This window comes from Microbulbifer discodermiae, assembly GCF_040742695.1.
GTDB lineage: Bacteria > Pseudomonadota > Gammaproteobacteria > Pseudomonadales > Cellvibrionaceae > Microbulbifer.
Genome location: NZ_JBFLAB010000026.1, coordinates 1 through 57,671 on the forward strand (window position 1 = coordinate 1; position 57,671 = coordinate 57,671).

The 57,671-nt window shown below is 56.7% G+C and carries 44 protein-coding genes and 1 pseudogene; 23 read left to right on the forward strand and 22 right to left on the reverse strand.

Going from position 1 to position 57,671, the window contains the following annotated elements:
• Positions 1 to 770 precede the first annotated feature (770 nt).
• From AB1S50_RS10945 to AB1S50_RS10960, 4 genes are all read right to left on the reverse strand, one after another.
• The gene (locus AB1S50_RS10945; RefSeq protein ID WP_367150700.1) at positions 771 to 2,084 is read right to left on the reverse strand and encodes a lysine N(6)-hydroxylase/L-ornithine N(5)-oxygenase family protein; all 1,314 of its coding nucleotides are present in this window, start codon (positions 2,082 to 2,084) and stop codon (positions 771 to 773) included.
• A complete protein-coding gene (locus AB1S50_RS10950) occupies positions 2,081 to 3,913 on the reverse strand; it encodes an IucA/IucC family protein (protein WP_367150701.1) in 1,833 nt (610 codons plus the stop codon). The genes AB1S50_RS10945 and AB1S50_RS10950 overlap by 4 nt, the downstream gene beginning before the upstream one ends.
• Positions 3,910 to 4,902: a GNAT family N-acetyltransferase gene (locus AB1S50_RS10955; RefSeq protein WP_367150703.1), complete on the reverse strand. Its 993-nt coding sequence runs from the start codon at positions 4,900 to 4,902 to the stop codon at positions 3,910 to 3,912. Before AB1S50_RS10955 ends, AB1S50_RS10950 begins: the two co-directional genes overlap by 4 nt.
• A 330-nt stretch (positions 4,903 to 5,232) precedes the next feature.
• On the reverse strand, positions 5,233 to 7,068 hold the full coding sequence (locus tag AB1S50_RS10960) for an IucA/IucC family protein (protein ID WP_367150704.1): 1,836 nt from the start codon (positions 7,066 to 7,068) through the stop codon (positions 5,233 to 5,235).
• A 238-nt stretch (positions 7,069 to 7,306) separates the two neighbouring features.
• Between AB1S50_RS10960 and AB1S50_RS10965 the strand changes: the two genes are divergently transcribed.
• Positions 7,307 to 8,521: an MFS transporter gene (locus AB1S50_RS10965; RefSeq protein ID WP_367150706.1), complete on the forward strand. Its 1,215-nt coding sequence runs from the start codon at positions 7,307 to 7,309 to the stop codon at positions 8,519 to 8,521.
• A gap of 179 nt (positions 8,522 to 8,700) precedes the next feature.
• Here the strand turns inward: AB1S50_RS10965 and AB1S50_RS10970 are convergent, their stop codons facing one another.
• From AB1S50_RS10970 to AB1S50_RS11035, 14 genes and pseudogenes are all read right to left on the reverse strand, one after another.
• On the reverse strand, positions 8,701 to 8,994 hold the full coding sequence (locus AB1S50_RS10970; protein WP_367150707.1) for a DUF1540 domain-containing protein: 294 nt from the start codon (positions 8,992 to 8,994) through the stop codon (positions 8,701 to 8,703).
• A 69-nt stretch (positions 8,995 to 9,063) separates the two neighbouring features.
• Complete coding sequence (locus AB1S50_RS10975; protein WP_367150709.1) at positions 9,064 to 9,594, reverse strand: GNAT family N-acetyltransferase; 531 nt, start codon at positions 9,592 to 9,594, stop codon at positions 9,064 to 9,066.
• Between the two features lie 150 nt (positions 9,595 to 9,744).
• Positions 9,745 to 12,108 (reverse strand): autotransporter outer membrane beta-barrel domain-containing protein, encoded by a 2,364-nt coding sequence (locus AB1S50_RS10980; RefSeq protein WP_367150710.1) that lies wholly within the window; start codon positions 12,106 to 12,108, stop codon positions 9,745 to 9,747.
• Positions 12,109 to 12,769: 661 nt separating this feature from the next.
• Positions 12,770 to 14,662 carry an FG-GAP repeat domain-containing protein gene (locus AB1S50_RS10985; protein ID WP_367150711.1) on the reverse strand — a complete coding sequence of 631 codons (1,893 nt, stop codon included), beginning with the start codon at positions 14,660 to 14,662 and terminating at the stop codon, positions 12,770 to 12,772.
• Positions 14,663 to 14,741: 79 nt separating this feature from the next.
• Positions 14,742 to 15,206: pseudogene (locus AB1S50_RS10990) on the reverse strand (transposase).
• A 66-nt stretch (positions 15,207 to 15,272) separates the two neighbouring features.
• The gene (locus AB1S50_RS10995; RefSeq protein ID WP_367150712.1) at positions 15,273 to 15,428 is read right to left on the reverse strand and encodes a hypothetical protein; all 156 of its coding nucleotides are present in this window, start codon (positions 15,426 to 15,428) and stop codon (positions 15,273 to 15,275) included.
• Complete coding sequence (locus AB1S50_RS11000; protein ID WP_367150713.1) at positions 15,412 to 15,789, reverse strand: hypothetical protein; 378 nt, start codon at positions 15,787 to 15,789, stop codon at positions 15,412 to 15,414. The genes AB1S50_RS10995 and AB1S50_RS11000 overlap by 17 nt, the downstream gene beginning before the upstream one ends.
• Before the next feature lie 677 nt (positions 15,790 to 16,466).
• Positions 16,467 to 18,020: a tetratricopeptide repeat-containing sulfotransferase family protein gene (locus AB1S50_RS11005; RefSeq protein WP_367150714.1), complete on the reverse strand. Its 1,554-nt coding sequence runs from the start codon at positions 18,018 to 18,020 to the stop codon at positions 16,467 to 16,469.
• Complete coding sequence (locus AB1S50_RS11010; RefSeq protein WP_367150715.1) at positions 18,017 to 18,997, reverse strand: class I SAM-dependent methyltransferase; 981 nt, start codon at positions 18,995 to 18,997, stop codon at positions 18,017 to 18,019. The genes AB1S50_RS11005 and AB1S50_RS11010 overlap by 4 nt, the downstream gene beginning before the upstream one ends.
• A gap of 106 nt (positions 18,998 to 19,103) precedes the next feature.
• Positions 19,104 to 22,034, reverse strand: coding sequence for a TonB-dependent receptor domain-containing protein (locus AB1S50_RS11015; protein ID WP_367150717.1), 2,931 nt, complete (start codon positions 22,032 to 22,034; stop codon positions 19,104 to 19,106).
• 855 nt (positions 22,035 to 22,889) lie between these two features.
• On the reverse strand, positions 22,890 to 25,658 hold the full coding sequence (locus AB1S50_RS11020) for a TonB-dependent receptor plug domain-containing protein (protein WP_367150719.1): 2,769 nt from the start codon (positions 25,656 to 25,658) through the stop codon (positions 22,890 to 22,892).
• Between the two features lie 234 nt (positions 25,659 to 25,892).
• Positions 25,893 to 28,880, reverse strand: a complete 2,988-nt coding sequence (locus AB1S50_RS11025; RefSeq protein ID WP_367150720.1) for a TonB-dependent receptor — start codon at positions 28,878 to 28,880, stop codon at positions 25,893 to 25,895.
• Between the two features lie 139 nt (positions 28,881 to 29,019).
• Positions 29,020 to 30,066, reverse strand: a complete 1,047-nt coding sequence (locus tag AB1S50_RS11030) for a FecR family protein (protein ID WP_367150722.1) — start codon at positions 30,064 to 30,066, stop codon at positions 29,020 to 29,022.
• A 358-nt stretch (positions 30,067 to 30,424) separates the two neighbouring features.
• The gene (locus tag AB1S50_RS11035) at positions 30,425 to 30,952 is read right to left on the reverse strand and encodes an RNA polymerase sigma factor (protein ID WP_367150723.1); all 528 of its coding nucleotides are present in this window, start codon (positions 30,950 to 30,952) and stop codon (positions 30,425 to 30,427) included.
• Positions 30,953 to 31,160: 208 nt separating this feature from the next.
• Here AB1S50_RS11035 and dnaX point away from each other — a divergent pair, with 208 nt between their 5' ends.
• The 10 genes from dnaX to AB1S50_RS11085 all read left to right on the forward strand — a co-directional run bounded on the left by dnaX (position 31,161) and on the right by AB1S50_RS11085 (position 39,372).
• Positions 31,161 to 33,098, forward strand: coding sequence for a DNA polymerase III subunit gamma/tau (gene dnaX, locus AB1S50_RS11040; RefSeq protein ID WP_367150724.1), 1,938 nt, complete (start codon positions 31,161 to 31,163; stop codon positions 33,096 to 33,098).
• A complete protein-coding gene (locus AB1S50_RS11045) occupies positions 33,095 to 33,439 on the forward strand; it encodes a YbaB/EbfC family nucleoid-associated protein (RefSeq protein ID WP_367150726.1) in 345 nt (114 codons plus the stop codon). The genes dnaX and AB1S50_RS11045 overlap by 4 nt, the downstream gene beginning before the upstream one ends.
• Positions 33,440 to 33,467: 28 nt before the next feature.
• Positions 33,468 to 34,070, forward strand: a complete 603-nt coding sequence (gene recR, locus AB1S50_RS11050) for a recombination mediator RecR (protein WP_367150728.1) — start codon at positions 33,468 to 33,470, stop codon at positions 34,068 to 34,070.
• A gap of 7 nt (positions 34,071 to 34,077) precedes the next feature.
• A complete protein-coding gene (gene rnd / locus AB1S50_RS11055) occupies positions 34,078 to 35,208 on the forward strand; it encodes a ribonuclease D (protein ID WP_367150730.1) in 1,131 nt (376 codons plus the stop codon).
• A gap of 2 nt (positions 35,209 to 35,210) precedes the next feature.
• Positions 35,211 to 35,492, forward strand: coding sequence for a YcgL domain-containing protein (locus AB1S50_RS11060; protein WP_367150765.1), 282 nt, complete (start codon positions 35,211 to 35,213; stop codon positions 35,490 to 35,492).
• A gap of 8 nt (positions 35,493 to 35,500) precedes the next feature.
• Positions 35,501 to 35,956 (forward strand): YcgN family cysteine cluster protein, encoded by a 456-nt coding sequence (locus AB1S50_RS11065; RefSeq protein WP_367150731.1) that lies wholly within the window; start codon positions 35,501 to 35,503, stop codon positions 35,954 to 35,956.
• 16 nt (positions 35,957 to 35,972) lie between these two features.
• Positions 35,973 to 36,353: a hypothetical protein gene (locus AB1S50_RS11070; RefSeq protein ID WP_367150733.1), complete on the forward strand. Its 381-nt coding sequence runs from the start codon at positions 35,973 to 35,975 to the stop codon at positions 36,351 to 36,353.
• Positions 36,354 to 36,521: 168 nt separating this feature from the next.
• On the forward strand, positions 36,522 to 37,220 hold the full coding sequence (locus AB1S50_RS11075; RefSeq protein ID WP_367150734.1) for a YEATS-associated helix-containing protein: 699 nt from the start codon (positions 36,522 to 36,524) through the stop codon (positions 37,218 to 37,220).
• A gap of 113 nt (positions 37,221 to 37,333) precedes the next feature.
• Positions 37,334 to 38,179: an AAA family ATPase gene (locus tag AB1S50_RS11080; RefSeq protein WP_367150736.1), complete on the forward strand. Its 846-nt coding sequence runs from the start codon at positions 37,334 to 37,336 to the stop codon at positions 38,177 to 38,179.
• Positions 38,180 to 38,190: 11 nt separating this feature from the next.
• A complete protein-coding gene (locus AB1S50_RS11085) occupies positions 38,191 to 39,372 on the forward strand; it encodes a vWA domain-containing protein (RefSeq protein WP_367150737.1) in 1,182 nt (393 codons plus the stop codon).
• A 174-nt stretch (positions 39,373 to 39,546) separates the two neighbouring features.
• Here the strand turns inward: AB1S50_RS11085 and AB1S50_RS11090 are convergent, their stop codons facing one another.
• On the reverse strand, positions 39,547 to 41,028 hold the full coding sequence (locus tag AB1S50_RS11090) for a peptide MFS transporter (protein WP_367150738.1): 1,482 nt from the start codon (positions 41,026 to 41,028) through the stop codon (positions 39,547 to 39,549).
• 163 nt (positions 41,029 to 41,191) lie between these two features.
• On the opposite strand from AB1S50_RS11090, the gene hrpA reads away from it, so the two are divergent.
• The 7 genes from hrpA to AB1S50_RS11125 all read left to right on the forward strand — a co-directional run bounded on the left by hrpA (position 41,192) and on the right by AB1S50_RS11125 (position 50,887).
• Positions 41,192 to 45,112 (forward strand): ATP-dependent RNA helicase HrpA, encoded by a 3,921-nt coding sequence (gene hrpA, locus AB1S50_RS11095; RefSeq protein ID WP_367150740.1) that lies wholly within the window; start codon positions 41,192 to 41,194, stop codon positions 45,110 to 45,112.
• 385 nt (positions 45,113 to 45,497) lie between these two features.
• The gene (locus AB1S50_RS11100; protein WP_367150741.1) at positions 45,498 to 45,881 is read left to right on the forward strand and encodes an HvfA family oxazolone/thioamide-modified RiPP metallophore; all 384 of its coding nucleotides are present in this window, start codon (positions 45,498 to 45,500) and stop codon (positions 45,879 to 45,881) included.
• 90 nt (positions 45,882 to 45,971) lie between these two features.
• Positions 45,972 to 46,847, forward strand: a complete 876-nt coding sequence (locus AB1S50_RS11105; RefSeq protein ID WP_367150742.1) for an HvfB family MNIO-type RiPP peptide maturase — start codon at positions 45,972 to 45,974, stop codon at positions 46,845 to 46,847.
• A complete protein-coding gene (locus AB1S50_RS11110) occupies positions 46,828 to 47,625 on the forward strand; it encodes an HvfC family RiPP maturation protein (RefSeq protein WP_367150743.1) in 798 nt (265 codons plus the stop codon). Before AB1S50_RS11105 ends, AB1S50_RS11110 begins: the two co-directional genes overlap by 20 nt.
• A 201-nt stretch (positions 47,626 to 47,826) precedes the next feature.
• Positions 47,827 to 48,795: an MlaA family lipoprotein gene (locus tag AB1S50_RS11115; protein WP_367150744.1), complete on the forward strand. Its 969-nt coding sequence runs from the start codon at positions 47,827 to 47,829 to the stop codon at positions 48,793 to 48,795.
• A gap of 33 nt (positions 48,796 to 48,828) precedes the next feature.
• On the forward strand, positions 48,829 to 50,013 hold the full coding sequence (locus tag AB1S50_RS11120) for a PP2C family protein-serine/threonine phosphatase (RefSeq protein WP_367150746.1): 1,185 nt from the start codon (positions 48,829 to 48,831) through the stop codon (positions 50,011 to 50,013).
• A 340-nt stretch (positions 50,014 to 50,353) separates the two neighbouring features.
• Entirely contained in the window at positions 50,354 to 50,887 is a 534-nt protein-coding gene (locus AB1S50_RS11125; protein ID WP_367150747.1) for an STAS domain-containing protein, read from the forward strand.
• A 33-nt stretch (positions 50,888 to 50,920) separates the two neighbouring features.
• Here AB1S50_RS11125 and AB1S50_RS11130 read toward each other — a convergent pair whose 3' ends face one another.
• The 3 genes from AB1S50_RS11130 to dusA all read right to left on the reverse strand — a co-directional run bounded on the left by AB1S50_RS11130 (position 50,921) and on the right by dusA (position 53,390).
• A complete protein-coding gene (locus tag AB1S50_RS11130) occupies positions 50,921 to 51,382 on the reverse strand; it encodes a tellurite resistance TerB family protein (protein ID WP_367150748.1) in 462 nt (153 codons plus the stop codon).
• A complete protein-coding gene (gene tal, locus AB1S50_RS11135) occupies positions 51,354 to 52,343 on the reverse strand; it encodes a transaldolase (RefSeq protein WP_367150749.1) in 990 nt (329 codons plus the stop codon). Before tal ends, AB1S50_RS11130 begins: the two co-directional genes overlap by 29 nt.
• 69 nt (positions 52,344 to 52,412) lie before the next feature.
• Entirely contained in the window at positions 52,413 to 53,390 is a 978-nt protein-coding gene (dusA, locus tag AB1S50_RS11140) for a tRNA dihydrouridine(20/20a) synthase DusA (RefSeq protein WP_367150750.1), read from the reverse strand.
• Between the two features lie 512 nt (positions 53,391 to 53,902).
• Between dusA and AB1S50_RS11145 the strand changes: the two genes are divergently transcribed.
• The 5 genes from AB1S50_RS11145 to AB1S50_RS11165 all read left to right on the forward strand — a co-directional run bounded on the left by AB1S50_RS11145 (position 53,903) and on the right by AB1S50_RS11165 (position 57,398).
• Positions 53,903 to 54,406: a GNAT family N-acetyltransferase gene (locus tag AB1S50_RS11145; RefSeq protein ID WP_367150751.1), complete on the forward strand. Its 504-nt coding sequence runs from the start codon at positions 53,903 to 53,905 to the stop codon at positions 54,404 to 54,406.
• Between the two features lie 124 nt (positions 54,407 to 54,530).
• On the forward strand, positions 54,531 to 55,388 hold the full coding sequence (locus tag AB1S50_RS11150) for a delta-class carbonic anhydrase (protein WP_367150752.1): 858 nt from the start codon (positions 54,531 to 54,533) through the stop codon (positions 55,386 to 55,388).
• A 136-nt stretch (positions 55,389 to 55,524) separates the two neighbouring features.
• Complete coding sequence (locus AB1S50_RS11155; RefSeq protein ID WP_367150753.1) at positions 55,525 to 55,926, forward strand: VOC family protein; 402 nt, start codon at positions 55,525 to 55,527, stop codon at positions 55,924 to 55,926.
• Between the two features lie 194 nt (positions 55,927 to 56,120).
• Complete coding sequence (locus tag AB1S50_RS11160) at positions 56,121 to 56,651, forward strand: hypothetical protein (RefSeq protein WP_367150755.1); 531 nt, start codon at positions 56,121 to 56,123, stop codon at positions 56,649 to 56,651.
• Between the two features lie 189 nt (positions 56,652 to 56,840).
• Positions 56,841 to 57,398 (forward strand): flavodoxin family protein, encoded by a 558-nt coding sequence (locus AB1S50_RS11165; protein WP_367150757.1) that lies wholly within the window; start codon positions 56,841 to 56,843, stop codon positions 57,396 to 57,398.
• The last annotated feature ends 273 nt before the right edge of the window (positions 57,399 to 57,671 follow it).

The following is a 57,671-nucleotide window of genomic DNA, read 5'->3' on the forward strand; positions in this document are numbered from 1 at the left end:
CGCCTGCGTCAAGCCCTGCTCAAGGACCAGCTTTACGGCCTCTGAACGAAACTCTATTGAATAAGTCTTTCTCATAGTCATTACATACTCCCAATTGCCTATGGTAACAATCGGGACTGTCCGGAGAAATCAGGCTACCCCAGACAGGTACCTTTCTGTGTTATGTGAGTTTGTTGTAATGACGATAACTTTCGCAGTCACGGCAGTATCTCAGTACGGTTGCCAACAGGTTTGTGAACTCATCGTATTGATTCAATGCAAACAGTAGCTAGTTGACGAAGGTTGCGCCTAAATCCTCATACACATCAGTGCTCGATATGTTGATTTAGACGCCAATCGGTCAGTTTAGTGATGTGCCTGAAATAAAGCGGTTCGAAGTTTGCGTTGAGTCACAATTGAATTGAGAAAATACACAGATGCCAGTGTCCGGGTTGTCTGGCTTTGAACGCCGAGTGCCAGGGGACTGGTTAAAATCGACACGCTCTCCGTGGGCCGAAGGCAATAGACACACAGTTTGGTAACTGGAAAGCGAGGAATTAAGGAAGGTTGAAAAAACAATGAATGGGTCCGTGTCTATACGGACATTGTTTCAGCCAGCTGTGGCTACTGTCATTGCTGCACAGGCCCGAGCAGGTTGGTGAAAAAAGGCATCCTGCCTGTTTCAACACACGAAAAGCGAAAAATGTGATTTTCACTTTTCTCTCAAAATCAACGACTCAGGCGTCGCCGATTTTGCCGGAACATCCATATTCCGGCGGTTCGGCAGGGGGTCAGGCTACTGCGACCCGGGACGTCTGCGGGGTTATCCACTTCATAAAATTGCCGGTCTGGCGGATGTCGTACACCTCCGTTTCGAGCAGGTCATTGACCACCTGCGCGGCCCGCCAGGCGGACAGGCTCAACTGTGGCTCGGCAATGCCGTGGCTGGCCCGGCCGGTACCCAGGAAATACAGGCGGCGCTCGCCGCTATCCCCTTCAAGCCGGGTGGAAAATGCGTTGTCCAGCAGCAGTCGGCCATGGTCATCGCGGGGAATTCTCTCCTGCAGGGGAGCGAGGCACGGCGGCAGGGCTTCGCACAACCCGGTGCACAGGATCACCATGTCCGCGCTGATCCATTCGCGGCCACGGATATCTCCCAGCAGATGGTTTTCCAGCTGCAACTGGTAATCGCCGCGGCAGGACATAGCCACCAGTTCCCGGTTGGGCATCAGCACCACGCGCTCGGAATCCCCCTCCAGGTGCGCCAGCCGGTAGAACAGCTGGTAGAGTTGGGTGAGGGTGGCCGGGGAAACGCCGTCCGAGGCCAGTTTTTGCTCGGCGACAATTTCCTCGCGGCGGTGTGGGCTCAGCTGGCGGAATGCATCGACGTATTCGGGGGTAAACCAGTCGTTGGTGAAGGGTGTTTCATCCAGCGGCAGGTAATTGCTGCGGCGGGATGCCCAGGTTACCTGCGCCGGCCGTCCCCAGTGTCCGCTCAAAAGGTTGATCACCACTTCGGCGCCGGTCTGGCCGCCGCCGATTACCGCAATACGCTTGTCGTTGACGTCGGGATCGCGCAGGGCGATTTCCAGCGCATGGAAACACTTGTCTGACAACAGTGGTTTACTGCACAGGGGGAAGTGGGGCTTTTTGCCGGCGGCGATACACAGGTTTCGCGCGCATACCGATTCACGCCCGCTGGGGCCTTGTACATCCAGCCGGAAGTGGTCGCCCTGGTCGATGACACTGTGCACCCGGCTGCCCATCTGCACGGACTTCAGGCGGTGGGCGGCCCAGCTCAGGTAATCCGCGAACTCGCAGCGGCTCACGGTGCGCTGTTCCGCGTGCAGGAAATCGTAAAAACGTTTTTTTTCCACCAGATAGGCGAGGAAGCTGCAGGGATTGGTCGGGTCCACCGGGGTGACCAGGTCCTTCAGGTAAGAAGTCTGCATCATGGCCCCCGGCAGCATCAGCCCCGGGTGCCAGGAAAACTCCGTTTTGGCTTCGAAGAAACGGTGGCTCAGGGATTGTTCCCGCATCAGGGCGGCGACCGCCAGGTTAAAGGGGCCGGCGCCGATTCCGGCGAGATCCAGGCAGTGCATCATAAAGTGGCCTCCGCTGGGGAAAGGGTCTCTGGTTCATTGGAATCCTGTGTGCGCTGCCGCTGTTCGGCCAACCACAGGGGGTTGTGCAGCTTGCCGCCGATAATGGGCACAGGCCGCGCGGCACTGTCGTCGTAACCCTGGCGCAGGCGCACGCGGTTGATACAGACCCGTTCCACATACTGGCGGAACAGGTTGAACTGGTGAAAACGCTGCGTCATCTGCGGGTCCTGCAGCACGGCTGCATTCTGGTAACGGCGCAGAACCCGGGCCAGCACGCCGTAGAAGTCCAGTTCGTGCAGCCCGGTTTCCGCCATCAGTTGTGCCGACAGATAGCGCAGTACCGTGACAAAATGCCCGGTGAACAGGTCGTGGAAAATGTGGCTGGGGGGCAGTTGATCCAGTGCCGCCAGTGCCTCAGGAGGCAGGTCTGCACGATCCGGGAAGTCCCCCTGCGCCAGGCGCAGATCACCCTGGAAATCTTTCAGCAAAACCCGCACGACCCTGTCCGCGCGCAATACCAGGGTGATATTTTGTGCGTGCGCCACCAGGCCGATACCGTAGCGGCTGAGCAGATGGTAGAGGGGCACTACGGTGGCATCGAAGAGGTGTTCGAGCCATTCCTGGGCGGACAGGGCGGATGCCCGGATCAGTGCTGCCGCCACGGAGTTGCCGCCTTCGTCGCGCTGCAACAGTGCGGCCATCAACAGGTGCCGCTCATCCGGGGCGCACAGGCTGGCGGGACTTTGCCGCCAGGTGGCTCCGAGCAGTTCGCGGTAGCGATAGGGCCCCCCGTCTATCTGCTCCTGGTGCATCTGTGGGACTTGCACTCCCGCCACTTCCTGCATAACACAGGTACCCCGCGCGCTCAGTTCCGCATCGCGCTGGCAAAGCTGCTGCATCCAGGCGGACAGCGCCGGCCCGCAGCGGGTGTACTTGCCCGGGATACCCCGGTAGCAGGAAGTGTTTAACACAGTCAGCGGCAGTTTCAGGTGCAGTGCCTGTGGGCGCGACAGGTTCGACAGGGTGCGCAGCGATACCTGCGGCAGGTAGGCATCGCCAAATTCGCCCAGGAATACCAGGTCACCGCGGCTGATTGGCTGCGCATAGTGCTGCCGGATATGGTGCTGCCACTGCCAGGGGTGTACCGGCAGGGGCAGGAAGGTCTGCCAGTCGATACCTTTCTGCCGCGCTACCCAGTCCAGTTGCCGGCACTCTTCTTTGTTGAGGCTCTCGGCTAACAGTTGCGGCCAGTCCCAGCCATCCCCCTTGCCGCTGACGGTTAATTCGCGCCTGACCGCCAGCCATAAAAGGCGCACGCCTTTGGCGGACTCGGTGCCATAGGCATCGAATTCCTGCGCTCCCCAGCCTATGCGCCCCTTGTTGACCATGGCTTTGGGGTGTCCGTCCAGCAGGCACTGCAGCTGCTCGTCGGGCAGCTGCGCCAGTGTGCCGGCGTCAAGCCCCTTCTGTTTTTGCAACAGGGTCACGTCGGCCACCAGGGAGTTGGCCAGCTCCTGCAGCAAATTGCCCAGGGTGGCGGGACTGGCCTCCAGGTTGGCGGCGGCGTCGATAAAGAACTGCGCTGCGTCCTCTGCCGGCGCGGCTCGGCCGTTATATACGCGCTCCAGGCTCGCGACATCTATATACAGCCAGTCCCAAATGGTCAGGCGGGCGCGAAACCGATAGTCCACCCCGGACTTGAGTGAAACCCGGCAGACGCCGTCCTTCCCGGGGCTCGGCACCAGGGCCTGCTCGTAGCAAAGCTCCGCCAGTGATTTTGCCAGCAGTCTGCGATTGGCCTGCCTCCAATAGAGATCCTCTATGTTCATACGCCCCCCATGGCACGAAAAAAAATATCCCTTTCACACTGCACCAGGGCAGCCCGCTTGTGCGGGAAATCAAATTCAGTGATTTTTTGCCAGCCGAATGTCTCGTTTAAATACTTCAGCATGGCGATATTGTCGGCCCTGGGTTCACCCACCAGGGTCTGGGTGCGGTTATCGTCCAGAAATAAAAAGTGGGAGACGCCATTCAGCCAGGCACGGGTAAAACGGTTACCCAGAAAACGCTTGTTTCCCACCAGTAGATGAAAGCCGCGGTCGTAGGGCTGTGCGTCGCAATGGGGGGCAATGCGGTCCTCCATCGCCCAGTAGATTTCAAAATAGCCAAATGGCACATCGTCGAAGCTGGCAATCAGGGGGGATTTATGGGGATCCTGCAGGACCTGGTCTATATAGCGTCTCTGCTTCGCAATATCTCCGGCTTCTTCCCAGAAGCGCGCCACACGTCGCTGGTTCATCCACTGGGTAAATAACTCCAGGTCCTGTTCGGGGTCCAGATGGCGCAGGCTTAAATCCATACCCAGGGAGTAAAAGTGGCGGCGGTATATTTCGCCCCTGAGCGGTGCCAGTCGCAGGGGATGGCGCAATCCCGATTCACTCTCCACCCACTGCAGGGGAAAGTTGCCGCCATTGTTGCCGCGATACCATAATTCCGGCCGGCTGTAGAAATCCACCCGGGATATTTCCTTGACGGCAGTGGTGCGGATGCGGCCCGGGGCCGATACCACTATGCGTTGCAAAGCGGGATTCAGGGCGAAAAGCCAGTCAAACCACTGGTCGAGTTCCGCATCCGCAATGCCGTCCACGGGCCCCTTGATCCGGGCGGATTCGCCCCCGGGGATATAATCGATCGCGATCAATATCCCCCCGTTGAGTTGACAGTGAAAGCCCCTCTCGAGGGCATCCCAGCGGCGTCCATCGGGCAGTGTGCCGCTCCGCCGGTTCATTGATTCGGTTCTGGCCGCGAGGCTGTTCATTCTCCTTTCCTTATAGTTGCGATAACCATTGGGATTTCCAGCGCCGGGGTAATCCCTCTCTGGGTGTTTGCGGTTATTTTTAACGCGGCAATCCAATAGATGGTCCTTCATCCATTGGATTGTCGCCCTTGAAAACCTGCGCAATTACGCGGAATCGCCTGGTTTTCAAGGGCTTGCGCCGGCCTCTGCCCGGCGCTGGCACATCCCTATGCCACATTAACCCGGCAGTTGATTGAGCTCCCGGGTTAATAATCTGGTGAAACTGCTTTATCTGATGAGGTCCTTTTCAGAGCCGGCCTCCATTCGCTGGAGACACATCCTTGCGCTGCCTTAACCCTGCGACCTGTGCGGTTGCCGGATCAACAGGGGATTTGGCAATCTGTGATATATGGAAAATGGGTCTGCACTGGTGGTTTCGTTCATTCCGGTCAGCGCACACTGGAAATTGCCTTTGGCCCAGATTTCCGCGTCGTGCAATAGATACTCCAGGCAACTGGGATCCTTTCGCCTTCCCTCCCACAGCAGTTGCAGCCGATCGCGCAGCTGACAGAGTAATTCCCGCTCGGTCAAAAGCTCCGCGGCGGCCAGAGCGGAGATGAGGCCAAAAGTGCTGTTGACGATCAGGTAGTAAACGAAGAGACGGTTTGCCTGCGCCTCGTGGATCAGGTTGTCACCGTCCCGGGCCAGATCCGGCAGATGGGGGCGCAGCAGCTGCTCTCCCAGTTGGCTGTATCCCGTGCCCTGGCAATCGCGAAAGTAACCGGTAACCGGGATCCCGTCCCGGAAGGCGAGAATCAGGTTTTGCTGATGGGCGCCAAACAGCATGCCAAAATCCGCCTGGGCAATCAGCAGTGGTTCAACGACCACATCCAAAAAGGCGGCGAACCAACGCCTGGTGGCTGCTGCCGGTGAAAGACGCTGCCGCTGCGCCAGCTGTAGAATCAGTTGCGCCGCGCGGCAGGGAGCCCCCTGCGGATGATCCTGGGTCAATGTCGCCAGCACACAGGCTTGTCGGGACTTTTCCCCAACAAACGGATTTTCGCGAAACATCACCAGGCTCTCGACGATCTGTTCGCCCTCACTGTCAGTGAGCATCAGATAGGCCGGCTCTGCCAATATGTGGAAGTGAGGGTAGCGAGAAGTGAATTCGCGCCCCGCCGGGGTATCGCGCACCTTGAGTACTTCTAGGCCACGGGCTGCCTCCTGTGGCTGCAGGGTGCGAACCGAATTAGTCAGGCGCAGGCTGAGGGAGAATTTCAGCATATAAGGGCTCTGCGCACTGTAAACGGCGCGCAGCGAGGAAGTGGCGTGCCAGGAGGCTGCGCCACAGCCCAACTCGATAATTTTCCCCTGTGCGATCAGTGCCGCCAGTCGCGCGTCTTTGCGCAGTCGGCGCCACTGCCAGGGATGGGCCGGCAGGGCCACCATGCCCCCCGGTGCCGGGGCAACGCCGTCACCCTCCCTCACTCGGTCGGTGACGGCGCCCTGGCTGAGTTGGGCACTGCTGGCGCCGCGCACAAATTGCGCGTCCACCCCCAGCCAAGTGAGGGAAAAGTGATTGCCGAATTCCGGTGCGTAACGCTGCGCGTCCTCATCGGTGAAAGGTTCCCGGCTTTTGGGGGTCGGGTGGATGGCATGGCCGCACAGAAGCCCCTGCTCCGCCTCTACAAAAGTCAGCGGCTGGGCAAACAAGTGTTCGCAGTCGGAGCTGCGCGCTCTCAGGGCCTGCGCCATATTGTCGACACTGGCCTCTACACGCCGGGTAAACTGCGCGCGGGATACCCTGTCCGCACCGGGGAAAAAACCGGGTTCATCCGCCACCAGCTGTGCGGCCTGCGCGAGATCCACCTGGGCACAGTGGCCGTCGCCACTGCGCCATACGATTGGAAGTGCAAACTGGTGTCTGCCACACTCGCTGAAATAGGAGACATTCAGCCACAACTCGGTTTTGCCGGTGGCAAGTGGGATGCAGACAGCCGGTGCTGAGACACCGTTCGGCAGTGGTCTTCTCTCCCGGCGGTACCAGGTGCCACAGCCGGTTTCCCGCAACAGTGCGTTGAAAAAGCAGTTGGCCGACAGCCTTTGTGCCGCCAGAAACACATTGCGGCCATGGTCCGGCTCCGCGGCGGGGAGCGGAGCAGCCATACCGGATGGGGAGATGTTCATGTTGGGCATTTTTCTTTAAATAAAAACGATAATGGTTTGCATTTAAAATATCATGCAGGTAATTTGGACGCACTGCAAGCCTGTGGGCGGGAAATTTTTCTGCTTTTATTCGGGCCTGTTGACACCAACTGAGTTGGCCCTGTGGTGACAGCTCAATAAATTGCCGGGTTAATAGTTTACGAATAGGGAAAGGGCGCCTGGCAGGGTTTAGTTTTTGTTTTTATTGGTGGAGTCCCGGATGCGGAAATCGCTGCAGCGGCGGAAAATCCATGGTGTGGTGGCCAGCCAGGGCGCTGTGCAGATGGTGTTGCTCACCCAGATTCCTCTGATTGCAGAACACTGTGGTCTGGAGCTGGCCAGTATTGGCGGCCTGGTGGCCCTGGGCACCTTCTGCCTGATGATCGCCGGGCCCGCCTGGGGCAGTCTGGGCGACAGGATAGGTCGCAAGTCAGTTGTACTGGCGGGTCTGGTGGGTGCGCTGCTCGCCCAGTGCCTGTTTGTGGTCCTGTTGCTGGGGATGGCGCTGGGCCATTGGGACGGGAGTCAAGCAATGCCGGCCCTGATGGCCAGCCGGGTGATGTACGGATTGCACGCTGCCGCCATTTACCCCGGCTGTCAGGCCTGGGCGGTGAAATCCGGTGATCCGGCCAGGCGACTGGCGACTCTCTCGGGGCTCAGTGCCGCAGCCAATCTGGGCCGGGGGCTGGGGCCCTTGCTGGTGCTACCGGCCCTGCTGCTGGGGGATCTGTGGCCACTGGCCTGGTTGATTGTGCTACCCCTCGCTGCACTCTTGTTGACGATGAGCCTCCCCAGTGCCAGGGCGGCCGACAAACCGGCGAAAACTTCTTTGAAAGCGCCTCTGCCCCCGGCTGCTCTGGCACTTTTTGCCACAGCTTTGCTGGGCACGGTCAGTGTGGGCCAATTGCAGGTGGTAATGGGGCCGGTGCTGCAGGATTTATATGGCCTGAGCGCCCTGGGGGCGTCATCCACCGCTGCGGTGCTGCTGGCAGCAGTGGCTATTTGCGGCTTTGTGGTCCAGGTGGGATTAGTGCGTCGACTCGAGGCGCCGCAGTTGAGCCTGATTCTGGGGGTGGTGTCCCTGGGTGTGGGTACATTGTTGCTCTACACGACTCTGGGGGGAGGCGCGGCGGCGGTGGGACTGCTGTTGTTTGTGGTGGGTACCGCTTTTCTGGTGCCGGGTTACAGTGCCCTGCTGAGTCAGTCGGGACTGCGCGGCGGCAGGCTTTTTGGAACCCTGTCGATGATGCATACCGGCGGTTACAGCATAGGGTTCGCCGCCGGAGGCTGGCTTTATCAACAGCAGCCACAGGAGTCATTACTGGGGCTGCTGGTCAGTGTTGGGCTGATCGCAGTTTGCACCGGTTTCGCACTGATGCCGGGCTGGGGGAGTGGGCGGCGACGACCCGCCGACAACCGCCAGGCGGGCCAATAGGGTTTAGCGCCTGCAAGTCGGGGCTTAGTGTAAACAAGCCCTGGCAGGCTGTTGAAAAAGTATTTTTCAGCAGCCTGCCGTCCCGAACAGGGATGTTCGGGCCGCAAATCAAGCATGTAACTGCTTGATTTGTCGTTGAGGGTTTGCGGAAAGCCAGGGAGGGCTTTTTCAACAACCTGCTAATGGGTACTGTAGGTCATACAGCGCACACTTGTGCCGTTGGTATCCATAAGGATGCTGTCGGCGGAACACTCGAAGTCGTCGTTGTGGCTGCAACTGGTGACCTTGCAGGCCCCGACGCCGGCGGCGCGACTGCTGAGGGTGTGGCTGGAATTGGCAAAATAAGTGTCGCAGCCGGGGTTTGCATCTCCACCAATGGTGATGGCGCGGGCATGACAGTTGTGGTCACTGTTGTAGGCGCATTGAATCGCGGCGCACTGAGCGACCTCCGGCATGTCTGTGGCAATGATCATGATTCGCCTCGTGATTCCTGAACAGGGGATAATTTGCAGCCTAGTTCACCGCCGGCTCTTGTCAAAGGGTTACCTGTCCAGGTCCTGTGACGCTTCGCTATGCAGCGCCATTAAACTCAGGGGCTCGTCGCTGTCGGGCAGGCGAAACCAACCCTCGGCCTTGAAGCCGATTTTGCGCAGTAATCGGATAGAGCGGAGATTGTCCGCCTGCACTATGGCAAACAGGTTGGGCTGTCCCAGCTCCTCCAGGGCATAGTTCAGAACCGCCCGGGCTGATTCCTCTGCCAGACCCCGGTGGCGGAATTCCGGCAAAAACGCGAAACCGATATCCGCGTGGGCCAACCTCTGCCGCTGCATCAGCCCACAGGTGCCTATGGGTTCACCGCTGTGGGTTTCGACCATATACAGACCGAAGCCGTGGTCGCGGTACATGGCGATGGGGCCTCTTTCCAGGTAGGCTTGCGCGTCCTCCAGATTGCGAACCTTGCGGTCACCGATATAGCGCAGGAAATCCGGATCGTTCACCAGCTTGAGGATAAAGGGGGCATCGCCGGGATGGAAACGCCTGATACGCAGGCGTGGGGTCTGTATCAGGTGCATATGGTTGTCCGGGGCAGAGCCCTTATATTGCCAGGCCTTGTATCGGGAGTCCGCGGCAGCGGGAGGCTTTGAATTGCGTTCAGCAGCCCCAAGGCGTAAGGAAGGGAGAAGTGCCCGCTGCAGATGCAGCGGGCACTTCTGTTTTTGTGGTTAGAAACGGTAACTTACGCTGATGGCACCGGTCTCGGAAGTGGGGCGCGCGGTCAGGTTGGCGCTGACATCAATGGCACTGGCCGCCTGCCAGCGCAGGCCGACCTGGGCGCCAGCGCCGTCCTCGAACAGGCCGGTATCGGTGCTGTCATAGCTGGGCATGGCGTTCATATTCCCCTCTATGGATTTCACTCCAACCTCCAGCGAGTCGGTTTCGTTGCCGGTGGTGTCTTCGTACCAGATCTGGCCGTAGGCACTGACCGAGTTCCAGCTCATACTGGCGAAGGCGCCGACGCGCATGGTGGTGTAGCGGCGTTCCTGGGAGCCAAAATTCATGCCGAACGGGTCTCGCTCGACACCGTTGGCGTCAGTGTAGGTAAAGCCACTAATGGCATCTTCGCTGTATGCGTCCACCTCCACCCTGGTCTGGGTGGCATTGGCGAAGGGGCCAAACTGCGCTGCACCGGTGGAGAGGTTAACCCCGCCAGTGAGGCTGAGGGACAGGCTTTCACCGCTGGTACTGGCGTCAAGGTTCTGGTTGAAACTGCTGCCCAGACGCAGGTTGCGCGATATGCGGTCGTAATCCATATCGGTGAGGGTGGCGCTGGCGTCGACGAAAAATATGTCGTGGTGCAGGCGACCGAACAGGCTGTAGTTGGTTGCGGTGGATTCCACTGCGGACAGGTTGTTCTCTGTGTCACTGTCGCTGCGACTTAAAGCAAAGCCCACTTCGGCATTGTCGCGCAGGGCGTAGGTGGCTCCGATCAGCCCCCCGCTGCCGTCGCCGCTGGCGGCCAGGCCCAGGCTGCCATCGTAATCGTTCTCGCCAAACACACCGCTCACAAATACTTCGCTGTGTGCGTCGCGGTAGCGGCTGCCCAGCAGGCGGGCATCCAGGGTGTTGGTGTGGGTGCGGGCGGCCTGTACGCTCAGGTCCGGCAACTGGCCGGCGACCTGGGCGGCGTTGACCACTGCGGTATAGTAGTCGGCCAGTAAATTCTGGCCCACCTGGGTCGGGTGTACTGTGTCGTTAAAAAGTAGCCTGGTGTCGTCTGGATCGCTGCCGTTGATACCGTACACCGGGTGTTCGATACAGTCGCCGCCGCTGCCGTCATAACAGAATCTGCTCTGGTCCAGGTCGGGCGACAGGCCAAATGCGGCGGCGTTGGCGAGCGAAACCTGAAGTACACCAAACTGGTCCACTATCAGCACGCCATCTATGTCCCGGGCGGCATTGACCAGTGTCTGGTTGAAAGCGTTGCTGGCGGCACTGGCCTCGGCCAGGGTGGTTTCGATGGCATCGTCCAGCTGTGCCTGGGCCTCTTCCGCAGTGATCAACCCTGCGGCCACGGCGCTCTGGAGTTGCGCCGCTTCGGCGCTGCCGTTGACGGCGGCGCTGACCGCTGCAAACAACCCTGGAGTTTTGCTCACGTCGGGCACATTGGACACCAGGATATAGTTGGCGCCGGCATCCGACAGGGCGCCGGCCGCATCCGCCAGCATGCTGGCGGCGGTGTTGATGCCGGCTGTGTATTGGCCGGCGTCGATGGCGCCGGAGAGAAGTGCACCAAAACCGCCGAGAAGGTCGTTGCCGCCGCCATTGACCCAGTAGAGGGCCTTTGGATCTGCGCGGCCAAATGTGGTTTCCAGATAACCGAGGCCCAGGGGATGCGGGTTGCCGGTAACACCGGAGTCGGTCACGATGGTCGCCGGTGCCGCATCAATCTGGGCTTGCAGCGCGTCCGCCTGGGCATCGTAAGCCGCGGCACTCGCCAGGTCCCCCGCTGCCTCAAACTGGTCGGCTGCGGCGCGCAGTTGCGCCACTACAGCATCGCCCTGGAGCAGTAATCCCAGCTGTTCCAGGTCGGCGTAGAGCCCGGTGCTGGTTTGGCGGGTTGGATCGGGCAGCAGTGCGCTGACAAAGTTGTGCGCGTCAACGTCGAGGGTCATACCGTTTTGGGACAGATAGTCCAGGTAACCCCGGGTGCCGAGAATGTTCAACAGTACGTCGGCGGTGTGATGGCCACCGACGGCCCAGCCGCCGCCTACACTGGGCAGGGCGGCCTGGACCTGCGCCTGGGCAGAGGCGAGCAGCTGCTCTTCACTGAGGCTGGGGTCCACCTCCGGCAGGCAGAGGTTGAGGCCGGCGCAGGAGGGGGTGACCGGCCCCAGCCCCAGCTGCTGGGACATGATGCTGATGGCAGCCTGTTTGTTGTCGCCGCTGGTGAAGATACCGGCGTTGCCCACATCGGTGAGGCTATCGCCGAAGGCGACCACCTGGCTGAAGGGGGATTCCTGGGCGTAGCTGGCGGATGCACATGCGAGGGCGATTGCCGCCGCGAGGCTGCGCTGGGCGTTGGACATAATTCTCTCCTGTCGCGTATTTCTAGCGACCCCGGCAAATTGGTCTATGGCTCCGTAGAGAGCGGAATTAGAGCGGGGCGCACTTTAATCGTTGTTGCGTTCCGGCACCTCTGGAAAGCCGCTCCATAGTATCCTAATGGACTCAATTAACAATACCGGTCACTGGACTGCTCCAGCGTCGGGGTACATTGAGTGGCAAAGTCAGCCGGGAATGCTGGAGATGGTCGGCGCTTTGCGCCAGTGTTGGACCTGTGGCTAGGACCTGCTCAGTTAGTGTCAACAGGCCTTAGTGTGAACAGGCCCCCTAACAGATCAATCTGCCCGCTATCCGCCACCAGTTCCTGAACGGCGCCCTCTTGTGTGAGGTCCCGGGTATGGGCCACAATCTCCGTCCCGTGCAGCAAACAGTTCGATGGTCGCCGGCCCCATATAGTCCTCGGCCCGGGTCACCAGTACCCTTTTTCCGATCAGTCGTTGCTCACTCATTGTCTTGTCCCGTCGCGCCAGTGAAAGGCGGTCCAGCCTGGCACAACAGGCCGCGCCGGGCCAGGGACAGTGAAATTACTGCGGTCTAGATCCGGTAGCGCACCGCCACCTGGATCTGCTTGCTGGGCATCGCCTTCGGCGCCATCCTGAGATGGCGCCCAGCTTCCAACAGGATTCAATGACTCATCACATCGGCTTTACCGTTACCGGTAAAATCGTGTACCGCCAGATCTTCTATGTGGATGGATGACCTATTGACTCCCCTCCATTCAGTCTTTTCAAAGCCTCTACTCAACCCAACATACCATTTTGAATTTTTCACTCTAAAAAAATCGTCTTTACCATCGCCGTCGAAATCTGCGAAGCGAAATTCTTCTATGGAAATCCCTCCGCTAAAATACTCCCAAGTGCCAGTGTTAATAAACCGGAAAAAGCCCCCCTTATCGCGCGATATAGCTCGGCGCAGTCGTGCTCCATCAGCCCAATAGACTTCCGCTATGCCATTCCCATCAAGATCTGCAAATCGGGTCTCCGACAATCGCGTCGCTGGGCGAGACAATACCAGATCCCACCCGGATCTCCCAGACCACGATACAGACCAAGCTCCGGAGTTAACCACGTCGGTCAATAAGTCGTCGATACCGTCTCCGTTAAAATCACCAACATAGAGGTCTTTTGCCAAAACCACAGATGTGCCAATTTTCTGCCAGCCACTGGTTCCGGACCAGGAGACATACCAGTGCTTGCCATTGGCCCGAAAAACGTCGGTTTTTCCGTCGCCATTAAAATCACCAAAGCGCAGGTCTTTGAGGGGGGCTGCCGATGTATTTATTTTCTTCCAGGCTTTTTTTGCCTTTGAGGATAAATACCAGTGCTTGCCGTCGGCAAGAAATGCATCGGTTGCCCCGTCGCCGTCGAAATCCCCCCATGCCACGCTGTCGAAGTCATGACTTCTGAAACGACGGTATTGCCAGCCCTGGTTGCCGGAAAGGGAAATTTTCCAGTCATTCGGTTTCGGCTCTCCGTAGTGATTGTCGAAAACATATATACTTTCGGACTCATAGCGCAGTTCGACGGCGCTGCCCTGATTACTGTGGGAGAACACATTGTCGTAAACCCTGGCAAATAGGACGGGTTGTAGATCTAGTCTGATCCCGGCCCCGCTGGGTTTGAAAAAAGCATTGTGATGAATTTCAAAAGAGTGTGTGATGTAAAAATTAAAATTATAAGGACTGCGGCGGTAGAAAACAAAATTCTCACCGATATTGCCGCCGAGAACCAGGTTATACGCCGCCGTAAACCTGTAACTGTAGTCGGCTGGCGCCTCCCACGGCTCCTCACGGCTGACAATATCCTGGCCATTGTATTGAAAAATATTATGCTCAATGTTGAGGTCTTTACTGAGGTTAGTCGCCACGGCTTGACCCAACTGGCCGTCCTGGCACTGCCCGGCGCTGACATTGCGCCGGTTGTGGTGCAGAGCGTTGTGATGCACTTCAATGGACTGTGAATTGATGATATTGATGGCGGCGCGGGGCCAGCCAAAAAATTCATTATTATCGATCTCAATAGCCTGGGATGAGCGAATGTTGACGGCATCCACTTCCTCGCCATCACAGCGGGAGGTGTCGGCGGCAAAGTAGGGGCCTTTAAATCGCAGACCCGTAATCCGGATATTGGAACGGTCGTGCAATTCGAAGATAAGCCGGCTGTTGCCCCACGCCTCAGTGAACAACAGCGCACCGCTGCTGCCCTCTCTCCCCCTGCCTGATGCAAGGGTTACCCCGTCTGGAATCTGTAAAAACGCATAAGTACCCAGATTGATCTCCGCATCATCGTCCACATAGATAATCTGCCCGAAGGTCGCCTGGCTTAGGGCGTCTACCAGTTCCTCCCGGGTGGACACCAGATAGTTCGCCTGCCCGGGCTCAACCCAGTTTTCGTAATACTCCCCCCCGCCCTTCTGGTCCAGGTTGAACTCATCGGTATAAATTAATGGCTGGGAGAGAGCCGCTTTGGATAAAAAAAGGAGACAAAAAGTCAGTATATAATATTGAGCTGGTTTCATTGTTAAGCCAAAATCCCTGGTTATTAGTTATGAAAGAAATTTTTTTATCATTACCAAAAACCAACGGCAGTATCAATATTTATTCGCACTTTTTTCGCGGGTCTTCCCGGCCATTCATCAAGCTGCCGAGTGCATGACCTCCTGATCCATCTCGTTGACAAGTTTCATATTCATGTACTTGCCGGCTTCCCCAGGAGGTGCTGGATACGTGTCTCAACCTGGCAGCCACCAGCATCAGTGTAGAAATTCCATCAGGGAATGCGCCCACCACTTTGGCCCTGCGCCGGGCCTCCTTGAGAAGCCGCTCCATAGGGTTGTTGGTCTCGAATTTCAGCCAGTGCTGCGGCGGGGAGGCATAGCGGGCCAGTGTCTAGTGGATCGAATTCTCCACCCACTCCGCCGCGGCCCTGAGCTTCATGGCCTGCAGCTTCTTGATCACATCCTTTGATTTGCTCTCGGCGGCCTCACGGCTCTCCTGGGCATGAATGGCCTTCAGCATTGCCGCCACCTCCCGCATCTTCCCGTGTGGTACGTGGGACAACACATCGCGGTAGAAGTGGACCGCACACCGCTGCCAATCGGCATCCGGGAAGACCTCCGCTGCTTCAAGTTAGTCGGCTGCGGCGCGCAGTAGCGCTACGCCAACATCGCCCTGGAGCAGTAATCCCAGCTGTTCCAGGTCGGCGTAAAGTCCGGTGCTGGTTTCGCGCGTTGGATCGGGCAGCAGTGCGCTGACAAAGTTGTGGGCGTCAACGTCGAGGGCCATACCGCTTTGGGACAGATAGTCCAAATAACCCCGGGTGCCGATAATGTTCAACAGCAAGTCGGCGGTGTGATGGCTCCCCACAGTCCAGCAATTGCTCTTCACTGAGGCTGGGGTTCGCCTCCGGCAGGCAGAGGTTGGGATCGGCACAGGAGAGGGTAGCCGGCCCCAGAGCTGGCTGTTGGTACATGATACTGATGGCAGCCTGTTTGTTGTCGCCGCTGGTGGCGATACCGGTGTTGCCCACATCGGTCAGGTTATCATCGAAGGTGACCATCTGACTGAACGGGGACTCCTGGGCGTAGCTGGTGGATGCACATACGAGGGCGGTTGCCGCTGCGAGACTGCGTTTGGCGTTGGACATAATTCTCGCCTGTCGCGTATTTCTAGCGACCCCGGCAAATTGGTCTATAGCTCCGTAGAGAGCAGAATTAGGGCGGGGCGCACTTTAATCGTTGTTGCGTTCCGGCACCTCCGGAAAGCCGCTCCATAGTATCCTAATGGGCTCAATTAACAATACAGATCACTATACTGTGTTAGCGACTGGCTACAGTGATTGGTAAAAATTGCTAAAAAGTCATAGGTGGTCGGCACTTTGCACTTTTTCTGGATCCGTGGTGAGATATTGGGATCGAAACTGTATTAAATACGAGCTGAGGCGCCCAACGATATAATCTTACCGTGTCGGTTGCGCAGTTTTAGCTGGTGGACATCCCGGCCCATCTCGACAACCACTCAATGGCGGCGCCCGAAGTGATTAGAGTCGTTGATGTGAAGGGAGCTTAAGTAGATTTACAGGGTTTCGTGCAGGTCGGTGATTTCCAATCCCAAGAGTTTAACGCTACCCGGCTCAGTTTTAGGCGGAGTTATGGTACATTGAGTTGGGAATCGGAAAGCTTTTCTACAAACTTTAAATCTATGGAGTGTCTACTTTGAAGATTGCAATCTGCAGGCGAGCGCCTTAATGTCTAAACTACACTAGAATTGATAGAGCCATTTGATCTCCTATGTGAGAAAAACACACAAGCATGGCCGTAGGCGTTAAGCTTTTTCGTTATTAAGGGTCTGATACAAAATAGTTAGATGCTGTTTGAAGTTTTGATGTTTTCGAATGGATGACTGGTGGATAGGTTGCCTGACCTGACGTGAGCTTGCAGTCATAACTGCCCGTTTAGTTTTATGTGGTGTCAGGCAAGCGGTTTCAAATGGCAACACAAGTTTTTTGAATAGCTTTTTGATTTCTTGTTCTGGTTCGCTCACCAGCTTTTCATAATGTACTTCAATCAAGCGGTTTCCTAATTCCTGGCGCCAGAAGTCCATGAGCTTTGAGTAGGCAATGTAATACCTGGCAAGGCTTTTCTGTGAATAAGAAAACATATACTTGGATGCGAAAAGTTGTTTGAACATTGCAAAACAGCTGTCTTTTGCTTCACGATTGACGTGTACAATCTTTGCTTCTGGAAAGGACTTGGCAATAATTCCGAGATAGAGGTAATTATGAGGGAGCTTGTCTATCATCCAGCGTTTATCGGTTCGTAAATACCTGGTTCGATCTTTGTAAATACCAGCTAAATTAGAGACAGATTCTTCTGAATATTCAATAATATCACGCCCTGAAAGTTGCCTGGTCAGGCGCGATTCCTGGATGCAGTTTTCTATAGTCTGCAATTCCCCTGCACTGGATATTTCGGAGTGAGAGGATAGGATTTGGTCAACTAGTGAAGTTCCAGAACGCGGGAGCCCTGTAATGAATATACAGCCCTCATTGTCTTGCCCGCTTTCTTGGAGTTGTGTTTGGCGTCCGACAGTATTTGACTGATAGTTTGCTGTTATGAGCTCATCTACTAGTTTTTCGTCGAGCGCTACATCGTAGTTTAAATGCTTGTTGACGGTTGAGGCGGCCAGGTCATAATGCTTAAACGCCAAGTCCCATTCTTTAAGGTCTTCAAATTCCTTCCCTATTGCGTAATTGTAAAAAACGCAATGCTCTGGTTTGAGCTTACGCTTTTGGATAATTCCCTTCATGTTTTTAATGTGGGAGTAATCCGTTGCCGTGGTTATCTTGGATAGTTGCCAGTGGCACCTCTGATTATGAGGCTCCTGTGTGATAATTTTGGAAAAGAGTGTCCTAGCGGTATCGATATTGCCCAAATGCAGGTTGCAAATAGCGAAATTGCTAAGTACGGAGGTCGAAGAAGAGTCGATTGTTGAAGCTTTTTCCAGGTATGGGAGAGCTATATCCGGTCGGCCAACATGGCTGAATACTGTCCCAGCCATGTCCAGAAAATATGGGTCTTCCACTGGCACCGAGCAGCCTTTTGCAAATGCGAAAGCCAAATCATTTCTACGCTGTTCTAACTTGCACCTGGCTAAAAACAAGGTGGCATCGTAACGATTAGCATCGTGTTGAGTTGTCTTCTGAAATAGATTCTCTGCGGTGTCGATATTGCCAAGGAACAAGTTTGCAAGACCTAAATAAAAATCTGACTCAGGATCTTGCCCTGGGATTACTCCACTGTTTTGGTATGTTTGTAGAATTTCTGGCCAACTATTTATGCTTGCCAGATGTTTTATCCTCTGACTGAAGGCTTTCATCCGGTGCTACCTCGCTGCGCGGTGATCAGCCATGCGCAGTTTTCTCCGCCTTCCACAAATGGCAGTTTTTCTACTGTATTTACATGTATGTTATTTTCCAAGAGGATGTTTTTGATATGTTGAATGTCTGTCTGGTCGAGGGATGCTTCACACATAGAGCGCATCCTTTCCGAATAGGCTATTAATTCACTCTCCATCTTTCTAAGCCAGCTGAGAACTTCGGCTTTGTCAAAATTTTCACTTGACCTGGAAATCTTTGCGGCATCCATAAATACTTTATCGATAGATCCTCCGGCAACGTTTCGTCCGTATTTTTTGACTATATCCACGGTCGCTTCTATCGCTGGTTTTAGACATTCCATTCTAGTTTTTATGTCCAACTGGCTGAAACCAGGAGTCATTTTTGTTTCAAGCAGATTATGAGTCAAATTTAGAAAATCCGTTCCGATAAAATCCTCAACAGCGGCGCGGTTGGCGTTGCACTCTTTGTGAATCCCTCCATCTGTCAAATGGGAAACAAACGCTATCAAACCGCCGGGTTGGAGCACTCGTCCAGCCTCGCGAAATGCATTCAACCCGGCATATTCTATGCCAAACTGACTGGTGATGAGCGTGAAAGAGGCGTCATCAAAGGGAAGTTGCGCGGCATCACAAACTTTTGTATTAACGTGCGGTACTTTCTTTTCAATAGCTTCTAACGCGGATTTAGAGATATCAACGCAGGTAATGGAGGTGTTTCGGGGCTCTAAAGATTTGTAGGCAAGGGATGCCAGGATTCCGTAGCCGGAGGCTATGTCGAGCATATGTGTATGCTGATTAGCTATGCTGGTGAAGATCACATTCCATTTTTGCATGAGAATATGACTTTCAGTTTCACCTCCCTTATAAGTTGATGCCTGCTTGGTTCCCTCCCAATAGGTATCCCAGGCATTTCTTCGCTGCTGTTCCGCTGACTCATGGAGTTTACTTTTGTTCATGTGGTCAGTTTACTGCACAAATTTTGATTGACCAACAAAAAAACCCACACCGGAGTGTGGGTTTCCTATCCTTATAGGATGTTACCAGCTTGTATGATTCCCGGAATTAGAATTCCTGAGAAACACGCAAGTAGTAGGAGCGGCCAAAGAGGCGGTAAGTCGACGGGTCGGTACTTGCATTGAAGCCGAAGTCGATGTACGGAGGCTCTTCATTGGTCAGGTTGGTTACACCCAGAGACACGCGAGTGTTAGTTGGGAAGGTGTAAGCTGCTGCCAAGTCGTGGTAGAGCTGAGCATCAATCTGCTGAGTGTAGTCGATAAAGCTGGCAGGGGCTTCGATTTCACCGATGTACTCTCCCAGATAGGAGACACTGAAGTCATTCCAGTACCAGTTGATGGAGTAGTTGGCTTTATCCTCGGCGTAGACATCACCGTTTTCAGACATGGTACCAACCTGCTCTTCAACTTCGTCGCCAGGAAAGGCGACGCGGCTGTTTTCCAGCTGGCGCACCCACAACAGCGAGGTCTCAAAACGACCGAAGTCAGTGTCAAAGCCATAGCGGGCTTCGACATCGACACCTTTGGCAGTTAGTGAGGCGACGTTGAGGGAGGCATCCAGAATCTGTGCAACACTGTAGTCCGCACGGCGGGTTACCAGATCACAGGCGCTGGCGTTGCCGGATTGGTAGCAGTCATCCAGAATGAACTGAACACCCAAAGAGGAGATCAGGTTATCCATCTCTGTCTGCCAGTAGTCTAGAGTGATAGATAGATCACCGAACGGCAGTTCCGGAGTGATTACGAAACCAGCAGTGAAAGTGTCACCAGTCTCAGCCTCGAGGTCCGGGTTACCACCCTGGCGGGCTAACACCTGAGTGTCGAGCTGTTGTGGAGCAACACGGTCACAGAAGGGAGAGCTGGAAAAATCGTTGGGCCCACAGGGGTCACTGTACTGTGGGAATGCATCCACCTGGCCGGCAAACAGTTCACTAATGCTTGGGGCGCGGAAAACTTGACCCTGGGTGGCACGGAACCTCAGGCCATCGGCAATTTGTGCTTCCAGCCCCAGTTGGTAAACCGTATCGTTGCCAAAAGTGCTGTAGTCATCCCAGCGCAGGCCTAGTGATACATCTATGCTCTGAGTGCCGTTGTCATACAGCGGCGCCAGGAATTCGGCGAACAGAGAGTTGGTGGTATAGCCGCCTTCGGTGCCAGCGCCGGTGTTGCCGGTAATTTCACCCAGTACCTTGCTGGAATCCGGTGCGCTGACAAAATGTTCGCGGCGATACTCGTAACCGAATGCAGCGCCCAGTGGACCAGCCGGCAACTGGAACAGCTCGCCGGCAATGGAGGCGTTAAACTGATCCTGATCGGTTGTAAAGGCATCCACCGCAACGATGCCCACATAGGAGAGCATTTCGTCTGTAATACCACCGGCACCACTGAACAGGTCAAGGGGGACACAGCCTGGGATCAGTGTGCTGGAGTCGCTAACATCTGTATAACATTCCGGAGTTCCGTCGCCGTCGAGGTCGGCAGACGGGCCCAGTGCATTGCGCAGGTTGGGGCCGAAAAACTGGCCAAAGTCCTGGTCGGTGCGTTCGCGGAAGCCCTTATTGTAGGAAACTTCCCAGTCCCACTCTGCGAAACTTCCTGTGAGGCCGGCAACTGCCTGGAACTGGAGTACTTCCTGTTCGAAACGGCGCGAGGTCTCAACAATACGGCGGCGAGCGTCAGTCACCGGGTGGCCAAGGGTGTTGTAGAAGTTGTCTACGGAGATACCGGAGAAGGAGATGGGGTTAACGACCCTGCCAAGGGCTTGGTCGTCAGTGTACACATAGTCGGGTTCAGCCGCAGTGCCGACATTGACCTCACGCAACGGATCACCTGTGAGCGGGTCGATCGGGATGTAAGAGCCATTATAACCTGGGTCAGTCGGTGAATTGTAGGGCTGTGGCGCCAGCTCCTGGGAAGAGCTGCGCAGGTTAGCACGGAACTCGGAGTAGAACTGAACATTGTCAGTGATATCGAAGTTCGCCTCGGTGAAGACGTTTATACGCTCGTAGGGTGTCTGAATATAGTTAACAGGCGCATAGTTGTAGGTGCGACCGTCGAATTCTGTTAGGCCGTTACCCGGATTCATCCATATCCGATTTCTAAACGCTGGATTACCGGTGTTGGTAGTGGTGGTGGCACCCTCGGAATCCAGGAAAAGCGGGTCACCGTCCGCGTTCAGACGCTGTACCAACTCGCCGGAAGTCAGGCGGCCTTCGGGAATACGGGAGGAGCCAATTGCAAAGCCTCCAGTGGGGCCCTCGCGTTCAAAGCCCGCTGCATCTGGGTATATAAAGTAAGAATTCTGGAAGAAGTCCCAGGGAGTATCGGTCTGGTAAATCTCCTCCTGTTTCACATATTCCGCACCGAAGGTGACATTGCCGCCATCGAAAGACTTGCCGGCGATAAAGCTGACGCTGTCCTGGGCGCCGGCATCGGTTTCAAAGGAGTCCGAATTCTGGATTTCCAGTTTTACGCCGTTAAAGTTCTTTTTGGTGATGATGTTTACCACGCCGGCAACAGCGTCGGCACCGTAAGTTGCAGAAGCGCCATCCTTCAGGATTTCAACGCGCTCGATCATTACTGCGGGGATGGTCTGGTAATCGCCGCCGTCCACGGTGCGCTTACCGTTCACCAGGGTCAGTGTGCGGATGGGCCCCAGACCGCGCAGGTCAACCTGCACGGAGCCGTTGCCGCCGTTGTTTGTAGTGGTGCCAATCGGTGAGCCAGACATGGCGGGCAGACGCTGCAGTAAGTCGCCTACGTCAGTGATGCCGGTCGCCTGCATTTCTTCCGCAGTCAGAACGGTTACAGGGCTGGAGCTTTCAAGATCGGCACGCTTAATACGGGAACCGGTTACTATGACCTCTTCCACCAATTGTGCGTCTTCCTGCGCAAAAGCGGGCATAGCGGGAACCATGATCGCAGCTGCGGAAAGGCCCAGAGCGCCCTTCACGGCTGCGGACAGGAGGTTCTTTTTCATTGTAAATCCTCTCTTAATCGTTGGATTTATAGTGTGTTGCCACGAATGGCGGTGATCGGAAGCGGCTACCCCCAAGTGGCCACTTCCCTCCCAACACAATTAAGGACGGATGGCGGGGAAAACCCCTCAAAGAAATCTGGACATTATTCCTAAATGCCGGTTGAGGCAGTTTTGGTATTTGATGACTGGTTGAAAAGCGAGCAGTTGCCCCTTAAGAGCAGTACTTGGGATGGGAGGTAAAAGGTAGTGTGGGTTACGAAGATTCATGCAGTTTGTCGGTCATAAGAGCTTAGACACAAGGTGTTGGTCGGTCGACTCTTCTCAGTGGGGGTGATACAAATTCCAGTCGGTGTATCAGCTGTGTGGGTAGTCAGAGTATCTCCCTTGGCATAGGTCACGCGCCGTGCCTTTTAACAGAAAGTTTACCCATAAGGCCCTACGAGCAAAGCTCGTCATTGAAACTGATTCGTTTCGGCAGTCTTGTCGGTAACCAAGCTTGTTACTGAAGAAGAGGTTGCGCAAACAGCTGGGAAACCAAGAAAAGCGCTCTCTATGGTTGTACTGTGGGTAGTGGCATGGCTAAAGGTATCATCAGCGCGGATTTTTTTGCTGCAATTGGTGAGCTTAAGAGCGATATTTTGCTATAAGTCGATGATTTTAGAGTATACAGTAGCCAGAACATGCTTTGGGACATTCGCTTCAGCGGTGAGGTACGGGGTCTAAGCTAACTCAAATAATGTGTTCTTTGTGACCCATTGAGAGTTACTGACTTCAGAGGTTACTAATAGTAAGGCCACCGCAGTATCTGGTGTGGGGAGGCGACTGCTCCCCGGATTGGGGAGCAGTGCGAGAGGGCTAAAACTCGAACTGTACTCTGCCGTAGAAGTAGCGACCCACTGTGTCATAGTTGAGCGGCAGGGTGTTCATGTCGTCGTAGTTGGTGACATACGGCGGCTGCTGGTTGAAGGCGTTGCGGATACCACCGGACAGGGTGATGCCCTCCCAGCGGAAGTAGCGGAAGTTGAGGTCTGTGTACCAGGTGTTGTCCACATGGGTGGAGAGGTCGAATACCCCGGGGGCAATATCGTCAACCTTGCCTTCCATACGCACAATAGCGGTGGCGGCCCAGCAGTCGTACTCATAATCGAAACTGGTCCACAGCTTCCAGTCCGGAAATGCGGCGATGCGGGTGGTCACCGGATCGACGCCAAAGTGTCCGGCCAGGTCCACTGTGGGTTCGAACTCGCTGGCCTGGAATTTCCACTCATCCAGCCAGGTGGCGGAACCACTGAAGGTAAATACCCCGGGACCCAGATCCGTACTGTAGTCCATGCCCAGATCCACGCCGGAGGTTTCAAAGGTGGCGATATTCTGGGCGTTTAGCAGTTGCCCGGCGATGGTACCGTCGATGGCACGTCTGGGGCTGGTGGGAAGCGGTCTCACTCCCACGGCCTGGGCGCCGGTAATCAGATCGCAGGAGGGGGAGCTGAAGTTTGGACTGTTATAGCAGGTGCGGGCGATGGTGTTGGTGTTAAATGTACCAATGGCATCATCGATACTGATATCGAAATAGTCGAGTGTGAAGCTCAGGTCCTCGACAAAGGTGGGGGTCCATACGATACCCACCGTCCAGCTGTCGGAAGTCTCTTCCTCCAGGTCTTCATTGCCGCCGAATAGGCCGGTGGCCTGGGAGCTGCCCAGCTCGAAGTCCTCAGGCAGTCCGTCGGCTTCGCAATTGGCTTGTAAAATCGGATTTCCGTCGTTGAGGCCCCAGTTGATACAGGGGTCGGTGTAAGTCTCGGCGGACTGGGTGGGGGGCAGAAATAAATCATCCAGCCCCGGGGCGCGAAATCCCTCCGAGTAGGTGCCGCGAAAGCGCAGTTGCTCGATGGGTGCATAGTCGATCACTGCGGCAAAGGTGGTGTCGTCGCCGATGGTGTCATAATCCGAATAGCGGAAGGAGGCTTCTACAGCCAGCAGATCGGCCCATTCACATCCCTCAATCAACGGCAGACGAACCTCGCCGTAGAATTCGTCCACTTTATAGGCGCCACTCCAGTCCTCGCCTGACACGAAGTAAATCTGCCCCAGTGACGCCGCACCATCGACGGTGGTCTCGGTGGTCTCGCGGCGCCGCTCATAGCCGGCAGCCCAGCGGAAGGGCTCGTTGGCATTGCGCATGGTAAAGCCGCCGAAGTCACCGACCAGATTTGCCTGTATGATGTTCAGGCTCGATTTCTCCACCGGGGAATTCACCACCAGGGCATAGTCCTGCAAAGGTTGGGTAAAGGTATCCGGCCGGAAAGGATCCCAGGCGGTGACCCCCGCCTCGGCAACCGCTGCGGCACAATCCGGGTCGGCGGCACAGGCGACCGGATCCAGCAGCAGGTCAAAGCGACCGGGATTGGCGCGGCCGCGGTCGATCTGGGCATCCACCCAACGGGAGTAGTTGTAGGAGATGTCCCAGCTCCATTCGTTGCAGAATTCGCCCTCGAAACCCACTACGCCGCGCCAGGTATTCACGTCCTGGGTAAAGAAGCGGCCGCCGGTCTCCGAGAGGCGTCGGAAGATGGTGGCATCCTCTCCGGTGGGGTTGCCGGGGTTGTCGGCAGGTGCGACGGGCGTGAAGAAGGTCCCCTCCGCCGCTAACAGCTGATCTGACTGGCGGTTGGCAAAGAGTATCTCGCCAAAGGTGCCGAAGGTGCTGAAATCCTTCCAGTCCCATAGCTCCTGCTCGCCATAACCGTAAAAGGTGACCACTTCTTGTGGGGTAACAAGATAGCTCACTTCGGCGAAGTTGAACGCGTCTGTGACCGGGTTGAAGGGGCGCAACTGCCCGGTATTTGGGTCCAGGATGAAGCCATCAAAGCTGTCGGAGAAAAACTGTGCGGGTGTGGTGGTACCACTGCCGCCGCAGAATACGGCCCCTCGGGATTCAAATATTGGACAGTTGGAAAAGCGGCGGTCGCCCTGGAAAATATCCTCGCGCTTGGTGTACTGGACGTTGAACATCGCATGGCCATCGTCGGAGGATGCGCCAAAAGTCCAGGCTGCGAGATATTCATTGCCGTCCCCCTTCTCCGCAGTGCCGGCGTCGAAAAATACCTCTGCACCCTCGAAATTCTGCTTGGTGATAATGTTGATCACCCCGGCGATGGCGTCAGAGCCGTAAATGGTGGAGGCGCCGTCGCGCAGTACTTCTATCCGCTCAATGGCAGTGGTGGGTATGGTGTTCAGGTCCACCACGCCCGTGGCTGACCCGGACGAGCTCAGGCGGCGCCCATTTAAAAGAATGAGTGTGCGTGACGAGCCCAGGCCCCGCAGGGATACGGTGGCGAGCCCGGGGTTGCCATTGTTTACCGAGGCACCTAATTGACCGCCGGTCATGGAGGGTATTTCCTGCAGGAAATCCTCCAGTGTGGTCTGGCCAGAAGCCTCAAGTGCAGCGGCGTCAAAGACACTGATAGGGGTGGCGCTAGTGGCGTCGGTTGGGCGTTGGATGCGCGTACCAGTAACGACCACCTCTTCTACTTCCTGTGCAAATGACGTGGTGATGAAGCTGGTGGAAACGGCTGTGGCTGCAATAGTGCCCTTGATTGCCCGGGATAAACGGGATCTGTCCATGGTATACCTCTCCTGATACCGGTTCCGAACGCCGGATATGGTTGAGCCTTCCCTGACAACTGCGAACCACTATCAACAGAGGCTTGCTAAAACACTAGAACATTTTTTCTACAAGGTGGGTAAAATGCGGAAAGCGGCACGTCTTTGGCGCTTAAGTTTGATTTTCTGTGTCGCAAAGCGGTGGGGTATGCGCTGTAGGTGGCGGGATGTCTTCGGCGCCCATCGGGCTGGCGCCTATAGAGTGAAGGAGATGGTGCCGTACCAGTAGCGCCCGCTGAGGTCGTAGGTCCGGCTGTCAAAGTTGTTGCTGAACGCCTTGGCGGCAAAGGGCGGCTCCTCATCCAGAAGGTTGTCTACGCCGAGTGAGAAGCGCCAGCCTTTTTGGGGCAGAGAGTAGGCAAGTTGCAGGTCGTGACTGAACCAGCTGTCGATCTCGCGTGTTACTGCGCTGCCCTCAAGGGTAAAGGATTCCCTCAGTTCTCCTACATAGTGGATGGTATAGCCGCCTTCCCAGCGGTTCTTCTTCCAGTAGAGGCCTGTGTTGGCTTTCCAGTGAGGCAGGGAGCCGGCACCGCCGCTGGAGTTGTCAGCGAAAGTTCCGGCCAGGTCCTCAAATGCCTCGCCCGGCACCGCCTGGTTCAAATAGTGATGCATACGGCCGGCGTTCAGGGCCCAGCGAAGCTGACCGAGGTTTCCCGATTCAAACCCGTAGCGCAGTGCCAGGTCGGCGCCGCGCACCTCCCGCGCACCAATGTTCAGCCGGGTTGCCAGAACCTCAATAATGTCGCCGCCCTCGTCCCGCAGCACACGGTCGGTAAACAGGCCGTTATAAGCGTTCTGGTCAATGAGGTACTGGGGGCTGGTATCGATTACGTCGTTTTGGCGAATGTCAAAAATATCCAGGGTGGCACTGAAACCGGGCAGGGATTGCGGAGCCCAATGCAACCCCAGCGAGCGGTTATCGGAGGTTTCCGGTTGCAGCTCTCTGTTGCCACCAAAGGTAGTCAGGTACTGAATACGGGTAGCGTCGGCCCGGCCCCGACAACCGGGCAGCTGCCCGCTGTCGGTGCGGGTACAGGGGTCGAACAGGAATTCCTGGCTTTGGAAGCCGCGCTGGTGCATGTCCAGCAGCGTGGGTGCCCTGAAGCCGCTGGCGTAACTGGCGCGGATCATGACCGACGGATGTGGCCGCCAGCGCAGGGCAAATTTCGGGTTGGTGGTATTGCCGAAGTCGCTGTAATCAGAAACGCGCACCGCAGTGTCCAGCCACAGGCGCTCGGATAACAGCGGCAGGGATATTTCGGTGAAAATCTCGCCGATTATCCGGTGGCCCAACGCGGAGCCGGAAGCGCTGCTACCGATATAAGACAGGCCCAAGGCATCACTGGACTCGAGATCAATCGCCTCGCGACGGACCTCGATCCCCAGTGCTGCGGGGATATCGCCGGCGCTGTAACTTCCCAGGGCACCGTTGGCGACAAAGGTCAGAGCGCCCATGCGCGAGGAGCCTTCCGTCCGGCTTTCGCCACGGATGTAGCCCAGCTGGGCCCGGTCTATCGAGCCGGGCGGACCTACCAGGTTGACCGGGATACAGCCGCTCTGCTCGGAACAGATGTCGGGGCCTTTGAGCCCGCGTACCAAGCGGTTCGGATCGATCAGATTGGTGATGCGTTCGGAAGTGCCCGTATAGTGGAGTGAAAGCGCCAGATCCCACTGCCAGTCATCCCAGGCGCCTTTCAGGCCCGAATTAAGGCGCCAGTTATCCGTGTGGTTTTGTTGCTCGCGCGGCCCCAGTTCGAGCACACGCTTGCGGATATCGGTGATATCAATGCCAAATGGATTGTAGATGTTATCGGCGGCCAGGGTCAGGTCTCCGTTATCAAATCGGGTGAAGACCGGGGTTGGCGCCGCCGCGAATTCGGACTCGGTGCGAACGGCCATGGCATCGATAAAGAACAGGGTACCGTTACTGAGGTCTAGATTAGCTTCCACATAGGCGGACTTCTGCCCGGCGGGCACCAGTGCTGTGGTGTCCTGGCGGTAGTCGTAGAGATCTTCCTGGGTCCAGGGGCGGTAGCTGTTGCTACTGTTACTGCTACTGCTGTCGTCGGGGCCGTCGGCGATGATGTCGTTGTGGGAGTCGTTGTCGATGTCGTTGTGGGAGCCGTTGTCGTTGGTGGCGGTCAATATCAATAGGTCGCCCAGGGCAATAAAGCCATTTGGAGTAGCCGGTGAGCGACGGTCTTCACCGCCCAGTAGGCGGCTGTCGGCAGAGGCGGAACGGTTGCGGTCCCGGCTCAGTATCCCTCCCCGGCGGTACTGGGCCAGGTTGACCATCACATGCCCGCGATCCCCGGTTGTTCCCCAGGTAATATGGTGGGATTTGGTTTTCTGGTCCCCCGCCTCCGCCGAGCCGTAGTATGTATTGACGGACAAACCTTCGAAATCGTTGCGTGGAATGATATTCACCACCCCCGCGACGGCGTCGGAGCCGTACACCGCAGAGGCCACATCCTTGAGAATCTCTATACGGTCCACCATGGACAGGGGGATACTGTTCAGGTCCGGGCCCCCGCTGTCAAAGTCGTTGCTGATAATGCGGCGCCCGTTGAGCAGCACCAGGGTATTGCTGGCCGGCAGTCCCCGCAGCATTGCAGTGGCGGTGCCATTGTAGTTTTGGTTGACCGCCGTGCTGGTGGAGTTGCCCGATATGGCCGGCAGGAATTTGAGCAATTCGGCCAGGGTCTGTGCACCGGTGAGCTCCAGCTCCTCCCGGGTAAGCAGGTCAATCGGCGCATACTCATCCAGATGGGGATGGCGCAGGTGGGTACCGGTGCGGCTTCCCCTCACCGTGACCTCTTCGGTCTCAACGGTCGGGGACACTTCCCTGTCCTGCGGCGGCTCGCTGGGGCGCGGGAATACGGCGACGGCGGTGGGGCCGGAAAACTGGTAACTAAAGGGTGTGCTGGCCAGCAGCTGCCGCAGCACCGCTTCGAAGTCGCCACCATCGGTGGACAGGGTTTGCGCTGGTATGCGGTGGCCATTGGCCGCCGAAGCTCTGACCAAGACAGAGACCTGGCACCGGCGGCCAAGCTCGATAAGGGACTTGGACAATTTGCCCGCAGGCAGCTTGATTTCGGCTTCCGGGCAGGCGCCAATGGCGCCCTCGGGAAGCGTGCCAAGGCTGGCCAACACGAGTAGTGCCCGAAGTTGTTTCGTCAATTCTGTGCCTGTTTCGCTCGCAACACCTGCCGGAGCACCCCCACCTGACATATTTCTTCTTAATGTATGTTGCCTGGTATTTGGGGCAGGATAAAGGATCTATTGTCTATTAAATAAACGCCCGGATCTTACTTATATCTCAGTTAGGCTTGGGAGACAAGAGAGTCTGGTGGGGGTTGCTGTGATCCAGCCGCAGATCCAGGGCTGCTGCGATGGCCTTGAGGGCGTTGTCCGGGTTGGAGAGTTCGAAGGTTCCGGAAATGGCGCGGTCCCGAATGCTTTGGTCGGCCGCGGCGGGCACTGATAGATAGCGGTTCAGCTCATCCAGCGCGTCACTCAATGCCGTGTTGTCAAACACCAGAACGCCCCGGGTCCAGTCGAGCGCCTCGTCTGCTGAAGTCGGGCTTACATCACTCAGGCCGCGGGTAGAAACGCTCACTTTCTGGTTGCGCTGGAGCTTCACGGACTCCGGCTGCAGACCACTGGCAGTGCGGGCCTCGGTCACCGCAACGGTACCACTGGTGACAGAAACCCTGGCGTTGTTGAAATTGCGCTCCACATTGAATTCTGTACCCAGTACACGGATATTGGCCCGACCCGCCGCAACAGTGAAGGGGCGGGATGTCTGCCGCACCACGTCGAAAAAGGCTTCGCCACGCAGCAGTTCAGTGTGTCGTTCTGCGCGGCTGAAGGCTACGTGAAGTTCGGAATTGGTGTTCAGCTGGACCTGTGAGCCATCGGCCAGGGTGACTGTCTTTGTCTCCCCGAGTCGGGTGATATAGATCTGTTTCTCCGGGTCACCGCCGTCGAACCAGAGGCCACCGGCCCACAGTGTGACAACCAGGCAGGCAGCCACCAAGCCCCCTCCCATCAACCAGTGGGTGGGGTTCAGGCTTTGTACAGGGTTTGGCCTCGAGGGTGCGGCCATCTCCCGCGGTGGCCGGGATGTCGAAGTGATGGACTCCGGGAACAATTGTTCCACCGGCATTTGGGACAGGACTCCGAGATCACCCCAGAGTTCGGCCATCTGGTCAAATGCCAGATGGTTTTCCCCAGTCTGCATCCAGCGGGCGAACGCCTTGCGGTCGGCCCGACTGACGGTATCCGAGCGCAGGCGCGCGATCCAGGTACAAGCCTGATCGAGACTCTCCTCGCTCACCGCTGCTGGCTGGCCCTGTGTGTTCACCCTTATTACCTTGCTAACTGAATTGGTTGACTATCTCGGCGTTCAGGGGAGTCCCCACTGTGACGCATTGTAAGTTGAAAATGCTAATCTGGCGTCTCTATCTATTCGAATCTCTGTTTGGATCCAATATAGCGCAATAAATCTGTATATTTGTACCAATACTTGGTGCTTCCTGTTTTCGGCCGCCTCATTTTTGTGCGCAAATAGCCGCTTTTCGAGAATGAGACGGCTGAATCCGGTTACCCCTCAATCGAGTTTTCGCATATTTCGGTATCAGTTTGCACCCGGTTAGTGCGCTGGCTCGCAAAAATAAGACTTTCCCCTCTGCACAGAGGTTCAGCTGGAACCAGCTTCCGTCTTACCTGTCTGGCTCGACTTTTCGTCTGCATATTTTGAGTGCCTGGAGAATATATTTCTCCACACTACTGACTGATACGTTCATCTCCTGGGCAATTTCGGTGTAGGAAAAACCCCGCACCCGGTGCAGGAGAAAGGCCTGGCGGCATTTTACCGGCAGGCTGTCCATGGCGTCGTGAATGGATTGCAACTGCTGGCGAGCGGCGAGCACCCGCTCCGGGGACTGGTGGTGCGCGTGGCTTTCGTCGACAGTCTCCCCCTCTGCCGGGAGCTGCTGGCTGACATATTCCATATGCAGCTTGCCGCGCCGCAACTGGTCCACAGCCAGATTGTTGGCGATTTGGTAGAGATAGGCGCGCGGGTTGTCCAACTCCTTTTCACTGCTGAGTCTTTGCAGGCGCAGGTAGGCGTGCTGGGCAATGTCTTCGGCATCTTCGCTGTTGCGGACAATCCGGGTCACGAAGCGCACTACCGCCTGGCCGTGGTCGGCAAACAGCTGCTCCAGTAGCGTCTTCCGGGCTTTGTTCATCAGTGGCTGGGATCCCCTGCTTCGCGCCTTTTTTTGGCTGTTGCCTGCGAGTTGGCACATATTTATAACATAGCGACGGGGTTGTCGACGAATCCGCGGGGTTTACCCGCAGCTGTGTCCCAGTGTTTCGATACCGTTATAATGGCCACAGCGCTGCAGGCGCTGGGAATATCTATAGGGCAGGGCGCCTTGGGGCGCTGGAGAGCGGATGAGCTATCAAGTACTGGCGCGCAAGTGGCGGCCGCGGTTGTTTCGCGAGATGGTGGGACAGGAACATGTGTTACAGGCGCTGATCAATGCCCTGGACAAAGGCCGCATGCATCACGCCTATCTGTTTGCCGGTACCCGTGGGGTGGGCAAGACCACCATCGCCCGGATCCTGGCCAAGTGCCTCAATTGCGAGACAGGTGTCAGCTCCGAACCCTGCGGGCGGTGCGCCGCCTGTACCGAGATCGCCGACGGCCGGTTTGTCGATCTGATCGAAGTGGATGCGGCGTCGCGTACCAAGGTGGAAGACACCCGTGAACTGCTGGAAAACGTCCAGTATGCACCGACCAGGGGGCGCTACAAAGTCTATCTCATCGACGAGGTACACATGCTTTCCAACAGCTCATTTAATGCGCTGTTGAAAACCCTGGAGGAGCCCCCGCCACACGTTAAGTTTCTGCTCGCTACCACCGACCCGAAAAAACTGCCGGTTACGGTATTGTCCCGCTGTCTGCAGTTCAACCTGAAGAATATGAGCCCGGAGCGGGTGGTCGAACACCTGCGCTTTGTGCTGGAGCAGGAAATGGTGCCCTTCGAGGAAGCGGCCCTGTGGCTTCTGGGGCGCGCCGCCAACGGCAGTATGCGCGATGCCTTGAGCCTCACCGATCAGGCCATCGCTTTCGGCGGGGGCAAGATCGCCGCGGCGGAGGTGGGCGCGATGCTGGGCAGCATCGATTCGGGCCTGGTGTGGAAGCTGTTGCAGGCGCTGGCGGACGAAAGTGCCCCCTCGCTGTTCGCGGCGGTGGGGGAGCTGGCGCAGCAGGCGCCGGATTACAGCGCCGCCCTGGCGGAACTGGCGAACAATCTGCACCGTATCGCCGTGGCTCAGGTATTGCCGGAGTCCGCTGACAATGCGTTCGGTGACGGCGAACGGTTAGGGGAATACGCAGCGCGGTTGGCGCCGGAAAACGTACAACTCTATTATCAGATGGCATTGCTCGCACGCCGGGACCTGCCACTGGCCCCGGATCCACGCAGTGGCTTTGAAATGGCCCTGTTGCGCATGTTGGCGTTCCGCCCGCAGGGTGTGACCGATATTCCCACAGCCCGACTGCCGGATGGGCAGGTGAAGCCTTCCTCTGAGGAAGGTCGGCCATCGTCCGGGGAGTCGGAGATTGAGGCTCAGACCCCCGCCGAGGTTTCCCGGGGGACGGCCGGTGTAGAAGCGGTACAGGGGGAGACAGGCCCGACCTCTCCGACTGCCTCAGAGGGCGGCGAGGTACAGGCGTCCAGACCTCATATGCCCGTCACAAAACCGCCACAGCGGGAGCCACTGGCGGCGGCCGACGAGGGCGCTGTGCCTGCGCCGGTACCGGAGCTGGTGGATGCTACGGCCGATGCCCGCGCGGCGCATCGCGAACAGCTCAGGGCTCAGGTGGCCGCGGTGCAGGCGGCTCCGGCCACTTCCACGCAACAGCCCGCGACACCGCAAATGCCGGGCAACAAGGCTGCGCGCGCGCGCCTGGAGGCCCTCACCCCCGGCAGTTGGCCCGCGCTGTACGGCCAGCTGGGTATTGCCGGCATACTGCACTCGATTGCATTTCATCTCGAGCTGGTGGGGCGCCGGGACAATATAATTGCCTTTACCCTGGATGAGTCCTACAGCAGCCTTTACGACGAGGTGCACCAGCGCCGCCTCGCGGATGTGTTGAGCGACTTCTTCCAGCAACCGGTCAGCGTCCAGATTCAGGTTGGCCAGGTGCACGGCGGAACCCCCGCGAGTATAGCCGCGGCAACCCGCGAAGCGAGGATGGTGGCAGCGCGGGATGCGCTGTCCCGGGACGCCTTGGTGCGGGAGTTGCGGGACGAGCTGGGGGCGGAACTGCTGCCCGACTCGGTGGAATATCTCAGTGAACTGGAAAGTGAGCAAAGCGAATGAAAGGTTTGGGCAATTTGATGCAACAGGCCCAGCAAATGCAGGCCGACATGCAGGAAAAAATGCAGCAGATGCAGCGGCAGCTCGACGAGCTGCGCCTGCAGGGAGAGGCGGGTGCCGGTATGGTCAAGGTGACCATGAACGGCCGCCATGACGTCATAGCAGTGGAGATCGATCCCGGCCTGATGGGCGAAGACAAGGAAATGCTCGAGGACCTCTTGGCGGCGGCGGTCAACGATGCCGTGCGCCGCGTGGAGGAAAAGAGTCGGGAACTGCAGCAACAGCAATTGGGTGGTCTCGCCGCAGGTATCAACCTGCCCGAAGGTTTCAAGTTTCCGTTTTGATGATTGTTGCTGGCAAAAAATAGTTTCTATGTTTAGTCCCCTGGTTGAAGACCTAATCCGCGCATTGCGTTGCTTGCCCGGTATCGGCCCCAAGTCGGCGCAGCGCATGGCGATGCACCTGCTGGATAAAGACCGGCACGCGGCCGATACACTGGTGCGCGCCCTTGAACAGGCGGTACAGAAAGTCGGCCGTTGCAGCCGTTGCCGCACGCTCACTGAGCGGGAAATCTGCGCGCTTTGTGACAGCAGTCGGCGCGATGGGAAATTCCTCTGTGTCGTTGAGACCCCAGCCGATGTATTCGCTATCGAACAGGCGGGCAACTATCACGGGCGCTACTTTGTGTTGCATGGCCACCTGTCTCCCATCGACGGTGTCGGCCCCGGGGATCTCGGTATCGATCTGCTGCAGCGGCGTTTGGATGAAGAGCCGCTGCAGGAACTGATTGTCGCCACCAACCCAACGGTGGAGGGTGAGGCGACTGCGCAGTTAATTGCCGACCGCGCCAGGGCCAGTGGTGTGGCGGTAAGTCGCATTGCTCACGGTGTTCCCCTAGGTGGAGAACTGGAGTATATCGACGGCGGTACCCTCGCCCACGCCTTCAGTAGCCGCACTGAATTTTTTGGCAGCTGAGGGTCGGATGTCGAAAGTGGATACCAGGCCCATCTGGGTTGAGAGTGGACCCGAGCTGGCGGAGCTTTGCCGGCGTTGGCGCGGGCGGGCAGTGGTGGCGCTGGACACAGAGTTTATGCGCAGCCGCACTTTTTTCCCGCAGCCTGCCCTGGTACAGGTGGGCGATGGTGAGCGCAGTTATCTGATCGACAATCTGGCCGTGGATGATTTGCAGCCGCTGCGGGATCTGTTGCAGGATACTGGCGTGACCAAAATCATGCACAGCTGCAGCGAGGATTTCGAGACCTTGCAGCGGCTGCTGGACACAGTGCCGGCGCCGATTTTCGATACCCAGATTGCCGCAGCCATTGCCGGCATGGAGGCCGGGCTGGGTTACGCTGCCACGGTCAAAGCAACCCTCGGTATTGAATTGCCCAAGAGTGAGACCCGGTCCGACTGGCTGCGGCGGCCGCTGAGTGAAGCGCAAAAAAATTATGCCGCTCTGGATGTGGCCTGGTTGCCGGCGGTTTATGAGGTACTGCTGCAGCGCCTTTGTGCAAAGGACCGCCTCCAGTGGCTGCAGGAGGATTGTGCGGCACTGGTGACCGCGGCTAAGAGCCCCACCGCCCCCGAATCTTATTATCGGAAGGTTAAAGGTGCCTGGCGCCTGCGCGGTGGGAATCTGGCAGTGCTACAGGAGATTTGTGCCTGGCGGGAAAGGGAGGCGCGCCGGCGGGATCTGCCGCGCAATCACCTGTTGAAGGAAAGTGTCTGTATCGCCGTCGCGCAGGGCTTGCCGCGGGACAGGGCTGCACTGGTCCAGGCCGGGATCGAGGGCCGGGCCCTGCGGGAATACGGCGATCAGCTGTTGCAGATTGTTACAAGGGCATCCAAGAGTGCAGATGCGCCACCCAGCCTGCCGCAGCCGCTGAATCGGCTTGAGGGGGAAGACCTCAAACACCTGCGACAAATGGTGGTGCTAGTGGCTGACCAGTGTGGTCTGCCGGCGGAGATACTGGTGCGGCGCAAAGAACTGGAACATCTGGTGCAGGCCCCGCAGCCAAAACTGGAGGGGCGCTTGCGTGGCTGGCGCGCGGAGGTGATTGGTGAGCGGCTGTTACAACTGCTGGAAAAGTTGCGCAGTGAAGGGGCGCAGTGACGATGATTTGTGACATCTACCGCAGTGCCTGTGAGAGTGAAATGTATCTTTACGTCGCCAAGCGTGATGGTATGTCCCGGGTGCCGGATCAATTGCTCGCGCTGTTTGGACAGCCTCGGCATGTGATGACACTATTGCTCACAGCGGAAAAGCCGCTGGCCCGCGCCGATGCTGGCAAGGTATTGGATGAAATCGCACAACGGGGTTTTTACCTGCAGATGCCCCCGCAAGCGGACAGTGCAATGAGTGCTATTGCGGTGCAGAACAGCAAGTTGCAACACTGAGCGAGCTGATGCAGCAGAAACCTTTTTGGCAGCGCAAATCGCTGCAGCAGATGACCGGGGCGGAGTGGGAGTCGCTGTGCGATGGCTGCGGACGCTGCTGCGTACACCGGCTTGAGGATGAGGACAGCGGGCAGGTTTACACCACCAATGTGGCATGCCGGCTGCTCGATACCCACAGCTGCCAGTGTGGTGACTATGCCCACCGAAGACAAAGGGTGCCGGACTGCATCCAACTACAGGGGCGGGATCTGGCGGCTCTGGACTGGCTGCCAGCAACCTGTGCCTATCGCACTCTGGCGGAGGGCCGTCAGTTGGCAGATTGGCATCCGCTGGTTTCCGGAAGTCCGGAGTCCGTGCACCAGGCCGGGATATCGGTGCGCGGCTGTGTCGTCAGTGAAGACCTGGTGCACCCCGAAGATTTAGAACAACACCTGATCACCTGGGTGGGTGATGATGAACAATAAAACAGCGAAATAGGATATGGCCGAAGAATTCAGATTCGCCTGGATGGTTTATAGCGCCGGAACACTGGTGTTATTACTGGCGGGCTGGTGGTTTATGCGCAACTGGAGCTGGGCCTGGCTGCGCTGGCTGATACTGACGGTCACCGCCGCCGCCCTGCTCGCACCGACCCGCTGGGGGGAACCGGATACCCCTGTGATGCCGGTGTTGCCGCTGTTCGTCTATCAAACCCTGTTTGATCAGAATGGGGCAACCCCGGAAGTAACCGCCAGCCTGGTAATCGCCAGTGGCGGTGCAGCCGTGCTGGTTATCCTGTCGGGCCTGGGCCTTGTGCTCATCCGCCGCCTCCGCGCGCGCAGACGCGAGCGCGAGGAGGACCCCTACCTGAATGCGCGCTAGCGCTGTGTGTCTGTGACGGCGCAAAGGCGCCGTTTTTGCTTTGCCTGGTCTCTACTGGCTGTGCCAGCTGCTATATCTATAAAGCTGAGCACACCCCTTGCGCAGCCTGGACTAAAATAGAAAAACGCGCCAATACATCTTCTGGCAGTGCACGGCAAAGGAACACGGATGCTCGACCACCTGCTTATCTTGACCGCGGTGATGCTGGTATCAGGGACTCTGGGCGGCCTGGTGAACTACTACCAGATGCTGTTTACCGAGGAGGATCCGGCCGGCCTGGCCCGATGCCTGATCATGGGACTCTGCGGTGCTCTGATGGTACCGGTTTTACTCAAATTCACCCGTAGCGATCTGTTGCTGGAGATTCAGGGTGATCCCTCGCGCCTGCTGTTGTTTACTGGATACTGTCTGCTGGCGGCTATTGCCTCCCGCGTATTTGTGTTTCACGCCGCCCGCCGGCAGCTGCGTGACGCCAGTATTGCCAGGGCCCGGGTCGAGAACCTGGAGCGGGAACTGCGCACCCTGCAGTTGGAGATTGTGCCCCTGCTGGAGCATGAAATCGAGGGCGACCCGGATTCCGGGCCTGCGCTCGACTTCAATCAGATCCGCAAGCTGGACGACAATGCCCTCCATGTCCTGCGCCTGCTGAATGGTGGTGACTGTGTGTTCCGCTCCCTGCCCGGTATGGTGCGGGAGGGGGGAATGGAAACCAATTCCGGCGCCCGTGCCCTCAACAGCCTGCTGGTGCTGGAAATGGTGGGCAAAATCCACAGTCACCTGGGTATCCGCTGGTATATCACCGACAAGGGGCGCCAGGTCCTCTACCGTCGCAGTGCCCAGCCGGTCGCCAACCGGGTCAGCAACTGAACCCGCACCCCATGCTGTTTATGGGCAAGCCTTCGTCGCCAATTTGTCATTGATCTGTGCCCCGCCTCCTATACCATCCTCGTTATCAGTGAAACTGCAGGATGGAAGCCAAGATGAAATTTACCGGCACCGACAGTTACGTTGCTACTGACGATTTGCAGATGGCCGTCAATGCTGCAGTTACCTTGCAGCGTCCCCTGTTGATCAAGGGGGAGCCCGGAACCGGCAAGACCCTGTTGGCGGGAGAGGTGGCGCGCAGCCTGGGCCTGAAACTGGTGCAGTGGCATATCAAGTCCACCACCAAAGCCCAGCAGGGGCTTTACGAATACGATGCGGTGTCGCGGCTGCGCGACTCCCAGTTGGGTGTCGAGCGCGTACAGGACATCGGCAATTACATCAAACGCGGGAAACTCTGGGAGGCATTCACCGCGGATGAGCGGGTGGTGTTGCTGATTGATGAGATTGACAAGGCGGATATCGAGTTTCCCAACGACCTGTTGGTGGAACTGGACCGTATGGAATTTTTTGTCTACGAAACCGGCCAGACGGTAACCGCCGGGCAGCGCCCCATCGTAATTATCACCTCCAACAATGAAAAAGAACTTCCGGACGCATTCCTGCGCCGCTGTTTCTTTCACTACATCAGCTTTCCCCACAGGGACGCTATGCGACAAATCGTGGAAGTGCACTATCCGGGCATCAAGCAGCAATTGGTGAACGAGGCGATGGATATTTTCTTCCAGTTGCGGGAGGTTCCCGGGCTCAAGAAAAAACCGTCCACATCCGAATTGATCGACTGGTTGAAACTGCTGCTGGCGGATGATATTCCCGAGGAGGTATTGAAGAGTCGCGACAACAGCAATGCGATACCCCCCTTGTGTGGTGCCCTGCTGAAGAATGAGCAGGACGTCCATATGCTGGAGCGTCTCGCATTTATGGTGCGCAGGGAAAGCCGCTGAGCGGTACCGCCATGCTGATCGGATTTTTCCTCAACCTGCGGCGCTATCAACTGCCCGTGTCCATTACCGAGCTATTGGCACTGCTGGGGGCTTTGCAGCAGCGATTGGTGTTTGCCGATGTAGAGGACTTTTATTTCCTGGCCCGTACCTGCCTGGTCAAAGACGAAAAACACTTTGACAAGTTTGACCGCGCATTCGATACCTATTTCAGGGACCTGGAAAGCCTGGATGATATCGTCGAACAGCTGATACCTGAGGACTGGCTGCGGGCCGAGTTTTTAAACCAGCTCAGTGAAGAGGACAAGACCAGGATAAACAGTCTGGGCGGGCTGGAAAAACTGCTGGAGGAGTTTCAACAGAGGCTGAAACAGCAGCAAAAACGCCACAGTGGCGGCAACCGCTGGGTCGGCACTGCCGGCACCAGTCCTTTTGGCAATAGCGGCTACCACCCCGGCGGTATCCGTGTCGGCGGAAGTAGCCGCAACCGCTCGGCGGTAAAGGTCTGGCAGCGGCGCCAGTTCCGTAATCTGGATGACAAAGTCGCTCTGGGCAGCCGCAATATCCAGGTGGCGTTACGCAAGTTGCGCAAGTTCGCCCGCACGGGTGCGGCGCAGGAGCTGGACCTGAGCGACACCATTTCCGCCACCGCGCGCAATGGGGGGCTACTGGATATCCGTATGGTGCCGGAGCGCCACAATGCCATCAAGGTGCTGATTTTTTTCGATGTCGGTGGATCCATGGATCCCTATGTGCGGGTATGTGAAGAGCTGTTTTCCGCCTGTCGCTCAGAGTTCAAGCATCTGGATTATTTTTATTTCCACAATTTTATTTACGAGCACGTGTGGCGGGACAACCAGCGCCGTCACCGGGAGACAGTGTCCTTGCCGGAGGTGCTGCGTACCTACAGCAGGGATTACAAGGTGATATTCGTCGGCGATGCCTCGATGGCACCTTATGAGATCACCAGCCGTTACGGCAGTGCCGAACACATGAACGAGGAAGCGGGTGCGATTTGGATGGAGAGAGTGACCGGCACCTACGGCAATCTGGTATGGCTGAATCCGGTTGCGGAGGAGTACTGGCCCCTCACGGCCAGCATCGGCCTGACACAACGCCTGGTCGGTGGTCACATGTATCCCATGACCCCGGAAGGTTTGGACCGCGCTATTGCCCGCCTGGTAAAAGGCCGCTGATACCTCGGCAGCTCCCGCCAGTTTGTTGAAAAAGCCTTTGCTCGACCTGTGCCGCACAGATGCACAACCCCTCTACTACAAATCCAACACTCGCACGCTTGATTATTGGCCCGAACATCCCTGTCCGGCTTGGCTGTCAAAAATAGTTTCATCAACAGCTCGCTGAACCAGTGTTCACTGGTTGCCACTGAAGTGTTTTGGGGGGGTGCCGTCGTGATCGGCGGTGATGGCGATTTCCTCCTGCGCGGTGGGGCCAAACTCTGCATGGGCTTCCTCTGCGCCGTGCATCCAGTCCACCAGCTTCTCGCGGATCAGAAACAGAATGATACCGGCACCGATCGCCGCGATCGCTACGCCACCAAAGGTCGCCAGTGGACCTGCCTCGCCCACCAGCTTGCCTATTTCCGCGGCGCCCTTGTTGGCGATACCGATAAAGGCGAACCACAATCCCATCATCAGCGACAGGTAGCGCAGAGGTGACAGTTTGGTGACCATCGACAGGCCTATGGGCGACAGGCAGAGTTCGCCAATAGTGTGAAAGATATAGGCCAGTACCAGCCACCAAAGGCTGGCCTTGGTGGTTTCCGCAGGGCCTATCTGCAGTGCCGCCCCCACCATGGACACAAAACCCAAGCCGAGGAAGATCAGACCAAAGCTGAACTTGGCTGGCGAGTTGGGTTCTCGGTCCCCAAGTCCTATCCAGATACTGGCGATCACTGGTGCCAGGATGATGATGAACAGCGGATTGACCATCTGTAGCCAGCTGGCGGGAATCTCCCAGCCCATGACGTTGAGATCCGTGTTGTACTTGGCGAACAGGTTCATGGAGCCAGCGGCCTGTTCGAATCCGGCCCAGAAAATCACCGTGAAGATTCCGAGAATCAGGATCACTTTGATGCGGTCCCGCTCTTCCGGCGTCAGGGGGGCGTGCCTGTCCTCCAGGTCCTGTTGCAGCCCCAGCTTGGCCGAGGGTTTCGTGCCCACCGCGCCCAACAGACGGTTTGCCTGGGTCATCTGTAGCAACAGACCCAGTGCCATCCCCAGGCCGGCGACGAAAAATGCCAGCTGGTAGTTGACTTTCTCGCCGATCCAGCCGATCACCAGGTAGCCCAGGATGGAGCCCAGGTTAATACCCATGTAGAAAATGGTAAAAGCTGTGTCCCGCCGCTTGTCACCCTCCTCGTAGAGGTCGCCCACCATGGTGGAGATGTTGGGTTTGAAGAAGCCATTGCCGAGAATCATCAGTGCCAGCCCCAGCCACAACAGATAGATCTCGCGGCCATCGGGCAGCCAGGCGTGGGGGAAAGCCAGCGCAAACTGGCCCAGCATCATCAGAGTGCCACCGACCATGATACAGCGGCGCTGGCCCCAGATATTGTCCGCCATCCAGCCGCCAAGTATCGGTGTCAGGTAAACCAGCATGGCATACCAGCCCAGATAACTGAGCGCCTTGGACTGCAGCTCCACGTCGGACAACTGCTCCCAGCCGAATACCGCCGCGGTTGTTGCGGACGTCAGGTAGAAGACGAAGATGCCCCGCATCCCGTAGTAACTCAGGCGTTCCCACATCTCGGTGCCGAACAACAGGAAGAGGCCTTTTGGATGACCAAGTGCTTCCCCAGCTGTGGCCGGGGGTTTGGGTTTCAGATCTAGCATGGAGGCTTCCTTCGGACAAACAAACTGCGGCAATGAATGGCCGTGATGGCGGATGAGACCACCACCATTTAGTGTAGTTCAGCGCCAAGACCTGGAGTTGGCAACACTGTGCAGTGATTCTGCGTTGGGTATAATCGCCGGTTTGCAGAGTTGTTCCCGAATCATGAGTCACGCCGAAAACCAGAAGTTGTTGGATACCGCCGCCGGGCAGATAGCCACCTGCATGGCGCGGGACCGGCAGCGGCTGCGCAAGGTGATTGCCAGCGCCCGCCGGAGGTTGCGGGAGGGCAGGCCCGTGGACCGGTTGCAGGCTCAGCTGCGAGAGCAGCTGGCCGCCTCCCAGGCCCTGGCAGCTGAGCGCCGCGCAAAACTACCGGAGGTAACCTGGCCGGAGGAGTTGCCGGTGGTGGCGCGGCGGGAAGAGATTGCGAGTTTGATAGAAGCCCACCAAGTGGTCGTCGTGGCTGGTGAAACAGGTTCCGGCAAGACCACCCAGCTGCCCAAGATCTGCCTGCAACTGGGGCGGGGGATCTTTGGGCAGATAGGGCACACTCAGCCGCGGCGTATCGCCGCGCGCACAGTGGCGAACCGTATCGCCGAGGAGTTGCGGCAACCCCTGGGGCAGGCGGTGGGCTATCAGGTCCGGTTCACCGATCACGCTGACGAATACACCCATATCAAGCTGATGACCGACGGGATACTGCTGGCAGAAATTCAGCGCGATCCACTGCTCACCAGATACGACACGCTGATTGTCGATGAGGCCCACGAGCGCAGCCTGAATATCGACTTTCTGCTGGGCTACCTGAAAGTGGTGCTGCCAAAGCGCCCGGATCTCAAGTTGATCATCACGTCCGCTACCATTGATGTGGAAAAATTTTCCCGGCATTTTGATGATGCGCCCATCATCGAGGTATCCGGCCGCACCTACCCGGTGGACATTCACTACCGGCCGCCAGTCGACTCCGATGCTGACTTGGGCGAGCAGCTGGTTACTGCGGTCGAGGAACTGCTGCGCGAAGAAAAAAACAGCGGTCGCCGCGGAGGCGACATTCTGGCGTTTATGAGCGGTGAGCGCGAGATTCGCGAATGCGCCAAGGCGCTGCGGGATGCCGATATCCCACAGCTGGAAATCCTGCCGCTGTATGCGCGGCTGAGCCTCGCCGAGCAGAGCCGGGTGTTTCGCGCACACCGCGGCCGGCGCCTGGTACTGGCCACCAACGTGGCCGAGACTTCCATCACCGTCCCCGGCATCCGCTACGTGATAGACCCGGGCACAGCGCGCATCAGCCGCTACAGCTACCGCAACAAAATCCAGCGTTTGCCGGTCGAACCTGTTTCCCAGGCCAGTGCCAATCAGCGGGCCGGGCGCTGCGGGCGTGTCAGTGCCGGCATTTGTGTGCGGCTTTATGAGCAGAGTGATTTTGAACAGCGGCCCGAGTTTACCGATGCGGAAATCCTGCGCACCAACCTCGCCGCCGTCATCCTGCAGATGCTGCAGTTGCGTATTGGCGATATTCGACAGTTTCCATTCGTAGACCCGCCGGATGAGCGGCTTATCAACGACGGCTACAAGCTGCTGCAGGAATTGCAGGCCGTAACCGGGGAGGGGGCAGTGACCCCACTGGGGCGGTCCCTGTCGCGCCTGCCGGTGGATCCCTGCCTGGGAAGGATGCTGCTGGCCGCAGCGGAACTGGGCAGCTTGCGCGAAGTGCTGATTATCGCCAGTGCCCTGGCGGTGCAGGACCCCCGCGAGCGCCCGGCGGAGAAGCGCCAGGCTGCGGATGAGAAGCACCGCCAGTGGCGCCACGAACAATCCGATTTTCTCTCTTTCGTGCAGCTCTGGGATACGTTTGAGGAGCGGCGCCAGGAACTGAGCCAGAACCAGTTGCGCAAATGGTGCCAAAAAAACTTCCTCGCCTGGTTGCGCATGCGGGAGTGGAGGGATATTCATCACCAGCTGCGCGTCGCCTGCCGGGCGCTTAAGCTGTGCGAAAACGCTGATCCGGCAGATTACGCCACCGTACACAGGGCCTTGGTGCCGGGATTGATCGGCAATATTGGTGCGCGTGACGAAAACAGGGAATTTATCGGTTGCCGCAACCGGCGTTTCCATATATTTCCCGGGTCCGGGCAGTTCAAGAAGCCGCCACACTGGGTGGTATCGGCGCAGTTGTTGGAGACCAGCCGCCTGTTTGCCCACACAGTAGCGAAAGTCGAACCCGACTGGGTTCTGGCGGCGGCGGAGCATCTGGTCAAACGGCATTATTTTGAGCCTCACTACGATGCCCGCGCGGGCCAGGTAATGGCGTTCGAGAAAATCTCCCTCTACGGCCTGGTGCTGGCGGAGAAACGCCGTATCCACTACGGCAAGCAGGACCCGGATACCGCGCGGGAGGTGTTTATTCGCCAGGCACTGGTGGAAAGACGCTATCGCGGCAAGGGGCAGTTTTTCCGTCACTACTGTGACCTGCTCAGTGAACTGGAGGCGCTGGAGGCCAAGTCCCGCCGGCGGGATATTCTGGTGGATGACGAGGTGGTGTTCCGCTTCTTTGATGAGCGACTACCGGTGGGGGTTGTCAACCTCGCTGGTTTCGAGCACTGGCGCAAGCAGGCCGAACAGCGGGATCCGAAACTGTTGTACCTCCCGCGGGAACTGCTGATGCAGCAGAGTGCCGACCACCTGGGAGAGGCGCAGTTCCCGGATCTGTTGCAAACGGGGGGAATCGAATTTCCCCTGAAGTACCATTTTGAACCGGGTAGCATCAATGACGGGGTGAGTATCCTGGTGCCGGTGGGGGCATTGCATCAGGTGCCCGCAGAGCGACTATCGTGGATGGTGCCCGGGCTGCTGCGGGACAAATGCATCGCCCTGATCAAGGCGTTGCCCAAGCAGTGGCGCAAATACTTTGTGCTGGTACCGGCGGCCGTAGACCGGGCGCTACCCCGCCTGCGGCCGGATGGCACCCCCCTGTGGCAATCCCTGGCGCTGGAGTTGAAGCGGCAGACGGCACGGGAACTGCCGGATTCCGCCTGGGAGAGCGCCGAGCGGGGATTGGAGGATTTTTACCGTATCAATATCCAGGTGCTTGATGAAGGCGGTGAGTTGCTGGATCAGGGGCGCACACTGTCTGCGCTGCAGGAGCGCTATCGCGATCGGGTGCAACGACAGTTGGCTACCGCCGGCGATGACTTTGAGCGCGACGGCATCACCCGCTGGGACTTCGGTGACCTGCCGGAAACCCATAGCCTGCAGCAGGGAGCCCTGCGGGTTCGCGCCTACCCGGCGCTGATCGAGTCGGGAGACACAGTCGCACTCAAATTGCTCGACAATCCCGATGATGCGCGCCGGCAGTCCCGCGCAGGAATCTGCCGGCTGGCACTGCTGCACCTGCCCGAGCAGGTCAAATACCTGCGCAAAGAGCTGCTGCGGGGCAGGGAATTGGGCCTGAGTGCTGCAGATCTGGGCCGTCGTGAAGAGGTGGCCGACGATATAATGCTGGCGGCCGCGCGCGAGCTGTTCTGGCCGGACGAGCAGTGGCCCCGCAGCCTGGCCGAATTTGAAGCGGCGTTGCAGAAACGAAGCGAACTGGTGGCTGTTGCGCAGACCATGGCCGACCTGCTCATCAAGGCACTGGCGCAGCTGGTGCCACTGCGAAAACAGCTCAAACAGCAGAGGAATCTGGCACTGGCCATGGCTGTGGGCGATATACAGCAGCAGTTGGCGGGCCTCTTCTACCGCGGATGTATTTTTGATACGCCGCTCGAATGGCAGCGACAGTTGGGACGTTACCTGAAGGCCATCAGCCTGCGACTGGAGAAGGCGGCGCTGGACCCCAATCGCGATCGCCGCCTGCAGGCGGAGTTTTACCAGCCCGCTGAGCCATATCTCGCCCTGCTCGACCGGCACAGCCCCCGGCTATTGGCCGCAGACCCGGCCCTGTGCCGCTACCGCTGGATGCTGGAGGAATTTCGCGTGTCGCTGTTTGCCCAGTCACTGAAAACTTTGGCGCCAGTATCCGCCAAACGACTCCAGAAGCAGTGGCAGGAAATTCAGCAAAGCAAGCCGACTGGGGCCTGTTGACACTAAGACATGCTGAGCCGAGCTGCCATTTTCTGCCGGACCGTGGGGGTATCCCAGGGCTTAGGGTCAGCGCGGTCAACATGAATAACCTGCTTGTTTTGGTCAACTCTGCATTTAGAGCCCGCTTCTATCCTGCTGAAGCCTCCCTTTGTCTCACTGAGCGTCAACAAAACTGGCAGGGTAATGTAAGAATCCTGTTTCGTTGTCGACTAACTTGGCGAGATCCCACATGCGTACAGTGCTTCCGTACCGGGGTAAGGTGTTACGCCAGTGGTCTCGCAACGTAACCGTCAATCCCCCGGCGATGTTATACTCCTGGGACGGCGGCATCTCGCGCCGTTGGATTGCTTGTTTGTGTAGTTAGGGTATCAATAGGAGACTTTATATGACTAAAAAGAATCTACCTCTCGTGGCAGCAGTGGGCGCGGCTTTCTTGACTTCCGCTTCTATGAGTGTCGCAGCGGCCAATGCCAACCCCTTTGCCGCCGATGAATTATCTTCCGGTTACAACCTTGCCATGAGCGGGCACGGCTCGGCTGACAAGGATAAGGAAGGTAAGTGCGGCGAAGGCAAATGCGGCGAAGAAGGCAAAAAGAAGGAAGGTAAATGCGGCGAAGGCAAGTGCGGCGAAGGTAAGAAAAAGGAAGGTAAGTGCGGCGAAGGCAAGTGCGGCGAAGGTAAGAAAAAGGAAGGTAAGTGCGGCGAAGGCAAGTGCGGCGAAGGTAAGAAAAAGGAAGGTAAGTGCGGCGAAGGCAAGTGCGGCGGATAATAACCGCATAGACCCCTGCGTGGGGGTGAGGTGTCCATCTGTCGCTTCCACCCCTGCGCCCGCCAATTTCAATTCCCGCCGACATTTGTTATGAGCAAGTTCAAGACCGAAGACAAAACTTTGCAAGACCACCCCGTATCCGGTGCCGGCCTGGGTTTGCGGCGCTCGATGATGGGTGAGGATATCTCCACTGACCAGGTCGATTTCCTGGAGGTTGCTCCGGAAAACTGGATCGGTGTGGGAGGCCGTTACGGCCGCTGGTTTCGCGAATACACCGAGCGCTTCCCATTCGTTTTGCATGGCCTGTCACTGTCAATCGGTTCCCCGGCTCCCCTCGATCTGGAGCTGGTGCGCTCTATCAAGCAATTTATGCGGGAGCACCAGATACTTTGCTACAGCGAGCATCTGAGTTACTGCTCGGATCACGGTCATCTGTACGACCTGTTGCCGATTCCCTTTACAGTGGAGGCCGTGTCCTATGTGGCCGAACGCATCCGCAGAGTACAGGATGAGCTGGGCCAGCGCATAGCGATGGAAAATGTATCCTACTATGCGGCGCCCGCACAGGAATTGTCCGAGTTGGAATTTCTTACTGCAGTACTGGATGAGGCGGACTGTGGTTTGCTGCTGGACGTCAACAATATTTATGTGAATTCCATTAACCACAGCTACGATCCGGTGGCGTTTTTGCGTGGGCTGCCCAGTGAGCGCATTCTCTATGCCCATATCGCAGGCCATTACGACGAAGCGGAAGATCTCAAGGTGGATACTCACGGCACCTCAGTGATCGACCCGGTATGGCAGTTGCTGGAAGAGGCCTATGCAGTGCACGGATCGGTTCCGACTCTGCTGGAGCGGGACTTCAATATTCCGCCTTTGCCCGACCTGTTATCCGAAGTGAATCGTATCAGGGAAGTACAGGCGGATGCCGTGACAGAGGTGGTTTATGCCCGCAATCACCGGTAAAGCGCATCGGGAGGCGGTTGGGCGCCCGGGTGAGTTTAAGCAGGCACAGCGGGAATTTGCCGCGCATTTGCGGGCACCCGACGAAAAGCCGGCACCGACGGACATTGAGGATCGCCGGCTGGGCATCTACCGGGACCTGATATACAACAACATTGAGAACTTTGTCGCCAGCGGCTTCCCGATTCTTCGCAGTATATACAGCGATCCGGACTGGCATGCGATGGTGCGCGATTTCGTACACCGCCATGCCTCTGAGAGCCCCTACTTTCTGCAAATCAGCGAGGAATTTCTGCACTACCTGCAATCGGAGCGTGACCCCCAACCCTGCGATCCGCCATTTTTAATGGAGCTTGCCCATTACGAATGGGTGGAGCTGGCTCTGGATGTCAGCGATGCGGAGTTTCCTGCGGATCTTTCCTCGCAGGGAGATATCCTCGATAGCATACCGGTAGTGTCACCACTGGTATGGAGTTTGAACTATCGTTTTCCCGTGCATCAGCTCGGGCCCTCTTTTCAGCCCAAAGAAGCACCTGAGCAGGCCACTTTTCTGTTGGTCTACCGCAACCGAAAGGATAAGGTAGGCTTTATGGAAGCCAATGCAGTTACGGCCAGGCTGCTGCAACTGGCCCGTGCTGAGGATCTGAGCGGAAGAGAGCTCATAGAGGCGGTCGGTCGGGAGATGCAACACCCGGACCCGGAGGCACTGCTGGGATTTGGCCGCGATCTGCTGGAAAAACTAATGGCTCTCGATATTATTGCCGGACTGAACGTACGATAACAGGTACGACCGCCTACATTGCCAGCTTAAAATATGGCCCTCTAAGGGCGGCTGCGGCCGGCGATGCTCGTGAACACACTATCCCAATTGATCGTTCAAGGTTCCGATAGCCCCAGCTGCTATGCTGCCAAAGGTGGTTTAGCCTTGATAGGGGCGGTAGAATCTTTGTAGTCACAGAACTAATACTTGGAGGAATCAGGTTTGTTAGGACGCCTGTTCATTTCGCCCTGGTTAATCGCCGTTTTGCATTTGGTGCCACTGGCGGTGGTGGCACAGGGAGACCCCTTTGCCGAATCTGGCCAGGCTGACGTCGATGTCGTCGAACAACCCGGTGACTCAGGCCCCGCTGAAACTGATGGCGATGGCGGTAAGGGCCCGGAGCAGCAGGCCGGGGGGCAGGGAGAGTCCGAGGCCAGTGCCGACGGGGACAACCTGGAAGACGAGTATGGCTTCGACCCCGCGGAAGAATTTGCGAGCGAGCAGGAGCCCGGCGAAAGCGATCCCTGGGAGGGAGCCAACCGAGCTGTATTTCGCTTCAACACTGCCGTCGACAGTTGGGTACTCAAGCCAGTGGCCACCAGCTACCGTCAGATAACTCCCATTTTTCTGCAGCGGGGTGTCAGCAATTTCTTTGGCAATCTGCGCGAAGTGACCAGTGTCATCAATGGCGCACTGCAGTGGAAGTGGGGCCAGGTGGGAAATGACGCTGGTCGTTTCGTGGTGAATAGCACCGTAGGCGTGGTGGGCCTGTTCGACGTGGCGCAGCATATGGGGTTGGAGCGGGGCGACGGTGAAGACTTTGCTCAGACCCTGGCGGTGTGGGGTGTCCCCGCCGGACCCTATGTGGTACTACCGCTCCTCGGGCCCTCTACGGTGCGGGATGCGCCAGCTCTGGTGGTGGACTATTACACTAATCCCATGAACCACGTGGATCATGACCAGACCCGCTACGCGCTTCAGGCCACCGATCTGGTGGAGATTCGCGCGAGTCTCCTCGACGTTGAGACGCTGTTGAAAGGTGATCAGTATGTTCTGCTCCGGGATGCCTATCTGCAGCGGCGCGAGTACCTGATCAACGACGGGGACCTTGAAGACGATTTCGGCGAAGAAGATGATTTCGGCGATGAGGAAGATGATTTCGGCAGCGACACGGATGAAGACCCCTTCTGACTTTGTCGGCGCGCTTCGGGGTTCGCCTTTCCCGTGGTGGTGACCAACAGCCTGTTATTGATTGAGGCAGACAGCCCGTCCCGCGAGTTTGTGCGCGGCGCAGTCGCGCGTCAGGGGTTCGATGTCACCTGTGCAAATAATGGGGCTGAGGGGGTGGATGAGTTCGCTCCCGGGCGTTATCAGTTGGTGATCACTGACTTGCACCTGCCCGACATGGGTGGGCTCGAAGTATTGCGCCGGATAAAGCAGCTGTCCCCGGACACTCCGGTGGTAGTGCTGGCCTCCAATAGTGAGGTCAACGATGTGGTACAGGCGCTGCGTCTCGGGGCCAGCGATTATCTGCTCAAGCCGATCAACGACTCTGCAGTGATCGATCACACCATCTGCCGCATCACCCAGGAAGAATCCCTGGCCCGGCAGAACCGCGAATACCGTGACGAACTGGAGCGGCGCAACCGGGAACTGCGCGAGCACGTAGAAGTTCTGCAGCGGGATCAGGAGGCAGGTCGGCTGCTGCAGCAACACCTGTTGCCTCGCAGTCCCTACCGTTATCCGGCGGGCATAGAAGCTTCCTACTGTCTGGTGCCGTCCCTGTATCTGAGCGGTGACTTCATCGACTACGGCCTGTTTGGCGAGCGCTTTGTGGCCTTCTACCTGGTGGACGTATCCGGACACGGTGTGTCCTCGGCTCTGGTTACTGCACTGATCAAGCACAGTATTATGCACCTGCTGCGCGAGCGGCCGCTGTTCACCCGGCTGGATTCTCTCCATGCCGATTTGCTGGATATTCTCGAACTGATCAACCGCGAATTGCTGTCCACCAAGCTGGACAAACACGCCAGTATGTTTGTGGGCGTGATCGACAGCTGTGCACGAAAGCTGCATTACGCAGTGGCTGGACAGGTGCCCATGCCGGCCATTGTCACCGTCGAAAATGCCCAGTGGCTCCCGGGTAAAGGACGCCCACTGGGGTTGTTCGAGCAGGGCGACTGGCAGGCCATGGAAACCCGACTGCCACAGGACTGGTGCCTGGTTGTCTGTTCCGACGGCGTGCTTGAACTGTTCAGCGGCGACCTGATACAGCGCGGGGCGGAACTGTTAAAGGCCATCGATACCAGCCGTGGGGACCTGGACAGCCTATGTGCCGCCCTGCACCTGGATACCGCCGGTGCTTTGCCGGACGATGTCACCATCCTGACTTTACGCCAGAGCAGTTGAACTGGCCTCCCCGAGAGCGACGCTACCGCACAGGATAAAAAAGCTGCAACCCTTCTCAGCCGGGGCTGCCGGGACCTCCGGGGAAAATTGCACTGACCATTCAGTCTGCCTGCTGGGCGACGGGGGTGCGACTTATAGGTAGGAGGTCTACTGGGCTGCCCGGTCTGTGACCTGGTACCTCTGGCGGGCTGCCAGCGCTTGCCAGTTTCCCTGGTCAGGAGTAAGCTCCGCGCACTTTATACTTAAATTCATCCGATGACGGTTTTACCCAACTGTTGCCGGGTGTGTCCCAGGTTGAACTTTTGCCGTCGGCGTTACGCCCAAGAGGCGTCGGCCGAGTGTGTCAGAGGTCGTTATGCAGTCCGGGCAGATTATGGTCGGGGCCCACAAGGGCATATATGTAATCAAGCTGGTGGGTGACGTGCGCCTTAACCTGTGTGCGTCATTCGACGATTTTATCGACAGCATGTTTACCCACGAAGACTTTACCGACGTGGTGTTTGACCTTCACGGTACCCAGGGTGTGGACAGCACCACCCTCGGGCTGATGGCGAAGATTGCCATCCGCGCTTTGGAGCGGGGCTGCCAGAAACCGCTGGCACTGAGTGCAGATGCAGGGATACGGCATCTGCTGGATGCAATGGGTTTCGATGCCTTGATTGAGGTAAGCGACGAGCGGCGCGATTACGGTGCCGAGACCAGGCCACTGCAATGCACTGCACCGGATGAATGCGCCGCGCGAGAGAAGGTACTGGAAGCGCACCGAGTGCTGATGAGTATGAACCAGCACAACGCCGACACCTTCCGCGACCTGGTGCATACGCTGGAGCGTGGCTGTACTCCGGTTGCCAAGCCATCCACCCGAATGCACTGAGCCGACCCTTGCCACTGCTTTTCAACCCCGTTTTTAGCCTCTATCGCCCATATCCCGCGCCTCGGCCCGGGCGCGGGTAAACAGGCCATGGGGCAGGTAGATAAGCTCCGCCACCCGCCGGATCAGGTGCTCCTCAAGTGCCTCGATAACACCATCTGCGAAAGCCACCTGCCACATCTGGCGTACCAACAGGTACTTGTCGTGCTCATCGAACTGTTCGTTGACAGTCTGGGTGAATTCGTACAGGGAGGTGGCCTGCTCCCGTTGGTCAATGGCGTTGTGAACCATGTCCCGCGCCAGGCCCGCATCCAGTTGATAGCGTTCCCGAAGCAGTCGTACCAGGGTGTCGCGTTCATTCTCGTCCAGGCGCTGATCCACCGTGGCCACCTCGACCATCAGTGCCGCACTGACAAGGCGCACATCCTGTTCATTGTGCACATCGATATCAGAGCCGCTGCCTATCTGTTCAAACAGTTTGCGAAGAGGTTGTAGCATTAATTTTCCTATTACCTGTGGCTTCCGCCCACAGTAATTGTTCCAGTTGTTCCTGATCTGTCACGAACTTGCGGATGCCCTCCGCCAGTTTTTCCGTGGCCATGGCATCGCCGTTGAGTTGAAAGCGAAAGTCCGCCTCCCCCAGGCGCTTGCTTGGCCGCGCCCGAGTCTCCAGCTCCGCAGTGAGGCCCTCATCGAGGGTCCCGCTGTCCTCATCCAGTGATTGCAGTAGCTGTGGGCTTATGGTGAGCCGGTCACAGCCGGCCAGCGCCTCGATTTCCCCGGTGTTGCGAAAGCTGGCCCCCATCACCACCGTATCGTAGCTGCGGGACTTGTAATACTGGTAAATGTTTCGCACGAAGATCACACCCGGCTCACTGTGGGCGGTGAACTCGGTGCCTCTATTGTTCACCTGGTGCCAGTCGAGAATGCGACCGACAAAAGGTGAGATCAGCGTAACGCCCGCCTCGGCACAGGCAACCGCCTGGCAAAAGCTGAACAGCAGGGTCAGATTGCAGTGAATACCCTCCCGCTCCAGAATTGAGGCCGCGGCTATGCCCTCCCAGGTGGATGCTATCTTGATCAGCACCCGTTCGCGCTCAACACCCTGCTGTTCATACAGAGCAATCATGTGGCGGGCAAACTCCACCGTGGCCCGCGTATCAAATGACAGGCGTGCATCCACCTCTGTGGACACCACCCCCGGCACTATCCCCAGTATCTCTATGCCGATGGCCACGCCGAGCCTCAGGGCGGCGACTTTTGCCAGGTCTCCCCCGCGCGATTCGGCCCACTGCAGCGCTGACTCCAGGTGTGGCCGGTATTGGGGCAACTGGGCGGCCTTGTACAACAGCGAAGGGTTAGTGGTGGCGTCATGGGGCCGGTAGCGGCGGATTGCCGCGATATCACCGGTATCCGCGACTACCTGGGTGCGCCGGCGAAGTTGTTCCAGCTTGCTCATGAATTTTTCCCTGGTTTCTTGCAAATCGGGTTTGCATTCCGACCGCGGCTGAACAGCCAGCCGATTCCTCTAGGCCGCCCGGGTCACCATTGCCAGTGCCTGCTCCACTACTTCCGGGCCAGCGCCAGCCTTGTGCGCATTTTCGCTCAGGTGGCGACGAAAACGGCGCGCGCCGGGTACGCCCTGGAACAGGCCCAGCATATGCCGGCTGATGTGATTGAGCTGTCCGCCGTGGCACAGTTGCTGCTCGATGTAGGGCAGCATTCTCTCCACTACCTGCGCAGGTGAAGGGCCGGGACAGCCGCCAAACAGAGCGCTGTCCACCTCCGCCAACAGGGTCGGGGTTTGGTAGGCAGCGCGCCCAAGCATAACACCATCCACCTGCTGCAGGTGCTGCAGGCACTCACCGATGGTGTTGATACCCCCGTTGATCACCACATCCAATTCCGGGAAGTCCCGTTTCAACTGGTGGACCATAGAGTGGTTGAGCGGCGGTATCTCGCGGTTTTCCTTTGGGCTCAATCCATTCAACCAGGCTTTGCGGGCATGCACGATAAATGTGCCGATGCCAGCCCGGCTTTGTGCCTCTACAAATGCTGTGAGTCCCGCATAGTCCTCCATATCATCTATGCCGATACGATGCTTGACTGTCACCGGAATGGACACCGCAGCGCGCATGGTTCCAAGACAATCGGCAACCAGCTCTGGTTCCATCATCAGGCAGGCGCCGAAGCGGCCGGACTGTACCCGGTCGCTGGGGCAGCCACAATTCAGGTTCACCTCACTGTACCCCCAGTCTTCGGCGATGCGGGCACACCTGGCCAGAGCCTCAGGGTCGCTGCCGCCCAGCTGTAGCGCCAGCGGTTGCTCTGACGCGTCGAACTGCAAGTGCTGTGCCCGGTCGCCGAACAGGATCGCGCCGGTCGTCACCATCTCGCTATACAGTACCGCACGCTTACTGAAAAGCCGCCACAGATAGCGGCAGTGGCGGTCACTCCAGTTCATCAATGGCGCAGTGCAAAAACGATGTGGTGGATAATCTGGCATAACTACTTGATTTTGCGACCCTTAAGGCAATTTAAAACCAATGGGTCAGGGTCGATATAGGCGCTTAAAGTACCTATTTTACCTCATTTCCCTCCCGACTATGGGGCATTCCTGGCGCAGAAAGAGCCGGTTCCCTGAGGGCCTATGGCGACGGTCCGGTTGGGAAGTACACCGAGGGAACCGGGCTGCGCTACGTGACTCCAGGCCCTTGAGAATGCCAACCTGCGGGCCAGGCTTAAAGTACAGCTCAACTACCGGCAATTTCCCTGGATTAGAGGTGACATTCATTCATCTCAGGATTTATTCTTATGCGCCATAGCGACGGCTCAAGCTAAAATGGATCTGGTTGACCGGGATCAATCGAGCCGCAGCGCAAGGGTGAAAATGATTTCAGTGCCACAAGATTTCTTAGCGCCGTTTACTTTCCCTGTGGCATTATCTTTCTGGGTTTATTCGCCTGGATCAAAAGCTCGCATTGATTGGTAGTAAAAAACTTGCAGGAAGATTGAACGATGAAAGCGTATGAGGTAATAAGGGACGCAACCTCTTCTGATTCTGGGATGATCGCAGAGATATACAATGACTATATCCTAAATACAGCAATTACCTTTGAAGAAAAAAGAGTTTCACCTGCCGAAATAAATAACAGGTTAGGCAGGGTTCAAGGGAGCGGCTTGCCGTGGATAGTTGCGACCGAAAACTCCGCAGTTCTTGGTTACGCGTACGCTGTAAAGTGGAAAGATCGATCCGCATACCGGTTTGCCGCTGAAATGACTGTCTACCTTGCAGCTGACGCCCTGGGCAAAGGAATTGGCACAAGTCTATATAAGGAACTTTTGACTAGGCTTAGAGACAAGGATATCCAGACAGCTATTGGCGGTGTAACTCTCCCAAATACGGCTAGCATTGCCTTGCATGAAAAATTGGGAATGAAGAAAGTGGCGCATTTTGAGAAGGTGGGCTTTAAATTCAACCGATGGCATGATGTTGGCTATTGGCAGTTAAATTTTATCTGATATGTAAACGGGTTTCCGGCTATTGTTCGTAGCTAAGACCGGGAATAGGGAGAATGGGAAGCTCTTCCAGATAATCCTATTTCAAACGATGTAAAAACTCCATTGCGATATTCTGGGTAAAGGTATGAAAAGAGTAAGCTTTTTATTATCTGTGACAGCACTGGTGCTATCAATTAAGGCTGATGCCAGGCCTGGTGACCCGAATCAGGTCGGCGACGAGGTGATTGCCAGGCAGCGGTCTAATCTCGAAGAAAATACAAGAGGCAAAGGATTTGGCCCTCAATCGCCACGCGATATTGATTCTGTGGTTGGGAACAACCAGGTCACGTTTGCTGCGGCCCCGGCCTACAGTGAAATGAATTTATGCAATATACATTTTCACAAAAACGCAGAGCATGCAGGGGGTCAATATAAACGATATGCCGGTAACGGAGACGGTCAGGGGTATCAAACGGGATACATCTACTCAGGCAAGCTAACCAAAAGAGAGAAAGAGCCGCTTACCCGGAAAGTATGTCCAGGCAAGCGAGGTAGTTTACAGTCAGGGGATACCATTGAAATTCATTATGTTCACTCCTCGGCTCGGGTAAAGCCAGGTCATACACTGGGCGCTTGCCTCAGTGATTCGATCAAAAACCCGCAATTGCGTGTGGAAGCCCAGGTAATGGTTTTAGTTAATGATGCCAATGCAATGGATTTTTTGGGTCTCACACGTTACGATATGAAAAACGGTTTTTACAGGGCACTGACTATACCGAATAACACAGGAACACCTGTAGTATATTCTGGCTCAACAACTGGTCCTGGCTATAATGAAGTGGCCTCACCCTTTCAGGTGACTTGGAGCGTCCGTCCCAATATTCTCAAGGTCAATATAGAAACGGTGGGGAAATGGTGTCAAGGCAATGCATTCGATGAAGATCATGCACATGGTGTTAGAAATCTTATTGTCAATCCAGAGCTTCTTTCTCCCATTAAATAGCTGCTCCGCATTTAATTTTGATAGGGGCAGTCGGTTGAGGGGTGGTTATTAATTATTTCGCTATCCGGAAAGCAGTAATGGAGGGATTCTGGTCCTAGTGGTAATAAGGTAAATGTAATTTTCTCTATAGTGTAGAATGCCGATGATTAAACCCTTTCATTTGTCTATGGTTGTTGCAGATTTAAATAAGACCAAAGAATTTTACGTCAAGACATTGGGATGTGAGGTCGGCCGTGAGGCAGGCACTTGGATTGATATTCTTTTCTTTGGCCATCAAATTACTCTTCATCAAGAATATGAGGGGTCAGAGGCAAAGACTATCGACCATTTTGGTCCCATATTAGAGAAGAATGAATGGGAAGTTGTTCTAAGTAAGTTGGCCGCTGATAATATCTTTTTCGAATCGAAGCCGTTTGTCAGGGGAAGCGGAACCGATTCTGAAATGGGAAAATATATCGTTAAAGATCCGGCCGGAAACTCGATTGAGTTCAAGTATTATAATAACTTTTCCTTAACTATAGGGGAGAAAGGTAGTTAGTTGGATGCGACTCCGGAATAACCGTTCGAGGTAATGGCCTGTGTCAATTTCTGGATAGACAGATATCGACAAAAGAGGATGCCGTAGTATACAGTGCTATCCTGATAATTCTATAAATATTTTTAGTGAGATCAGTGATCACAGAAAAGATGATCTGAGCTTTTATTGTTTAGTTGTTAGGTGCGGAAAATAATATGCATATATTAATTGGGATCATTACTGCAATTGCAGGGCTGGTATGGGCGTTAAACAGTCTCCAAAATTCCGGGGTTAATTTAAATGCATTTAACCCTTTTATGTGGCTTAGGCGCAGAAAATGGGAGAAGAGTCTGGGTACAAAACCTATGCATGCCCTTACGGATTCCATGGAAGTGGCAGCATTATTGGTGGTGGCGGTGGCAAAGGAGCAGGGAGATATAACACGCGACTCAAAGGCTGAAATATTATCCATATTTGAAAGGGAGTTTGGAGTGCGGCATAGCAAGGCAATTGAAATTTACTCTTTCTCAGTGTATTTAATACAGGATACCCTGAATATGGCTGAAGAAGTTCGTCATATTCTAAAGCCGAGCAAAGAAAGTTTCACATCGGTGCATATCGCTAAGCTTATCACAATGCTTAAAGAGACCGCCAGTCTTGAGATCATCACAGAAGGACAACAGGCAATAATTAAGTCAGTTGAGTTAGAGTTTAAAGATGATGAAGCTTCAGCAAGTAATTGGTAGACGGAGAGATTAATAAATTGCGACTTGGAATTTGTGCACTACTATTGGTGAGATAGCTTGTTCCGAAGTTAAACCTATTTTATTTTTCTTTATATCTGTGAATCTATTATTTTTTGGCAGTTGGGAAATTAATTGCGAGCCTTCACATAAGATTTGAGTTCGCTATAGGGAAAGATTTTAGATTATATAATGAAAATTGCTTTTGTATATTTTACGAACACGGATATAACAGGTCAGCTTATTGCGGCTGCTCTTGGTGAGATTGAGAAAGAGGGTGTAAATTCCATATCCCATAAAATTTCCGGCAAAGAAATTATTGATGGAAGATTTGTAAATGCGCATTTAATGAAGTCTCTCGAAGCTTGCAATGCAATTATTTTCGGCTCGCCTACCTATATGGGCAGCGTATCGGCGCAATTCAAGGCATTTGCCGATGCAACCAGTGAATTTTGGTCAGGTCAGGCTTGGGCAGGCAAGGTCGCCGCTGGCATTACTTCAGGCACAGCCCCAAATGGAGATCAGGCGTCGACTCTGCAGTATTTCTCCATACTTGCCAGTCAGCATGGCATGATATGGACTGGTCTCGATGCCCCGGTTACTGACAGGAATAAGGGTGTTAATCGACTCGGGTGTCACCTTGGTGTTACAGCCTCCAGTCCCGATGGTTCGGTTCATAGGGATGATCTGGAAACCGCCAGGTACCTGGCTCGCAGGGTTATAAAGATAACCAGAAAACTGGCGGTTTAACTATGAAATAGATGATGACTTAACATGGCAGCGTTCAATCACTCTATTTTCCGTTGCAGGCAGGCTTGTGATTTTCCCTGCTGCATGGTCCAACTCTGGAATGGACGGTGTGGGGTTGGGTAGCGACAACGGCGTATCGGCCGCCAATAGCAGCAATTCCTGCCTGATCTTTGGCAAGGCGAACTTTATTGGGGCTGGGGTCCTGCTGGGGGTAAGTGGGCAGTGCAGCCAATGGGAAAGCCAGTCTGGATAAGCCTACACCGGGCGATTTGC

What these genes read in the sequence shown, in the direction of transcription:
- AB1S50_RS10945 (WP_367150700.1), bottom strand. Translation starts at nt 2,084, where the DNA reads ATGATGCACTGCCTGGATCTCGCCGGAATCGGCGCCGGCCCCTTTAAC.
- AB1S50_RS10950 (WP_367150701.1), bottom strand. Translation starts at nt 3,913, where the DNA reads ATGAACATAGAGGATCTCTATTGGAGGCAGGCCAATCGCAGACTGCTG.
- AB1S50_RS10955 (WP_367150703.1), bottom strand. Translation starts at nt 4,902, where the DNA reads ATGAACAGCCTCGCGGCCAGAACCGAATCAATGAACCGGCGGAGCGGC.
- AB1S50_RS10960 (WP_367150704.1), bottom strand. Translation starts at nt 7,068, where the DNA reads ATGAACATCTCCCCATCCGGTATGGCTGCTCCGCTCCCCGCCGCGGAG.
- AB1S50_RS10965 (WP_367150706.1), top strand. Translation starts at nt 7,307, where the DNA reads ATGCGGAAATCGCTGCAGCGGCGGAAAATCCATGGTGTGGTGGCCAGC.
- AB1S50_RS10970 (WP_367150707.1), bottom strand. Translation starts at nt 8,994, where the DNA reads ATGATCATTGCCACAGACATGCCGGAGGTCGCTCAGTGCGCCGCGATT.
- AB1S50_RS10975 (WP_367150709.1), bottom strand. Translation starts at nt 9,594, where the DNA reads ATGCACCTGATACAGACCCCACGCCTGCGTATCAGGCGTTTCCATCCC.
- AB1S50_RS10980 (WP_367150710.1), bottom strand. Translation starts at nt 12,108, where the DNA reads ATGTCCAACGCCCAGCGCAGCCTCGCGGCGGCAATCGCCCTCGCATGT.
- AB1S50_RS10985 (WP_367150711.1), bottom strand. Translation starts at nt 14,662, where the DNA reads ATGAAACCAGCTCAATATTATATACTGACTTTTTGTCTCCTTTTTTTA.
- AB1S50_RS10995 (WP_367150712.1), bottom strand. Translation starts at nt 15,428, where the DNA reads ATGGCCCTCGACGTTGACGCCCACAACTTTGTCAGCGCACTGCTGCCC.
- AB1S50_RS11000 (WP_367150713.1), bottom strand. Translation starts at nt 15,789, where the DNA reads ATGTCCAACGCCAAACGCAGTCTCGCAGCGGCAACCGCCCTCGTATGT.
- AB1S50_RS11005 (WP_367150714.1), bottom strand. Translation starts at nt 18,020, where the DNA reads ATGAAAGCCTTCAGTCAGAGGATAAAACATCTGGCAAGCATAAATAGT.
- AB1S50_RS11010 (WP_367150715.1), bottom strand. Translation starts at nt 18,997, where the DNA reads ATGAACAAAAGTAAACTCCATGAGTCAGCGGAACAGCAGCGAAGAAAT.
- AB1S50_RS11015 (WP_367150717.1), bottom strand. Translation starts at nt 22,034, where the DNA reads ATGAAAAAGAACCTCCTGTCCGCAGCCGTGAAGGGCGCTCTGGGCCTT.
- AB1S50_RS11020 (WP_367150719.1), bottom strand. Translation starts at nt 25,658, where the DNA reads ATGGACAGATCCCGTTTATCCCGGGCAATCAAGGGCACTATTGCAGCC.
- AB1S50_RS11035 (WP_367150723.1), bottom strand. Translation starts at nt 30,952, where the DNA reads ATGAACAAAGCCCGGAAGACGCTACTGGAGCAGCTGTTTGCCGACCAC.
- dnaX (WP_367150724.1), top strand. Translation starts at nt 31,161, where the DNA reads ATGAGCTATCAAGTACTGGCGCGCAAGTGGCGGCCGCGGTTGTTTCGC.
- AB1S50_RS11045 (WP_367150726.1), top strand. Translation starts at nt 33,095, where the DNA reads ATGAAAGGTTTGGGCAATTTGATGCAACAGGCCCAGCAAATGCAGGCC.
- recR (WP_367150728.1), top strand. Translation starts at nt 33,468, where the DNA reads ATGTTTAGTCCCCTGGTTGAAGACCTAATCCGCGCATTGCGTTGCTTG.
- rnd (WP_367150730.1), top strand. Translation starts at nt 34,078, where the DNA reads ATGTCGAAAGTGGATACCAGGCCCATCTGGGTTGAGAGTGGACCCGAG.
- AB1S50_RS11060 (WP_367150765.1), top strand. Translation starts at nt 35,211, where the DNA reads ATGATTTGTGACATCTACCGCAGTGCCTGTGAGAGTGAAATGTATCTT.
- AB1S50_RS11065 (WP_367150731.1), top strand. Translation starts at nt 35,501, where the DNA reads ATGCAGCAGAAACCTTTTTGGCAGCGCAAATCGCTGCAGCAGATGACC.
- AB1S50_RS11070 (WP_367150733.1), top strand. Translation starts at nt 35,973, where the DNA reads ATGGCCGAAGAATTCAGATTCGCCTGGATGGTTTATAGCGCCGGAACA.
- AB1S50_RS11075 (WP_367150734.1), top strand. Translation starts at nt 36,522, where the DNA reads ATGCTCGACCACCTGCTTATCTTGACCGCGGTGATGCTGGTATCAGGG.
- AB1S50_RS11080 (WP_367150736.1), top strand. Translation starts at nt 37,334, where the DNA reads ATGAAATTTACCGGCACCGACAGTTACGTTGCTACTGACGATTTGCAG.
- AB1S50_RS11085 (WP_367150737.1), top strand. Translation starts at nt 38,191, where the DNA reads ATGCTGATCGGATTTTTCCTCAACCTGCGGCGCTATCAACTGCCCGTG.
- AB1S50_RS11090 (WP_367150738.1), bottom strand. Translation starts at nt 41,028, where the DNA reads ATGCTAGATCTGAAACCCAAACCCCCGGCCACAGCTGGGGAAGCACTT.
- hrpA (WP_367150740.1), top strand. Translation starts at nt 41,192, where the DNA reads ATGAGTCACGCCGAAAACCAGAAGTTGTTGGATACCGCCGCCGGGCAG.
- AB1S50_RS11100 (WP_367150741.1), top strand. Translation starts at nt 45,498, where the DNA reads ATGACTAAAAAGAATCTACCTCTCGTGGCAGCAGTGGGCGCGGCTTTC.
- AB1S50_RS11105 (WP_367150742.1), top strand. Translation starts at nt 45,972, where the DNA reads ATGAGCAAGTTCAAGACCGAAGACAAAACTTTGCAAGACCACCCCGTA.
- AB1S50_RS11110 (WP_367150743.1), top strand. Translation starts at nt 46,828, where the DNA reads ATGCCCGCAATCACCGGTAAAGCGCATCGGGAGGCGGTTGGGCGCCCG.
- AB1S50_RS11130 (WP_367150748.1), bottom strand. Translation starts at nt 51,382, where the DNA reads ATGCTACAACCTCTTCGCAAACTGTTTGAACAGATAGGCAGCGGCTCT.
- tal (WP_367150749.1), bottom strand. Translation starts at nt 52,343, where the DNA reads ATGAGCAAGCTGGAACAACTTCGCCGGCGCACCCAGGTAGTCGCGGAT.
- dusA (WP_367150750.1), bottom strand. Translation starts at nt 53,390, where the DNA reads ATGCCAGATTATCCACCACATCGTTTTTGCACTGCGCCATTGATGAAC.
- AB1S50_RS11145 (WP_367150751.1), top strand. Translation starts at nt 53,903, where the DNA reads ATGAAAGCGTATGAGGTAATAAGGGACGCAACCTCTTCTGATTCTGGG.
- AB1S50_RS11150 (WP_367150752.1), top strand. Translation starts at nt 54,531, where the DNA reads ATGAAAAGAGTAAGCTTTTTATTATCTGTGACAGCACTGGTGCTATCA.
- AB1S50_RS11155 (WP_367150753.1), top strand. Translation starts at nt 55,525, where the DNA reads ATGCCGATGATTAAACCCTTTCATTTGTCTATGGTTGTTGCAGATTTA.
- AB1S50_RS11160 (WP_367150755.1), top strand. Translation starts at nt 56,121, where the DNA reads ATGCATATATTAATTGGGATCATTACTGCAATTGCAGGGCTGGTATGG.
- AB1S50_RS11165 (WP_367150757.1), top strand. Translation starts at nt 56,841, where the DNA reads ATGAAAATTGCTTTTGTATATTTTACGAACACGGATATAACAGGTCAG.